Genomic DNA, 44,600 nt, shown 5'->3' with positions numbered 1-44,600 from the left:
AAAACGCCGCTTGAACCACCAGGCCAAAGCGGCTTAAATCAACCCCCAAACCGAGCCGGAAACTCCAATCTTCAAAAGCACAAATAGTCTCAAATCATTCGACGACGGACAGATCGAACGCATCGCCATGGACCCGACAATCCCTCTCGACCGTCTGGAAAAGATGCTCGACATGAAGGAGCGCATGGAAGACCGCGCCCGCGAAGACGAGGAACGGCAGGCCAAAAAGGCATATTTCGCGGCAATGTCTAAGTGCCAGGCTGAATTGCCAGTCGTCACAAAGACGCGCAAGAACAGCCACACTAATTCGACATATGCGGACCTAGCAGCAATTGAAGATCAGGCAATGCCGATCATTCACGCACACGGTTTTGCAGTTTCGTTCCAGCCAGATGGCTACAACGACAAGGGCGAGCTACGCATCCTTTGGGAAATCTCTCACGAAGAAGGTCATTCCAGAAATGGTGTAGGTGAAATTCCGGTCGATGGCGCTGGTGCACAGGGCAAGGTCAACAAGACTGGAACGCAGGCATTTGGCAGCACCGCCACATATGGCCGTCGATATCTGCTTTGCATGCTGTTCAACATCAGCACTGGTGATGACCGCGACGGCAATAAGGTGCCGGAACAGTCAGGCCCGATCACAGCCGAGCAGGTGGTTTTGTTGCGTGAGCTTATCGAAAAGTCCGGCGCACAGATCGATCTTGTTTGTGAAAAATACAAGATCGACGCAATTCCAGACCTCCCGTCAAACCTGTTCAATGAGTGCTTTCGAGATATTGAGAATTGGTGGAAGCGTCAACAGAAGTCGAATGGCGGTGCAAAATGACCGATATTGTCCAAGGCTCCGTTGAATGGTTTGCCGCACGGCTTGGACGCGTCACAGCGTCCAGAGTTGCTGACGTAATCGCAAAGACAAAAACTGGCTACGGAGCATCGCGCAAAAACTATCTCGCGGAACTCGTTCTTGAGCGCCTTACCGGAAAAGCAGAAGAAACCTTCACGTCCTCTGCCATGCAGTGGGGCACGGACAACGAGCCTGACGCACGGTCAGCCTATCAGTTCGAAAAGAACACGCGCGTTGTGCAGGTTGGTTTTGTGGCACATCCGCATATTGCAATGACAGGCGCGTCACCTGATGGGCTTGTCGGTGATGACGGGCTTTTGGAAATCAAATGTCCTAATTCAGCAACTCACCTGGACACGCTTCGCACCAATACGATTCCGTCACGATACATCACTCAGATGAATTGGCAGATGGCGTGCACTGGTCGCCAGTGGTGTGACTTTGTTTCGTTCGATCCTCGCTTTCCGGAACACATGCGCTTGTTCGTGAAACGTCATCACCGTGTAGATGCAGACATTCGTGCTCTGGAAATCGATGTGACGCTGTTCCTTAAAGAGGTTGATGAGGCGATTGCTGATCTTGCTACTGAATATCCAGCCTTCACGGAGGCAGCATAATGTCAAGCGCTCCTATCACTATGGAATGGAATGGTGAGGCCATGGTACCAGCCTCTCCTTTTTGGGCCGCGCACGCTGATCGTCAGTTTGTTGTCGGTGAAGTTTACAAGATTGTCGAACACCACGACCGCTCAGAAGCTTCTCACAATCATTACTTCGCATCGATCACAAACGCATGGAACACCCTGACAGATGAAATGCTGGCAGAATATCCAACGCCGGAACACCTTCGCAAAAAGATGCTGGTCAAATGTGGCTATGCCGACGAGCGAAGCATCGTATGCGCCAGCAAGGCCGACGCCGAGCGTATGGCCGCGTTCGTCAAGCCCATGGATGCCTATGCGGTTGTAATCCATCGCGAGGCAGTTGTGAAAGTATTCACCGCTCAAAGCCAGAGCATGAAGGCTATGGGAAAGCGCGAATTTCAGGAAAGCAAAACCGCCGTTCTCGAAGCAATTGACAAATTGCTTGGCGTAGAACCGGGAGAAACAGCGAGGGCGGCAGCATGAGTAAGCCCCTTCTCATCAAAGCCCACGTACGAAGCCGCCCATATGATGCTGTGAAAGTCGAAAAGACGAAGCAGCTTGAAGGTGAAGTACGCGGGCCATTCGACCGTGAGTGCGAACAGTATCTAGATATTGTCCTGTCGCTCACCGATTTCTCGGAGGTGAACCATGGCGCGGCGTGAATTCTCGAAGGAAGTTAAACGTACTGCTCTAAAGCGATCTGGCAAGAAATGCGAGGCTGTTGGCGAAATGTACGGCTTTGAAGCCGGACAGCGTTGTTGCGTCAGCCTGAGCGCAGGCGTTCAATATGATCACATCATAGCTGATAGCATTGGTGGAGAACCCACGCTGGAAAACTGCGCGGCTGTCTGCATACGTTGCCACGGATACAAAACCCGTACTGTCGATACGCCAAGAGCGGCAAAAACAAAGCGCATGAGTGACAAGGCGAACGGCATAGTTCGCGCAAAAGGTAATTTGAGAAGTCAAGGCTTCCAAAAGACTGAAAAGTCCGGCCGAATAGATAAATCCGCCCTTCCCCCATTGCCATTGTCCCGGCTCATGCAGTCAGGGATTGCGAGGTCGAGAGCATGAAACAGAAATATTTCGTTGCCGTTACCAAGTACATTGATGTCACGCTCGACACTGACAAGCTCGATGCTGATTTCTGGAACGAATTTAACAGCCTGATCACAGATCGCGGCGGACCGGATAATGAATATCTGGCTGAACATGTCGCTTGGAATGTCGTGCAGGGTTACGACGATTTTGTCGAAGGCGTTGGCGACCTCAAGGAAATGAATATCACCACGTCCGAAACCGGCAGTGATGTATCGGTCGAGGCACGCCCATGACCATCCAAGATGAAGCAGTGCAGGCAGACAAAGCGCTTTGGCGTGTGAACATCAAAGGCCCGGACGATATTATTTCCGCGCCTGACTACCTGTCAGCCGTTCGCATGGCGAACACGTTCAATGCGTGGTGGCTTGATCTTATAACCAAGACGCCGCTCAAAGATAACCATCCTCACATGTGGGCCGAGCCTATTGAATGGCCATATTCAGAAGGCCACGGCGAAGACGTCACCGATACGAACAACGAATATCAGTGGTTGCGCGAACTCACAGCCGCCATGCCTTTCCTTACGGGGGTGAAGGTGAAGGCATTGAATTGGACCAAGCCGCCTCTAAGTGAAACGCTGTCACGCTGCGAAACAGAGTTCGGCACTTATCGAACGTGGACCCACGACGAGGCGAACGGCAAATGGTTTTGGTCAGTTGAAGGCGGGTATAACGAGGTAGGCGGTAGCGCAAAGGATGAAGCCGCCGCCAAAGCCGCGGCGCAGGCCGACTATGAGGCTCGCACCCTGTCCGCAATAGAGTTTGCCCCATCCCAGCGTGCGCAGGCGTTGGAGAAATTGCCTTGCGATGTTCGTCTGCCAGGAGTGACGCTACAGCGTGGCGTAAAATTCTCGGTTCTATTGGATGCTTTAAAACGCCGAGAAAGTTGGTCTGATGCTGATCGCTCACTCTCTCAGCCTGTAGCGGAAGGTCCGGAGCGCGGAAAGTTCTATCACAAGCATTGGGAACTATCGAAGCTTCTGGAAGCCCGCAACGGTGGTCTTGTAGATCATAGCGGCGGCGAGGCTTGGCGCTACGAATACACAAGCAAGGACGAGAACGGAAAATACGACATGCTTTACCGGCATAACGTGAATGCGTCAGTTCCTGCACGCCTCCCAGCCTCACCGGGAGCGTCGGAATGAGGGAGCACAGCGAGTGGAAACTCATCGGTGAGAAAAACGGTTGGGTGACGCCTGATCTTGGAATTCTTTACCGCATCCCTATCATCCGCCACGTCCTTGTATTCCGAGACGCACAGCGCATTGAACGTTGGTATAGCGCGGTTCCGGGTGTCCGAACTGGATATGACGAGTGGGTTCAATATGGAATTTGGTGGGGTCTATCCACCCGCCCGACAGGAGGCAGCAACCATGGCGAATGAATTGAAGCCTTGCCCGTTTTGTCACAAGACCTCTTACCTCAAGATTGAGATGTACCTTGATCCTTCATTTGAAGAATATCATGGGTTTACTGTCGTCTGTAGCGCAGCTGGGTATGAAGGCACAGAACGAGGCTGCGGATCATCTGGCGGATGGGGCGAAACAGAGGCAGGCGCCGCCACCGCTTGGAACACCCGCCCCGCCGCGCCGGTCGAGGGGTTGATCCGATACGACATAAGCATGTTCGGAAATGGTGCCGTCGAAATGGGTGGTGGCGAATACGTCCGCTTCGAGCAGGCCGAGGCCATCATTGCGGCGAAGGATAAACGTCTACAAGAGTGGCAAAATAAATGGGCGCAGACAGATATGTTGCGGCTGAAGGCCGAAGCCGACAACGCGGCGCTGACTGCGCGGGTTAAGGAGTTGGGAGACGAGCGCTACAAGCTGGCTTATGCCATCACGGGCGGTGAAGATGCTCCTGGCTATCTCGACAGCCTGTCTGTAGAAACACTGGTCGAAGTAGCCAGAGAAAACACGCAGCATTGGTTCGCAGAAACCGACCGTGCGGATAAGGCTGAAACCAAGCTTGCAGCTTGCGAAAAACAATTGTCGAAGGATCGCAAGTTACGCAACGAAGCCCAATGCGATGCGGATCTATGGCGGTTTTCTGCCGATATGGGCGATCATCCTTCATTGCTTGTGAAGGTATGGAGGCAGCGCAAAGCCCTCGAAACCCAACTCGCGGCGGCAAGGAAGGCGCTGGAGGGCATCGCTGGACTGAGTGCAATAGACATGTCTTTAGGCGACCAAGTCTTTGCCGTTACATCCGCCCGCGCCGCCTTGGAGGCCAGCCATGACCCTCATTGACAGACTATCCAAGCTGGACGCAAGCCAATCTGCCGGAGAAAGGCATCTTCAAAAATGGTGGGATGCTTTCATGCAGTCTCAAACGGTTGGCCATCCTGATTATTTCACGCGGCAAGATGATGAGCCTGATCGTCACTATGACCGTAATGGCTATTGCGACAATCCATCGAGGGGGTACTGATATGGCGAGTAAGGAATTGATAGCGCTAGCCGCGAAAGCAATGGAAGATCGGCGCAAGGATCTTATCGCGCAACCTTTGTCACGCATCTATCCGCAATTAGCAGAAGCCGCCGCTGGGGCCATCCTCGCCGAACAAATCGAGCATATCGAGGCTGAAGTTGACGGCTATATCGAAAATTTCAGAACGATGCACCGTATCAACGGAGTGCATGTCACCCGTGCATTGGCCACGTTGAAGCGTCGTTTGATCGATGAAAGCCCACTAGGGGAGCAGAGCGAATGAGCCGCGAAGACTTTGAAGTAATCAAAGAATACAGTGCTTATAAATTCAATTCAGACCGAAAACGCTTTCTGTCCAATGCGATAGAGCGTGATGACGGCGGGTGGACGAAACACGGCGAATATCACTGGTCAAGAATGGTGAACGGGTCGCGTCTGGATTATTGGCCGTCACGTAAAAAGTTCCAATTCAAAGGCCGAATTATGCGAGGCGATGTTGCGTCATTCCTTAGTCGCCAAGCCCTGAAAGGCGGTGAGCGACCATGGCTAAGATGACATGGGGCGATATTCTCGTCGCAAGCTTTTCAGCATGTCTTGCATGCGGTCCCGACGAGCCTGCCGATAAAAGAACGCTATCAGCTGACCTCGAAAAAATACTGCTCGTTACAGGTCGAGCCCGAGAAGACCGCACCGCACTGCAAGAAAGGGGGAGAGAGTGAGTAACTTATCCTCACCTATTCTTAGCAAGGCCAGCTCGATTAGTACTGATGTTCGAATAGATCAGGTGAATGCGCTTGCTGCCACATGCCGAACACTTCAATCAATGGGCAATGTCTTTGAACAACGCACCGTGATCTGGTCCAAGCTTATCCGCAAGGCCATGCATATCCAGTTTCGCATTGTGATGGCAATCAAGACAACTTGCAGTGATGTATTCGCCATACTTCAAACAATCACCAAGGGTCGCGTTAACGCTAAAGCTTGCCATGCCAGCCTCCTATCAGGCGGCAGCTATTACACCGTGAACGAAACAGAAACAAATCACAATTTCGGAGGGCTTATCGAATGACGGCAAAGGCTTCAATCAGCCAGTCCGATCTTGACCGGATGGCGATCATCGCGACAAAACGCGGAGTGCCTATTGAAATGAAGGATGAAAGAGGACGAATATTCAGGGTCTATCCAACAGTGGACGATCTAAAGCAAGACAATAGCCTTGACCCCGATTTGGCATATGGCGGCAACAATTTAGAACAATGGAGAAAGCGCCGTGAAGGTCGATCTACCCGGAGTGCATCGCGTAAACAAGCGGCTGGCTGACGGCACGACAGCGACCTATTACTATGCATGGCGCGGCGGGCCAAGGATGAAGGCTAAGCCAAACACAGATGCTTTTCTTGCTGAGTATTTCAAACTAACTCGCGATAAGGATGACGCGCCGTTCCAAGGACGGTTAGCCGAGATCATCCGGGAGTACATCAAGTCGCCTGCTTATCAAACGCTTAAGCCTTCCACCAAGGAGGGCTATGATATTGCGATACGCGGGATTGAGGCTGAATTTTACGACATGCCCGTGCGAAAAATATCAGCGCACGGCACTCGCTCCCTTTTCCTGCAATGGCGTGACGAGATAGCTGAGACGCACCCGCGCAAAGCTGATCTATTCATGAGCGTCCTGCAACGTATTCTGGCGTTCGCCTATGACCGTGAAATGATCACCCGGCACCCTCTGGAAAAGGTTGAGAAGGTCAGCGACGGCACAAGGCGCGATCTGATCTGGTCAGATGATGAAATCAACGCAATGCGGTTTGGTGAGAAGAACGACGATGGAGAGCTAATCCGCAAGCCAGCGCCTGAACCAATCGTTCGTGCCCTGATGTTGGCATTATGGACAGGGCAAAGACAGGGCGACCTGTTGAAGCTTACATGGACCGCTTATGATGGCGAGACAATAGCATTGCGTCAGGGGAAAACAGGCGCTCACGTTCGCATGAAAGTTTCAGCAGAACTGAAAGCCACTTTGGACAACGTGAAGCGGGGCAACTCGGTAACGATCCTGACAACGGCGCAAGGCAAGCCGTGGGCTACAGGCTTCAAATCATCGTGGCGTAAGGCCGTTGCAGCCGCGGGGATAAAGGGGAAAACATTCCACGACCTGAGAGGGACCTTCATAACGCTTGCTTATCGGAATGGTGCGTCGATCAAGCATATCGCGGAGGTGTCTGGTCATTCGGAAAAGGATGCTGAAACGATCATCAGGAAGCACTATCTGGTGTCGAGTGCGGCTGTGGAAAAGATCGAAAGCAGAACAACTGCTGTAAACCGAGCATCAAACGGTAAACTGGAAGAGTGACTTATGGTGGCTAAGTCATTGATTTAATGGTCGGAGCGGCGGGATTCGAACCCACGACCCCTTGACCCCCAGTCAAGTGCGCTACCGGGCTGCGCTACGCTCCGAGCCATGAAAAATCACTAGATTATAAAGGTTTAAACCGCAAGCCCTTAAAATATGAAAAAAGAACAAAATGAACACAGATGCATGGCGTGTCTAGTGTCAGAACAAAAAACGCCCCCTCGCCCTCCCGCTTCAGACAGAGCGTGTTGCGGATCTATTAAATGAATGGGCATGAACCTCAGAATAGCGTAAAAGCCGCTCAATTCATGCTTGCAGTCGGAAAAAATAACTCTATCTAAGAACTGCGCGGGACGACCCGCGTCTGTGTTCACTATGGGACGGCCCATACCCAAGGAGCACCATAATGGCATGGGTTTATCTTGTACTTGCTGGCAGCCTCGAAATCGTCTGGGCCTATTTCATGAAAAAGTCGGAAGGCTTTTCGCTGCTAACGCCAAGCATCATCACAATCGTTACAATGATCGGTAGTTTCGCCCTGCTTTCCGTTGCAATGCGCAGTCTGCCGCTTGGCACTGCTTATGCTATCTGGACCGGCATCGGTGCCGTGGGTGCCTTCATTGTCGGAATCGTCATTCTGGGTGAGGCTGCAACTTTTTTCCGTGTCGCCAGCGTTACTTTGATATTGGCAGGCATTATCGGCCTGAAATTATCATCATCATAGATTTGAAAAAAACAAAAGGGAGGCAAGAGCCTCCCTTTTATCTTATCGAACCTGATCCAGCAGGCGCTTGCACTCTAGAAGATCAAAAAGCGCTTCCTGCAACAAGCCCCGGTTATCCTTGGATGGACGCTTACCATCGGCGCCGATCGGGCCATCCTCCTCACCTTTCAACAAGCCAAAAAGCTTGCGAGCCGGTTGCGGTGGTTTGATGCCATTTGGCAGCGCCATTTCATTATCAGCAGCGTTTTCCATCGCCTGCTTATCAGCCAACGCCTGTTTCTGGCGTGTGATCGCTTCAATGGCCTGCACATCGCCGTTGCCAAGCGCAATGATGAATTGCGCATTGTTTTCCCGAAGCAGACGCTGCACGCCCTTGATCGTGTAACCCTGATCATAAAGCAGATGACGGATGCCCTTGAGCAGTTCCACATCAAGCGGACGATAATAGCGGCGTCCCCCACCCCGCTTCATGGGCTTGATCTGGGTAAAGCGTGTTTCCCAAAAACGTAACACATGCTGCGGAAGATCAAGATCCTCTGCAACTTCACTGATAGTCCTGAATGCATCAGGGCTTTTGTCCATCTGCTTGCCCTTTCCAGTGGTTTGGCTTTGCCGTTCAGCAAGCCTGCCAGCCCAGATAGTTCAAATGGCAATCGGCACATAACTCAGTGCCAGCCAAAATATCATAATAATTGGACGCGTTTAACATAAAATTGCTAAACGAAAAGCCCCAATTAATCGCTTCATTATATTAGAGAAACGAGTCACTCCATTTATCCATTATATAATAGAATAACTTTATAAGCACCTGTTCAAATATGACAGGAAGAAAGAGCATTTCCGGCAAAAGTGCGAAGCGGTTTTGCGCGGGATAATGCATGAAGACAAATAGATAGGGCCTTTCCGATGGTTCAATCAAAAACAGGAAATGCTCTAAGGCCGGGATCTTCAAAAACGAAAAAATCGCCCCGAAGAGCGATTTCATAAAAATTCTATTTTATCTTTTAAAACAGCTATTTCGCCGATTTTGCGCCGCGTTTCTGGTGTTCTTGCAGGATGCGCTGCTTGAGAACATTTGATGCTTTGAATGTCATGACGCGACGTGGGAGAATTGGAACTTCCTCACCGGTCTTCGGATTGCGCCCGATGCGTTCATTCTTGTCACGAACCTGAAATGTCGCAAAGGACGACAGTTTTACAGTTTCGCCGTTCACAATGGCATCACAGACTTCGTCGAGAATCATTTCGACCAAAGCTGCCGATTCTGTTCTGGACAAGCCTACCTTTCGGTAAACAGCCTCTGCCAGATCAGCGCGTGTGACCGTCTTACCTCCCATGACCGAACCTACCTGGTTAGCGTTTGAACAGATAATATCCTTAAGTGACAGGAGGTTACACAGATAAACGGCCTTCGGTCAAGCCGCGAGTTTCCTCGCGGCCTATCAAATTTCCAATTACCAGCGCAACAAAACCGCGCCCCAGGTAAATCCACCACCCATTGCCTCCAGAAGAACGAGGTCGCCCTTCTTGATCCGGCCATCCGCAACCGCTGTTGCGAGCGCCAGCGGAACGGAAGCCGCAGAGGTATTTCCATGGATATCAACGGTGATCACCACCTTATCCTCGGCAATATTCAGCTTTTTCGCTGAAGCGTCGATGATACGCTTGTTGGCCTGATGCGGCACAAACCAGTCAATATCGTCAGCTGTCAGGCCTGTTTCTGCAAAAGAAGCCTCAATCACATCGGTGATCATGCCCACGGCATGTTTAAAGACTTCGCGGCCCTCCATTCGCAGATGACCGACTGTCTGAGTCGTGGATGGACCACCATCGACAAACAGTTTCTCCTTGTGATTGCCATCGGATCGCAGGTTTGCAGTCAGAATACCACGATCAGACGTCAGCCCCTTGCCTTCGGATGCTTCAAGCACAAGTGCGCCTGCACCATCACCAAACAACACACAGGTCGTGCGGTCATTCCAGTCGAGAATGCGCGAGAATGTTTCGGCACCAATCACCAGCACCCGCTTGGCCAGACCGCCACGGATATAAAGATCGGCCGTGGTTATGGCATAGATGAAGCCGCTGCAAACCGCCTGCAAGTCGAATGCGAATCCGGTCGCGATGCCAAGCTCACGCTGAATCTCCACTGCACTGGCCGGAAAAGTATGATTTGGGGTCGAAGTCGCAACAAGCACCAGATCGATATCGGATGGCTGAAGGCCTGCATTTTCCAATGCAGCACGTGCGGCATCTGCGCCCAATGATACGGTGGTTTCGCCCTCGCCTGCGATGTGGCGCTGGCGAATGCCTGTGCGCTGAACGATCCATTCGTCAGAGGTTTCTATAACGCCTTCAAAATCAGAATTTTTCATGATCCGCTTGGGGAGAGCAGAACCAATTCCTCTTACGACAGATCTTATCATCGTTTTTCCTGTCCTAGCCTGACTACAGCGAAACATACGTATGCTGGTCAAAATTAGTGCCCGTGTATTGGGGGGCCTTATTTACTTAGCTGCTTCCATTGCCGTCAGTAGATGCAGCGTGCGGATGACTATGATGGAAATGCGCCAGATCCGCTTCAATTTTTTGGAGAAGCTTGTTGCGCACCATGTCATAACCGACTTCAATTGCAGAACAAAATCCTTCTGCGGTCGCACCGCCATGGCTTTTAATGACAACGCCACTCATGCCAAGCAACACACCGCCATTGACTTTGTTCGGGTCCATTTTCTCGCGAACACGATCAAACGCACCTTTCGCAAAAATATATCCGATCTTGGCAAGGAGCGTTCTGGACATGGCCTGACGCAGCAAAGTTGCCGTCTGACGCGCAGTCCCTTCAGCGGTTTTGAGTGCAATATTGCCGGTAAAGCCTTCGGTCACGACCACATCGACTGTGCCCTTGCCAATGTCATTGCCTTCGACAAAGCCGGTATATTCCAGACCTGCCAAGGGGGTATCCCGCAAAATCTGCGCGGCTTCCTTGATCTCATCAAGGCCCTTGATCTCTTCAGTGCCAACGTTGAGCAGACCCACTGTTGGCTTACGAACCTCAAACAGCGCGCGCGCCATGCCAGCGCCCATGACGGCATAATCAACAAGCTGTCGCGCATCGGCACCAATCGTTGCGCCGACATCCAGCACAATGGTTTCGCCGCGCAGGCTTGGCCAGATGGCGGCGATTGCCGGGCGCTCGACATCGGAAAGCATACGCAGGCAGAATTTCGACATTGCCATCAGCGCACCGGTGTTCCCAGCGGAAACACAGACATCGGCATCGCCGGTTTTTACCGCTTCAATTGCCTGCCACATGGAAGACTTACCACGCCCCGAACGCAGCGCCTGACTTGGTTTGTCATCCATCTTGACCGCAACCTGACTGGCGCGAAATTCAGATGCGGCCTGAAGTTTCGGATACCGCGCAAGCACCGGCTCAACCTGTCCGGCAAGTCCAAAAAAGATAAACCGGGTATCAGGATGACGCTCAAGCGCCTTCGCCGCACCAGGGATGACCACTTCAGGGCCAAAATCACCGCCCATGGCGTCAATCGAAATTTTTATCACTCTTGATTATTCCTGTGCGATCCCTAGCCCAAACCTGCTTATACACGCAGAGGGCTTCTCCGCGAAAATAGTGTTTTTCCGGTCGCGCACAACCAGATTCTCTCAACCATCGGTTAAATCACGGCTTCTTAGACCATTCCGAGAGCTTTGCAAAAGGCGAATCAGGCTTATCTTCCTCACCCGTATCACCAAAAACGACTGGTTCAGCATCCACTGGCAGGCCCGGCTTGCGCGGATATGGATCCAGTGCCAGTTCAAAAAACTCTTCGGCAACCGCACCAATATCAATTTTATCGCCAACAAACGTCTCAGGAATATCTGCGCCATCCGCGTCGAGCAGCAATTCACCGCTCTCATCAAGCTGGACTTTGGCCAGACGCGAATCTTCGGGCACAAAAATCGTATCGACATCCTCCGAAACACTCGCATTGATTGGCTCGAGTGTCACACCGCAAGACTGAACGACTTCGGCTTTAATGGTACCGCGCAGGCGAACGCCCTTCTTTTTCCAAGGCGTCAGCAGAAACTCGGCATCAAAGGATTTAACCGCCTGAAGGCCGTGTTCAGATGCCAATGCGGCTCTTTCCTTATCATTGGTTCCAATGTTCACCGTCAAGCCCTTCGCGGGCAGATGAAGAACCGGAACGGGATAGCTCAGTGCCGGTTTATCAGTCATTCTCGTGTGCCTTTATTTCCATATCAGTTGACGTAAACGCCATTTTCTCCGCATCCATAAAGGATATGTCGCCCGCTGCCAAAGCCTGATCTTCGATTTTTTGAAGATCATCACGGCAGGCAAAGACATATTCACTCAAATAGTGAGATTGCGGCCATAATTCGAGATCGGGGCGAATATTTCGTGTCAAAGCAGCTGCGAGCGCATTCCTGTCATTGTCGTCGAGGGCCGTACCATAGGAGTTGACGCGCCCATAAAACATGCGTGCAAGCTTTTTCATGCGCTTTGGAACACCCTGATCACCGATTCCCAATTCGCGCAGGGAATGATCGACATCCTTGAAAAACTCGTCTGCAATGTCCTGCGCGAGCGGCATGAGCGGCGAATTTTCGCCCTTCATACGATGCAGGGCCAGAAAAATATGCACCGACAGCATCTCATAGCGCCCCAATGGCGTATCAGGCACCTGAAATTGTGCATAAAAACGTTTTTGCCGCGCCGCCGCCACGATCGTCTCGTAAACGCGAAGCACAACTGTCTCATTTGCCTTAGATTTGCGGCGAAATAGTCGAAGAATCATTATCGTACGACCGTACTTGTTGCATCCAGAAGCAAGGTGGTTTACCGAAGTTCACCCGACGGCGAAAGTGCCGCGCTGATATTGAATGTATGGAGAGGTCTTTGTTGCAGCGAATTTTCCCAAGCGCACGCACACAGCGTGCCCTTCTCGCAGGCACGGCAATTCTCTTTTCGGCGGCTCTTGCCGGTTGCAACACTGCATCCACGCTAAATCCGTCGGAAACGATCACAGAGGGTTACGTGCTTGATCCACAGGCGCTCGACTCGGTGCCGGTGGGCTCCAGTCGTGAACAGGTGCTTCTGGCACTTGGTACGCCATCGACGACGGCGACCTTCGACAATGAAGTGTTTTACTACATTTCGCAGAAGCGTTATCGTGCGGCGCAATTCATGAAGCCGAAGATTATTGACCGTCACATCCTTGCTATCTACTTCGACAAGGACGGCAAGGTCGATCATATCGCTAATTATGGTCTTCAGGATGGCAAGGTCTTTGATTTTGTCTCGCGCACCACGCCAACAGGCGGCAAGGATCAGACCTTTATCGGTCAGATTATTCAGGGCGTTGCAAAAGCCCCGACATCGCTTCCGGGCGGAATGAGTGCGGGCGGCAATAATTAATCCTGCAAATTCATCGCTGGGGCATGTCCAACGAATCCATCAATTGCAGGAAATGCTCTTAAAGAAAAACCCGCCTAACGGCGGGTTTTTTAGTGTTTAAGCATCAAGCCGAATGCGCGAGCACTGCGAGCAGTAAGAGCGCCACAATGTTGGTGATCTTGATGGCCGGATTAACGGCTGGTCCGGCCGTATCCTTGTAAGGATCACCGACAGTATCACCCGTTACCGAAGCCTTATGCGCTTCCGATCCCTTCATGTGTTTGACACCATCAGCATCGGTAAAGCCGTCCTCAAAGCTCTTCTTGGCATTATCCCAGGCACCGCCACCGGATGTCATGGAGATGGCCACAAACAAACCGTTGATGATGACGCCCAGAAGCGACGCGCCAAGTGCCGCGAAAGCAGCGGCTTTGGAGCCGGAAATCAGCAGCACGCCGAAATAGACGACAAGTGGGGCTAGAACCGGCAGGAGCGAAGGAATAATCATTTCGCGAATGGCAGCTTTGGTCAGAAGATCGACAGCCCGCGCATAATCAGGGCGATCCTGTCCCGTCATAATGCCCGGCTTTTCACGAAACTGGCGACGCACTTCCTGCACCACCGCACTGCCCGCGCGACCGACAGCCGTCATCGCCATGCCGCCAAAGAGATAGGGAATAAGACCGCCAAAGATCAGACCGGCAACCACATAAGGATTGGAAAGCTCAAACGACACCGGCCCCATATTCGCAAAATATGGATAGGTTTGTCCGTTAGCGGCAAAATAAGCAAGATCATTGGAGTAGGCCGCAAAAAGCACCAGAGCACCGAGACCCGCCGATCCAATTGCATAGCCTTTGGTGACAGCCTTGGTCGTATTGCCAACAGCATCAAGCGCATCGGTCGATTTGCGCACTTCGGGATCCAGCCCCGCCATTTCCGCAATGCCGCCTGCATTATCCGTGACCGGACCGAAAGCATCAAGCGCCACGATCATGCCCGCGATGCCAAGCATGGCAGTAACAGCAATTGCCGTACCGAACAGACCTGCGAGCTGATATGTGCTGATGATACCACCCACAATCACAATTGCAGGCAGGGCAGTTGATTCGAGCGAAACAGCCAGCCCCTGAATAACATTGGTGCCGTGGCCTGTAACCGAAGCCTGTGCGATCGAATTGACCGGGCGCTTGTTGGTGCCGGTATAATATTCGGTGATCACAACAATCAGTCCCGTCACAATCAGACCGATAATGCCACAGATAAACAGGTTGGTGCCGGTGATAGACATGCCTGCAACCACGCCGACCTCGCCCCAGCCAATTGTCAGCGTGTTGGCGACGGCAATACCCACGATGGAAAGCAGGCCTGTTGCAATCAACCCCTTGTAAAGCGCACCCATAATGGAGCCATTAACGCCGAGTTTGACGAAAAATGTGCCGGCAATCGACGTGATGACACAGGCACCGCAAATGGCCAGTGGATAGAGCATCACGCTTGAAAGCATATCCGAGCCAGCAAAGAAGATCGCGCCCAGAACCATCGTCGCAACAACTGTCACGGCATAGGTTTCGAACAAGTCCGCTGCCATGCCAGCGCAGTCACCGACATTATCACCAACATTGTCCGCTATGGTTGCCGGATTGCGTGGGTCATCTTCCGGGATACCTGCTTCGACCTTCCCAACCAGATCGCCGCCGACATCAGCACCCTTGGTGAAGATGCCGCCGCCAAGCCGCGCAAAGATTGAAATCAGCGAAGCGCCAAAGCCAAGTGCCACAAGGGCATCAATAACGGTGCGGTCAGAAGGCGCATAGCCCATCCATACCGTCAGAATAAAATAATAGACCGAGACGCCAAGCAGTGCGAGACCAGCGACAAGAAGACCTGTAATAGCGCCGGATTTGAATGCGAGTTCCAATCCTCCCGCAAGACTTAAGGAAGCTGCCTGCGCCGTGCGCACATTTGCACGCACAGAGACATGCATCCCGATGAAGCCAGTCAAGCCAGACAGGACAGCTCCGATGAGAAAGCCGATAGCGGCAGTGATCGACAGCAGATACCAGACTGCCAAAAAGACGACGATGCCAACAATGGCAATCGTGGTGTATTGTCGGGTAAGATAGGCTGATGCGCCTTCACGAATGGCACCAGCAATTTCCTGCATGCGCGCTGTGCCCTGATCCGCTGCCAGAACAGACCGCGTCGCCCATATGGCGAAAAGAACGGAAACTACACCACAGGCAATAACAAGAAGAAGAATTCCGATTCCCATTTAGGCCAACTCCCATTGAGTGCGCACCAGCTATAGACAGATCGCTCGCAATCAAGTTTGCAATTGCCTGCACACATTGGCGCATGAAAGGCCCGAAACCCCTCCCCGGACCTGGAATAGCGGCAAGGAAGAACCTGAAGCCGACCATTCACCGGGCTTCTTCGGCTTGTTCATCAGCTATTTATGCATTTGAGCATTCTCAATGCCGCGCACCCAACATGCGGAAGCCATCTTAAAAGGTCAAGCCGTAGTTTTTTGCATAACCACGCAAAAAGGCTACGAAAAATCGTAGCCTTTTTAATCAGCATTGCAGTGAGCGATACTTATCTGCCACGCACCTTGGAACCACGGCTTTCGCCGCGCAGTTCAAAGGCAAGACGATCCAACACGGCATTAACAAGCTTTGGCTCATCTTCGGTGTAGAAGGCTTTGGCAATATCCACATATTCCGAAACGATCACGGCAGTCGGCACATCCTTGCGGGTTTGCAATTCCCATGCACCGGCACGCAGAATGGCGCGCAGTGTCGAGTCGAGACGCGATAGCGGCCAATCTTCGGTCAGTGCCTGATGAATCATCGGGTCCAGCTTTAACTGGCTATCGACAACGCCTGCAACAATGGCACGGAACCATTGTGGATCAGCGTCGAGATACTGCGTACCATCGACTTCCTTGCCGAGTCGGTGCGCTTCATATTCCGCCACGACTTCCATGACGCCTGTGCCGGCGACATCCATCTGGTAAAGCGCCTGTACGGCTGCAAGACGTGCAACGCCACGCTTATTTGCAGTGCGCGGAAGATTTGGTGCCGAACGGCCTTCAGAAGAAGAAGTCATCGTATCAGGCTCCGAATTTCTTACGCAGTTCAATCATGGTGAGCGCAGCACGAGCCGCAAAGCCACCCTTGTCCTTGTCTTCACGACGCGCACGCACCCAGGCCTGCTCATCATTCTCAACGGTCAGAATGCCGTTGCCGATAGCAAGACCTTCTTCCACGGACAGATCGGTCAACGCACGGCAGGATTCATTGGCAACAATATCAAAATGATAGGTTTCACCGCGAATAACCGTGCCAAGAGCCACATAACCATCGTAATAAGTGCCGCCATTTTCCGCGCCATCAAGTGCGAAAGAAATGGTCGCGGGCACTTCCAGTGCACCAGGCACTGTCACAACGTCATAGGTCGCGCCAGCCGCATCAAGAGCAGCCTTCGCGCCGTCCAGAAGCGCGTCGGACAGTTCCTCATAAAAACGCGCTTCAACAATGAGCAAATGCGGCGCGTGCGCCTCGTGCTTCGACATGAGAGACTCCATGGCAGAAATCGCGGACCGCAACACCTGCGGTCAACGCTGAATTCGAAAAATGCTGTTATAGCTTTAGAATGTAGGCTCTAAGCTTATTTCTGATATTGCGCAAGCCTTGCTGCATATCGCGCGAGCTGATCAATCTCAATATTGATCCTGTCGCCCACCTTGCGGTCGCCCCAGGTGGTCACTCCCAGCGAATGACGAATGAGCAGAACATCAAACTCGTTTCCATTGACACCGTTGACCGTCAGCGAGGTGCCATCAAGCGCGACCGAGCCCTTCTGCGCAATAAATGGTGCAAGCTCTTCCGATGCGCGCAGGGTGAAGCGTACAGCATCGCCCTCTTCCTTGCGTTCAACAATTTCTGCCTGTCCATCAATATGGCCGGAAACCAGATGACCGCCCATTTCATCGCCAAGCTTGAGCGAGCGCTCAAGATTGATGCGGGTGCCACTTCCCCAAGTGGAAATCGTGGTCAGACGCAACGCTTCTTCCCATGCCTCGACTTCAAACCAGCGGGCATTTGTGCCTTTTTCCGGCAGCGCCACAACGGTCAGGCACACACCAGAGCAGGCAATTGACGCACCAAGCTCAATTGTCTCAGGGTCATAGGCTGTTTCAATGCGCAGCAAAACGCCTTCATTCAAAGGCTTGATACGATCCACTTTACCGATATCGGTGACAATCCCAGTAAACATCACGTTTTCCTTACATACTCGATACAGGCATCGTCGCCGTATTGCGTTTCGCGCAAAATTGTAAATTCATCATCGATATGGGATTGCAGACCTGTAACGGCAACCCCATGCGTCGCGCCGATTTCTACAGGTGAATGGAACAGGATAAGCCGGTCTACCAGCTTTTCTTTCAGAAAATTCCTGGCAACATTGGCCCCGCCTTCAACCAGCACGGAAGAAATTCCCTCTGCTGCAAGATCGTCCATCAGCTCCGGTAAAGCGATACGACCTTCATGACTTTCCGCTGCAACAATGCGGCATCCGGCTGCCTGCATCTCATAGCGCCTTTCCGGCGCAACTTTTTCGCAACACGAAAGCCACAATGGAACGGCTTCCGAACTGCGAACAAGCCTTGAATCGAGCGGTAATTTCAATCCGCTGTCCAATATGAGGCGAATGGGTGAGCGTTGTTCCAATCCCGGAAGACGGCAATTGAGGATGGGATCATCAGCGATTGCCGTATCAACCCCGATGAGAATCACATCGGTCTGCGAACGCAGAATATGTGACTGGGCACGTGCAATCGGACCGGTAATCGTGACCTGCCCCTCGCCTTTTTTTCCGATAAAGCCATCGGCAGAAAGTGCAAGTTTCAGAATCACTTCCGGGCGTTTTTTAGAAGATCGATTCAGATAACCCGCCAGATCATCCGCCGCCTTGACCGACAGAACGCCCGGCACCACTTCAATGCCTGCTTCGCGCAATATGGCAAAGCCTTTTCCGCTCACTCTTTCATCAGGATCAGTAGCCGCAACGACCACGCGCGCGACACCTGCGCGCACCAGCGCTTCCGCACATGGCGGCGTGCGGCCATGATGCGCGCAAGGTTCCAGTGTGACATAGGCTGTAGCGCCCTTTGCCGCTTCGCCTGCATCGGCCAGAGCCTGCGGCTCGGCATGAGGACGGCCACCAAGTGCCGTGACACCACGTCCGACGATGATACCGTCCTTGACAATGATCGTACCGACTGACGGGTTTGTGCCGGTCAGCCCCTTGTTGCGGCGTGCAAGGCGGATCGTCGCCTCCATGAAGCGAACATCATCCGGCGTGACATTTGCATGCGGAAATTCCACTCGGCTCATCTTATGCGTCCGGATCGCCATCAGTTTCAGCTACAGTCAGTTCGTCGATGACATTGTGGAAATCAACAGCCTTGCTGAAATTGCGATAGACGGAAGCAAAGCGGATATAGGCGATATCATCGACACCCTTGAGCGCGTCCATTGCGAGACGTCCAATTTCATCTGATGTCACTTCCGCTTCACCCGAGCTTTCAAGCTGACGCACGATGCCAGAAATTGCACGCTCAACACGCTCTTCATCCACGTGGCGCTTACGCAGCGCTACATCGATGGAACGGGCAAGCTTCTCACGATCAAATGGCACCCTGCGACCGCTTTTCTTGACGACCATCAGCTCGCGGAGCTGCACGCGCTCAAATGTCGTAAATCGCCCACCACAGACCGAACACACACGACGCCTGCGAATAACAGCGCCGTCTTCCGCCGGGCGGGAATCCTTCACCTGCGTATCTTCAGACTGGCAATAGGGACAACGCATGGCACTCTTTCAACTGACTAAATGAAATGATTCCTGCCGATGATACCCCATCACGGCCATGCTGCCTAATACAGTCAAATACAAAAAAAGCCCCACTCAACAGGGTTGAGTGGGGCTTCATCAAAATTTGAACTCTTATCCCTGATAGCCGTACATCGGGAAGCGCTCGGTCAGAGAAACCACCTTTTCCTTAACCGCTGCTTCAACCTTTGCATTGCCTTCATCGGAATTTGCAACCTTAAGACCATCGAGCACTTCCGCAATCAGCGAGCCGATTTCCTTGAATTCAGCCTTACCGAAACCACGGGTCGTACCGGCAGGTGTACCAAGACGAATACCCGATGTTACGAATGGCTTTTCCGGGTCGAATGGAATGCCGTTCTTGTTACAGGTGATGTTGGCACGGCCAAGAGCGGCTTCTGCACGCTTGCCGGTTGCATTCTTTGGACGCAGATCAACCAGCATCAGATGGTTGTCCGTACCACCGGAAACAATGTCGAGACCGTGAGACTTCAGTTCGTCCGACAATGCGCGTGCATTATCAACGACGTTCTGAGCGTAGACCTTGAATTCCGGCTTGAGTGCTTCTGCAAATGCAACAGCCTTACCAGCGATCACGTGCATCAGCGGGCCACCCTGAAGGCCAGGGAAAACAGCTGTGTTGAACTTTTTCGCCAGATCAGGATCATTGGTGAGGATCATACCGCCACGTGGACCGCGAAGCGACTTGTGAGTCGTCGTCGTGCAAACATGCGCGTGTGGTACGGGTGATGGATGAACACCGGCAGCAACAAGACCTGCGATATGTGCCATATCAACCATCAAATATGCGCCAACTTCGTCAGCGATTTCGCGGAAGCGTTTCCAATCCCAGACGCGGGAATAGGCTGTACCACCAGCGAGAATGAGCTTTGGTTTGTGTTCGCGTGCGAGGCGAGCGATTTCTTCCATATCCAGAAGATGATCTTCCTTACGGACACCATAAGAAACAACGTTGAACCACTTGCCGGACATGTTGACTGGTGAACCATGGGTCAGATGGCCACCGGAATTGAGGTCGAGGCCCATGAACGTGTCGCCCGGCTGCAGAAGCGCCAGAAACACGGCCTGATTCATCTGGCTACCGGAATTTGGCTGCACGTTGGCGAACTCTGCACCAAACAGCTTCTTCGCACGTTCGATTGCCAGTTCTTCTACGACGTCAACATACTGGCAGCCGCCATAATAGCGCTTGCCCGGATAGCCTTCGGCATATTTGTTGGTGAGGATGGAGCCCTGCGCTTCAAGAACCGCGCGCGAAACAATGTTTTCAGAAGCGATCAACTCGATTTCATGACGCTGACGACCAAGTTCGTTGCGGATCGCACCAAAAATATCGGCATCGATTTCTTCAAGAGTTGCGTTGAAAAAAGCGGTATTGGCTTGAGACATGTTTCACACCCTCCGGGATAGCCGGTCACACCTATAAGAGATGAGGCGCAGTATCACACTTCGACAGGCAAGGCCAATGGCCGTGATGCGAAAAGCATGTTCCAAAATGCGGCATGACGTAGCTTACGGCCAAAGCTGCAACAAAAAAGCCGCCCGAAACAGGTTCGGACGGCTTTCTTAAACGTGAATGCAACTTAAGTATCGGTGCCAAGTGCCAACGCAGTCGCACCGTCCATCTTATAAATGTCGTCGCGGAACTGCACCACGCCATCGCCTGTCGACCATGCGGTGATGTAGACGAAGTGCAACGGCACAGGATCGGTCAGCTGAATAGGTGTATTGACACCAGATGCAATCGTAGATTCGATGTTCTGGCGATCCCAGCCAGCCGTATTCTGCAACAACCATACGTCAAGATCACGGACATTCTGCACGCGGACACAGCCCGACGAATCGAAGCGCATGAGCTTGTTGAAATAGCTCTTCTGCGGCGTGTCATGCATATAAACGGCATATGGATTGGGGAAGTTAATCTTCGTCGAAGACATGGCATTGATCTTGCCTGGATCCTGACGAAACATCAGCTTCACGGCGTCATCAGTATTCCAATCCACAGTTTCCGGTGCAACTTCCTGACCCTGCGCATTGTAAAGACGAATCTTATTGTTCGCCAGATATTGCGGATTCTTCCGCATCAGCGGAATGATATCCTTCTGAATGATCGACTTTGGTGCCGTCCAATAAGGATTAAGAATAACTTCGTGGATTTTGGAATTCAGGATCGGTGTCTGACGGTCGATCTTGCCAACAATCGCTGTATGGCGCTGCGCAACACTGCCATTTTCAACGGCTTCAATACGCGCTGCCGGGATATTGACCATCACGAAGCGCTGTTCGGTCTGGCTTGCACCCGCCATGCTCGACAGGCGCTGAAGATTGGTCTGCAACTGGCCGAGGCGCGTGTTGGCGTCCACATTCATCGCAGCATAGGTGAATTGGCCCATCACACCATCGGCTGGCAGGCCATGACGCGACTGGAAGCGCTTGACCGCTGCATCGACATAGGTGTCATATGCGCTGGAAACGCCTGCTTCGCGCGGAAGGTCGCCGGAAATAATAAGGCGCTGACGCAGAGCCTGCACCGAGGGATCCGTGACGCCAAGCTGTAGCTTTGCACTGCCCGGCACCTGCGGCCAGCCTCCCCGACCTGCAATATCTGCATATTGAGCGATGGCAGACTGAAGATCACCAACAGTCTGCTGGCTGATAACCGGCTGATTGGTGGCAACTTTCTGACCGCCCGTCGCACGCGCATCGAACTGGTCATCCCAGTTACCGCGACGCGGTGCGGCAAGAATATCGTTTAAAGCCTGTTGTTGTGCGAAAGCAGCAGGAACCATGGCCGAAGCAGCCGCAGTCAGACCGGCAGTTGCTGCGCCACGCAAAAAGCTGCGGCGACTTGCATTCAAAGCATCGGTATTCTTGTCGGTTTTGGTCATGTTCTTTGTCCCAAGAAGCTAATCAGTTTAATCCGGACACGTGTATCCGAAAACAACCCCAGATAATGCGCTGTAAAGATCCGCTAGAGCAGTTCCTGTTTTGACTGAACCATTAAACATGCTCTATGTGTTTGTTTTCAGGCATTACCCCACGCAAAACCGCTTCGCACTTTTGCTGGAAATGCTCTAAAAGCGGTTTTTATGGCTTAATCATGTCGCAATGCCGGGAATTCAAGGCCGGTGCGACTTAAATAGCTCGCTATTATAAAGATCAACGAATGAACTCTACTCATTGTGACCGTTCTGCAACATGAACGCGCTTCGATCTCACAGGACTTATGCCCTGATCAGAGCCTGTAGGCGATGCTGTCGTTCCAAAAGCGATCAAGCCGCTGCAGAGAACGGTTCATAGCTGTAAACTCTTCAACCTGAATGCCGCCGACCTGCTCAATGGACGCAATGTGGCGCTGATAAAGCGACTGCACCTGATCGGCAATTTCATTGCCCTTATCCGTCAGGCTAACTCGAACCGAGCGACGGTCGGTGCTTGAGCGCTCATGATGAATAAAGCCCATATCGACCAGTTTCTTCAGATTGTAGGAAACATTGGAACCAAGATAATAGCCGCGCGAACGCAATTCACCGGCGGTGAGTTCAGAATTGCCGATGTTAAACAGGAGCAGCGCCTGCGTTGCATTGATGTCGTTGCGGCCATTGCGATCAAATTCGTCCTTGATCACATCAAGCAGACGACGGTGCAGACGCTCAACCAATTGCAATGCTTCGAGATAAAGTGTGCGGAGAGCTGCTTCGGGATTCAAAAGCGGAGCAGATGCATCCATTCTATGTTGTGCATTGTTCATTTCTTTTGCCTCTCTGTCGGAGCAGCCTTGCATGAGGCTGCTCTCTTCCTGTTGGTCCGGTGTATTTTCTCACCGTTCTTGAGAGGACTTTAGATGTGATGCATAAAATTCGAATTAAAAGTCAGCCTTAACAGTAGCTTACCAAGAGAAATGCAATTTCAGGCTTAACGTTGTGTTACTGATTGGCTCTTTCAGCTGATAAGCCCGATGCGGGATTGCTGTCTTTTTTCAAGGAAAAGCAGCACACGGAAAACAATATAAATAAGGATGCAGACAACGTTAAAGCCCACCGTCACAGGCCTGTATTCAAAGTCGCGTGCAAAAACTGAATAGATGGCGATTTCGCCAAATGCTGCGATAAACCACAAGACCGGCCCCCATGGCGCGCGCATCCACAGACCGGTCGCCGCGACTGGCAAGAGCAGCGCAAGTGCAACGGTCGCGGTCTGCCATTGCCATGGCATGAGATCGAAACGCCACAGCAAGCCCGGCTGAACCCCAATAAGTTTAATCCAATAATAAACGCCGCTCGCAAGAGCGACGAGTGCAATCATCCTTATAAACCACACAAAGGACCATTCGGTGCCGCTGATTTGTCTATGCTGGTGCAGTTCATCCTGGCGCATCAAAAGCTTAGTTCCCTCTCGCCAAGATTAGCAAAATACGCATTGACCATTTCCGGCTTTACTTCATCAATTGAAGCCGGCTTCCAGACTGGCGCGCCGTCCTTATCGATCAGCACAGCACGCACACCCTCATAAAAATCATGCTCAGCCAGCATACGCGATGCAATGCGGTATTCCATGCGCATGCAATCATCAAGTTTCAGCGCTCGACCATCAGCAATCTGGCGGAATGTGACAGCCACACTGGTTGGCGAACGTGTGGCAATGACGTTGAGAATATCCGTTGCAGGTTTACTGCCTGCGGCTGCGGCTTTTTCCAAAGCATTGAGGCATTCGGCAAGCGTTGCGTGTTCAAAACTCTCCGCAATGATTTTGCGGGTTTCGGGCGTGGTCTCAAAATCCGGGTACTGCACAGGCGCCAAAGCTGCATCGACATCGGCTTTGGCAATGAGATCGTCGCGAAGGTCTTCGAGCTCACTGGCAGCTACCGCATGGGTCGCGATACCGCTTTGCAGGCAGTCGCCCCAGCGAATGCGGTTGCCGGTGAGTGCAAGATAATAGCCAAAATTGTCATGAAGATGCGGCAGGAAGGCACTTCCACCCACATCCGGGAAGAAACCAATGCCGGTTTCAGGCATCGCAAAAAGCGTGTTTTCCGTCACGATCCGGTGCGAACCATGAACCGAAATACCAGCGCCACCACCCATCACAATGCCATTAAGCAGCGAGATATACGGCTTTGGAAAACGTCCGATGCGGGCATTGAGCCGATACTCATCACGGAAAAATTCAAAGGCGGGTGTGCCTTCGCGTCCTGCTTTATAGGCTGCAACAACGTCGCCGCCTGCACAGAAGGCGCGGCCTTCGCCTTCGATAATAACGCAGGCGACATCCGGGTCTGTTGCCCAGGCCTGCAAAGCGCGGTCGAGGGCGAGAATCATTTTATGCGTCAGAGCATTGAGCGCGGATGTGCGCGTCAGTTTCACCAGCCCCGCTTTTCCCTTGCGCTCAAAGCTGATTTCACTGCCACCACCGAAATCGATTTGCATCATGTCTCTCCCCTATGACCAAAGCGACTCCCGTCATGACTGAATCGCTGAAACCACTTTAACCATTTTTCTTACGCAAAGCCGCTACAACCTGCGCAAAGCCGCTACGCACTTTTGCTGGAAATGCTTTAATGGGTAGAAAGTGAAACGCCCCGCGTCAATCCTGCACAGGCCATTGTGCTTGGTTTAGCCACTTTTCCCGTGATAAACCGTGCCCATCTGATAACAAGCTTCCGAACCGTTAGATTCCCAAGCTTTCTTCTCTCGGGAACATTTATATGACTGATCGTTTGTCCAACATTTCTTCTGCCAACATTTCAGCTCACGTCGATGATGTGACGCAAAGTCGTCGTCTGCGCCGAATGCGCAAGGCTGACTGGTCGCGCAGACTGGTGCAGGAAACACATCTGACGGTCGATGATCTGGTCCTGCCATTTTTCCTGACTTGCGGAACCAATGTCCGCGAACCAGTGGACGCGATGCCGGGACTTGAACGCTATTCAGTGGATATGGCTGTACGCATGGCCGAGAAAGCCGCCAAGCTCGGTATTCCGGCGATTGCCCCTTTCCCGCGCGAAAAAGCGGAAGTCAAAACAGAAGATGGTGCTTTCGTCGCAAGCCCCGACAATCTGATCAATAGCGCCGTGCGTGCGATCAAAAAAGAAGTACCGGAAATCGGCATCATTACCGATGCAGCACTCGATCCGTTCACAACGCATGGCCATGACGGTGTGTTGCGGGATGGTGAGATCATCAATGATGAATCGGTTGCAATGATCGTTCGCGGCGCGCTCGCCCAGGCCGAAGCCGGTGCCGATATTATCGCACCGTCCGATATGATGGACGGACGGATCGGCGCTATTCGTCAGGCGCTGGATGCCCATGGCTTCCACCATGTGCCCATCATGTCCTATGCAACAAAATTCGCATCCGCCTTCTATGGACCATACCGCGATGCAATCGGGACCGCCGGTCTGCTGAAAGGCGACAAGAAGACCTATTATATTGATCCTGCAAACCCTGACGAAGCGGTGCGCGAGGCTGAACAGGATGTGGCTGAAGGCGCAGACATGCTGATGGTCAAGCCTGGAATGCCTTATCTCGACATCATCCATCGCCTCAAGAGCACATTCCGCCTGCCGACTTATGCCTATCAGGTATCAGGCGAATATTCGATGATCAAAGCGGCCGGCATGAATGGCTGGATTGACGAAGAAAAAGTTATCATGGAAAGCCTGCTGGCATTCAAACGCGCAGGCTGTGATGGCATTCTGACCTATTTTGCACTTGATGTTGCCGAAAAGCTGAACAGTCAGCGCTGACAGGTCGAAATATTATTTCCTTGAAATAGCCAGCTTCGTACACCACCTTGAAACTGTTCCGCATTGGGCGGAACAGCGGACGGCTGTTCCCGGACGTGTCTTTACAAGGACTGGAAGGAAAAATGTCCGACAATATTCTGCACGGCGAAATCATGGGCCCGCGTTTTGAAAGCCGCGCTTTTTTTGAAGGCGTGCGCACACGCCGCATTATGGCTTTTCTGATCGACTATCTCATTGTCTTTCTTTTATGCATTCCGGCTGCAATCGTGATTTTCGTTCTGGGCATCATAACGCTTTCACTGGGGTGGGCGCTTTATGCGTTCATGTTCCCGATCGTCGCGCTGCTATATGTATCGCGCACGCTAGGCGGACCTCAGCAGGCCACAAATGGCATGCAGATGATGAACATCAAACTGGTGCGCCTTGAGGGCGGGAGCGTCGATCCAATGCTTGCAGTGGTTCACACGGTTCTTTTCTGGGGTTTAAATGTTGTTCTTACACCGCTGATCCTGCTCGCGACACTGGTGATTGACCGTAAGCGCACCGTGCATGACCTGTTGCTTGGAACTGCAGTTATCCGTTCGGATCGTTAATCATCAAAAAAATTCAGGGTCGGCTGCACAAAATGTCTATTGACGTTTTGGACAGCCGGCTCAATCTTTAAAGCAGAAGAGATGGTTCGGCATTGCCGTTTCGTGGATATTGGATGACCCATCAACCGCAACAGTCTCCGCAGTTTTTCTTAACGGCTCCATCGCCCTGCCCCTATCTTGACGGCCAGATGGAGCGGAAGGTCTTCACACATCTTGTGGGTGATAAGGCCAACGAAATCAATGACCTGCTGACACAGGGTGGTTTTCGCCGCTCACAGAATATTGCCTATCGCCCAGCCTGCGAGCTTTGCCGCGCCTGTGTTTCGGTGCGCATTCTGACGGGCGAATTCGAAATGAACCGCAGTATGCGCCGGGTCTGGAATCAGAATCGTGATCTGATTGGTCGCCAGCACAACGCCCAACCAAGCACAGAGCAATATGCCCTTTTCCGTGACTACCTGGATGCCCGTCACCATTCAGGTGGCATGTCCGATATGACGGTACTCGATTATGCGATGATGGTCGAAGACACCCATGTCAACACGCAGATTATCGAATATCGCAGACGCGGGCCGGACAGTTTTATCAGTGCCAAGGGCGATGGAGAGTTGATCGCGGTAGCGCTCACTGACGTGATGGCGGATGGCCTGTCGATGGTCTATTCCTTTTTCACGCCGCATATGCATGAGCGTTCGCTCGGAACTTTCATGATCCTCGATCATATCCAGCGTGCACGCACGGCTGGCCTTCCCTACGTCTATCTTGGCTATTGGGTCGAGGGATCGCGCAAGATGCAATATAAGACGCGCTTCAGGCCGCAAGAGCATCTTAGCCCACGCGGCTGGCAGAAATTTGAGGGTTAGAAACAATAAGGGCGGCACAGGCCGCCTTTATTTTAAAACTTGCCCGAACGCGGGAAACCCTTCGGAACAAGACGCCCAGCAGAGGCACGGGCCGCAATCCACTCGACGAGTTCTTCCTTGCTGCGATTGAAAGTACGATCTGCCGAATCCTGCCATGACAGGCCATCAGCGATTGCGAAAGTGCGTACATCGGACACGCCGCCATCCTTATATTTCTGCAAACGAACGCCCTTGCCGCGTGTCATTTCAGGAATGTCCGAAAGCGGGAAGACAACCATCTTCCGGTTCTCGCCCACGACGGCAATGTGATCACCCGAAATGCGCTGGCAAAGCTTGGCTTCATCCGGCGCCTTCACATTCATCACCTGCTTACCCTTGCGGGTATTGGCGACCGCTTCATTCTCAGACACGATGAAGCCATTGCCTTCATGTGATACGAGCAAAAGCTTGGCTTGCGGATCATGGACAAAGGCGGTCAGGATATCCTGATCATTTTCCATATCAACGAGGATGCGGATCGGTTCGCCATGGCCGCGACCGCCCGGAAGCGTGTTCGCACCAATGGTGAAGAATTTGCCACCTGTCGTGAAGAACAGAAGCTTGTCCGTCGTTTCCGCATGGAATGCGAGCTTGAGTTTATCGCCTTCCTTAAACGAAAGCGTCGAGAAATCGGCCATATGGCCCTTCATCGCGCGCAACCAGCCCTTTTCAGACACGACTATTGTGACTGGCTCACGCTCAATCATCGCTTGATGAATGTCTTCAAGATCATGTGTCGGCGCTTCAGCAAAGGTGCTGCGACGCTTGCCCAGTTTGGTTGCCGGTCCAAATTTCTCGCGGACGGCTTTGATCTCAGCGCTGATCTTTTTCCACTGGCGTGTGCCCGAAGCCAGCAGGCCTTCAATATCCGTCTTCTCAGCGGTCAGACCGTCGAATTCTTTGCGGATTTCAAATTCTTCAAGCTTGCGCAAAGAGCGCAAGCGCATATTGAGGATCGCTTCGGCCTGATTATCCGTCAACTCAAAGGTTCGGATCAGCTCCTGCTTCGGTTCATCCTCCTCACGGATGATGCGGATAACTTCATCAAGATTGAGATAAGCAATCAACAAACCGCCAAGGATTTCCAGTCGCTTCTCAATTTCTGCCAGACGATATTCAGAGCGGCGAACCAGCACTTCCTTGCGGTGTTCAAGCCATTCCCTGAGCACGCCGCCCAGTGAGAGAACATTCGGCACCTTACCATGCGAAAGCACGTTCATGTTGAGCGAAACGCGGTTCTCAAGCTCGGTCAGCTTGAACAGCGATTCCATCAGCAACTCAGGATCAACCGTGCGGTTCTTCGGTTCAAGAACAATGCGGATATCTTCCGCAGACTCATCGCGAATATCGTCGAGCAGCGGCAACTTCTTGGCCAGAAGCAATTCCGCAATCTTCTCGATCAGGCGCGACTTCTGAACCTGATATGGAATCTCAGTGACAACAATCACCCAGGTTCCGCGATTGCCTTCTTCCTTCTCCCAGCGTGCGCGTGCGCGGAAAGAACCACGCCCGGTGCGATAGGCTTCGACAATATTGGCATGATCTTCGACCAGAATACCGCCGGTTGGGAAATCGGGACCCCGCACCTTGCACTTCAAAAGGGCCGCAGGATCGCTTTCCGCTTCCTTCTTCAACTCTTCCCATTGTTGAGGTGACGTGATCAGTTCCTCAACACTCGCGTCGGGATGATTGATGAGATACAGCGCCGATGAGCAAAGCTCCGCCACATTATGCGGCGGAATATTGGTGGCCATGCCGACCGCAATACCGGCCGAGCCATTGGCCAGCAGGTTCGGGAATGCGCCCGGAAGGACGATGGGCTCCTCGTCCTCTTCATTATAGGTCGGGCGGAAATCAATGGCATTTTCATTGATGCCTTCAAGCAGCAATGTTGCCACTTCGGTCATACGCGCTTCAGTATAGCGCATGGCCGCCGCATTATCGCCGTCGATATTGCCGAAATTGCCCTGCCCGTCCACGAGCGGATAACGCACGGCAAAATCCTGTGCCAGACGTACAAGCGCATCGTAAATCGAGGCGTCGCCATGGGGGTGGAATTTACCCATCACGTCGCCAACGATACGCGCGCATTTCGCATAGGCCTGATCGGGATTGAGGCGCAGCAGACGCATTGCATGCATGATGCGGCGATGCACCGGCTTCAGGCCATCGCGCACATCCGGCAGCGCACGATGCATGATCGTGGACAGCGCATAAGCGAGATAGCGCTCCTCGAGAGCTGACTTAAGATCAACCCGTTCGATGTGTTCTTCGCCGTCACCCGGCGGAATCAGACTTTTACCCATGCCTATCCGTACCAATTGCGCGATTCGTCAGCAAGTAGAGATGAGAACCAATCCAGTACATTCGTCGTAAATATGCCGTCATTGATCTCCTATAAAGAAAATGTAGTGATTTTCTCCACAGCTATCATTGGATGAACAAATCGGGCTGTTTTTCCATTTGTAAAAGCTTATGTAGGCATTTGAATTTTTACCCAATAATCAGGAGCCAATAAATGCAGGTTTTCGTTCTTAGCAAGCAGGCCGCGCGCGTCTTCGCGGCAAGTACGGCACTCTCGCTCGTTCTTGGCAGCGCAGCAATGGCTGCTGATGCGAATGCAGTCGCTGAACGCATCAAGGCACTCTACACAAAGCAGGGTGGCGCGTTAAGCTTTACCAATGTCAAAGCAGATGGCTCTGACATTGTGCTTGAAGGGACCAAGATCAAGCTTGCAACGGTTTCCGACAAGGAAATGGCTGTTGGCGACGTTACGCTTGAAAATGTACAGGACGCCGCAGACGGCGGATACAGCATTGAAAAAGTCACTGTTCCTGACATGGACATCCCTGCTGGCGAAGCAAACAAAAATGACAAGGTTTCCATCAAAGGCATCTCGATGGAAAACGTCTCGATTCCATCCGAAAAGGCTGAAGGTGCGCTCAACCAGATCCTTTTCTACGACAAGATGAAAATCGATGAAATGGCATTCGGAACACCAGGTGAAGATGGGGCAACCGTCGAAGGCCTCGAAGTTTCGCTGAATGCAGCCGACCGTTCCGAAAAAATCGATTATGCGCTGAACATTGCCAGTGTAAATGCGAACTTCAAAGATGATGAAAAGAACCCGCTGGCGCCCCTCGACATGACCGCCTTCAATGGCTCGGTCGCATCGAAAGGTACATGGTCGCCGAAGTCTGGTGATGCATCCCTTGATCAGTTTGAAATCAATGCAACGGATTTAGGCAAAATTGACATTACCGGTGCACTTGCTGGCTATGATATTGCCTTCCTCGAAGCTGTTCAGAAAACCCAGCAGAACATGACCAATGCAGATGCCGATAAGGATGCTGCCGGTCTGGCGATTCTCGGCCTTGCTGAACAACTCAGCCTCAAGAACCTGACAATCCGCTTTGACAATAAAACTCTCACCCAGAAGCTGCTCGACTATTATGGCAAGCAGCAGGGCGCTGACGGCAAAGCGCTTGGTGAACAGCTTAAAATGATGGTGCCGCTGATGGCAACACAGCTCAAGAATCCAGAGTTTGCCCAGCAGCTGAAGACTGCGGCTGAAAAGTATTTTGACGATCCCAAATCGCTGACAATCAGCGCATCTCCAGATCAGTCGGTCAGCTTTGCATCCATCGTTGCAACAGCGTCACTTGATCCGACGAAGATTATCCCGCTTCTCAAAATCGGCGTAGAAGCCAACAACTGATCATAGACAAATTGGTTCAACGAAAACCGGTGAGCGCTGCTCACCGGTTTTTTTAACGCCCTAAATAAAAAGCCCAGTCTCGCGACCGGGCTTTTTATTTCAAACTGAGAAGATCAGCTTTTCTGGATTGGTGCTAAGCGAATATGCAGATCGCGCAGCTGTGCTGGCGAGACATCCGAAGGCGCGTTCATCAGAAGATCAAGCGCCTGCTGGTTCATCGGGAACAGCGAGATTTCGCGGAGATTCTTTGCACCAACGAGCAGCATGATCACGCGATCGATACCGGCTGCCATACCGCCATGTGGCGGTGCGCCATACTGGAACGCGCGGTAAAGACCACCGAAACGTTCTTCCACGTCCTGCTGGCTGAGACCAACCTTCTCGAACGCCTTGACCATAACATCCGGCAACTGGTTACGGATCGAACCGGAAGCGATTTCAAAGCCGTTACAGACGAGATCGTACTGGTAAGCCTTGAGCGTCAGCGGGTCCTGCGTTTCCAGTGCTTCCATGCCACCCTGTGGCATCGAGAAAGGGTTGTGCGCGAAGTCGAGCTTCTTGTTGTCTTCGTCCCACTCGTAGAACGGGAAGTCGATGATCCATGCGAGTTCAAAGCGATCACGATCAACGAGGTTCAGTTCTTCACCAGCACGCGTGCGGGCGTCGCCTGCAAATTTGTAGAACTTCGATGGCTGACCGGCTACGAAGAAGCAGGCATCGCCGTCGCCGAGACCAAGCTGCTCACGAAGAGCTTCGGTGCGTTCTTCACCAATGTTCTTGGCAATCGGGCCTGCGCCTTCAAGCTTGTCACCTTCCTTGCGCCAGAAGATGTAGCCAAGACCCGGCTGACCTTCGCCCTGCGCCCATGAATTCATGCGGTCACAGAATGCGCGGCTACCGCCGGTCTTTGCCGGAATCGCCCAGACTTCAACCTTCGGATCGTTCGCGATCATGTTTGCGAAGACCTTAAAGCCGGAACCAGCGAAATGCTCGGTCACTGCCTGCATTTCAATCGGGTTGCGCAGATCAGGCTTGTCCGAACCATAAGTGCGGATCGCATCGTCATAAGGGATGCGGCGGAACTGCTGCGTGACAGGCTTGCCTTCTGCAAACTCTTCAAAGATGCCGCGCATGACAGGTTCCATCGTTTCCCAGATTTCTTCCTGGGTTACGAAGCTCATTTCGAGGTCGAGCTGATAGAATTCGCCCGGCAGACGGTCTGCACGCGGATCTTCATCACGGAAGCAAGGTGCAATCTGGAAGTAGCGGTCGAAACCGGCAACCATCAGAAGCTGCTTGTACTGCTGCGGAGCCTGCGGCAGCGCGTAGAACTTGCCTTCATGGATACGGCTTGGCACGAGGAAGTCGCGCGCGCCTTCCGGTGAGGAAGCCGTCAGGATTGGCGTTGAAAACTCATTGAAGCCGATTTCGGTCATGCGGCGACGCATCGCGCTAATGATCTTCGTGCGGCTCATAATGTTCTTGTGCAGCGTCTCGCGGCGCAGATCAAGGAAGCGGTACTTGAGGCGGATATCTTCCGGGTAATCCGGCTCGCCAAACACTGGCAGCGGCAGTTCTTTGGCTGCGGCCAGAACCTCAATCTCGGTGGCGAAGATTTCAACATCGCCTGTTGGCAGGTTGGCGTTCACCGCATCGCCTGCGCGGGCCTTCACTTCACCATCGACGCGAATAACCCATTCGCCGCGAACGGTCTCAGCAACCTTGAACGCGGGCGAATCAGGATCGGCCACGATCTGCGTGATGCCATAATGGTCACGAAGATCGATGAAGAGAATGCCGCCATGGTCACGGACGCGGTGAACCCAGCCGGACAGACGGACATTGGAACCCACATCCGATTTGCGAAGGGCTGCGCAGGTATGGCTGCGATAACGGTGCATGATTTCTGCCTTTTGGAACTTTATAAATCTTGTGCATGCAAAGCGCTGCAATTTGGGCGGAAAAGCGCATTTTGATCACGCTTTGTCAAGCCGACAGTGTCTGTGTTAAACTAGCTTGACAGAATATGTCGACAAAAATCACTATTTCCGAGTTGTTCCATCGATATATCATTCTTCCGGCGCGCCAGACGGCCTGCGCGTCATTTCTGTTTTAACGGGCATCTTATCCGAAAATCGCTTCACAGTTTTGGGGATGCGCTCTAAAAGAAAAACATGCAGCTCATCACGACCACAGAGGCCCTTGAAGAGGCCGTATCCGCCCTAGCCAAATCCGACTTTGTGACAGTCGATACCGAATTTATTCGGGAAACGACTTTCTGGCCGGAGCTCTGTCTTATTCAGATGGCTTCTCCCGATCACACCGCACTGGTCGATGCCTTGGCGCCGGGGCTGGACCTTGCGCCATTCTTTCGTCTGATGGCGGACCAAAAAGTGGTCAAGGTTTTCCACGCAGCGCGTCAGGACATTGAAATTGTCTTCCATTTGGGCGACCTGATCCCCTCGCCGATTTTCGACAGTCAGGTGGCCGCGATGGTTTGCGGCTTTGGCGACGCTATTTCCTATGATGCTCTGGTGCAGAAAGTCACCGGAAAACATATCGACAAATCATCACGCTTTACCGACTGGCGCCGCCGTCCACTGTCTGAAAAGCAACTCGATTATGCGCTGGCTGATGTTACCTATCTGCGCGACATCTATCTTTATCTCAAAGCAGAATTGGAAAAAGAAGGGCGCTGCGAGTGGGTCAATGAGGAAATGGCCGTGCTGAGCGCGCGCGAAACCTATGATCTGCACCCGGATGATGCATGGAAGCGCGTGAAAACCCGGATGCGCAAGCCAATTGAGCTTGCGATCGTACAATCGGTTGCGGCATGGCGCGAACGCGAAGCACGCGAACGCAACGTTCCACGTGGCCGCGTTATCAAGGACGACACGATTGCTGAAATCGCCCAGCAGCAGCCAAAAGATGCAGAAGCGCTTGGACGTCTGCGTTCGATCCCAAAAGGCTGGGAACGTTCGGCTCAGGCGGCAGGTTTGGTAAACGCCATTCAGGCTGCACTGGCTATTCCAAAAGAAGACCTGCCAAAGTTGCCAAAACAATCGCATTCACCTGAAGGCAGCGCGGCCGCAGCAGATATTCTTAAGGTCCTGCTCAAGCTTGTGACCGAAGAACACGGTGTGGCAGCCAAGATCGTCGCAAACTCCGACGATATCGACAAGATCGCCGCCGAAGGCGAAAAAGCCAATGTTCCAGCCCTTCAAGGCTGGCGCCGTGAAGTTTTTGGTCAGAAAGCGCTTGATCTGATTGATGGCAAGATTGGTATCAAGTTCGAAAACCGGCGTATTCAAGCGGTTGACCTGAACTAAATCAAAAGGCCGGCGGAGAAAACTCCTGCCGGCCTTTTCATGGATAACTTCTGATACGTTTAATGATGCTCGTTTGCGTCAATCGCGCTGTCACCGACGGCGAAGTAAAGGTTTTTTCCCGTCAGTTTTGCAAGCTGTTGCAACCGCCCCTCTGGACGATCCGAAATAAGATCAGCCAGATCGCCAGGCACGACCAGCGCAATGCCATTTTCTTCTTCACGCCAATAAAGACGTGGGATCACGCCCGGCATGGATGCGGAAAGCAGATAGATCACGCGCAGCAAAGCCCCCAGAAGCTTTGCCCGCTCGCGCAGGCGCGGTGTGGCAAGCTGGAGAATCTCCGGCGCAATCTCGTCTTCAACCAATCCTTCATGGCGATAGTAGTTGGCGATTGCCATATAAGAACGGCCCGGATGATCGATACCGCCGAATGAGCCATGCGCAATAATGTTGAGCGCCTGCGAGCCGCGATAATCAGGATGCGCGCGCCAGCTGATGTCAGCCACCAGACAGGCTGCCTGTCTGTAACGGCCTTCATCTTCGGTTTCATCAAACCCAAGCACCGGCAAGGAAAGCGTTGTCCATGTTGCAAGCTCCCGGGCGTGGCGCGGTGAACGCGAACGCAGGATCGCCAGCTCTTCCGCCGATGCCAGAAGCGGATCAAGCCGCTGCTCGTTTTTAGGCAACAGTGAATAAAGATAGCCTTCACGCACACCCAGCGCCGAGAACACAATCTTGGATGGCTTCATGCGACGGATGGTTTCAAGCAAAACCGTAGCGCCATAGCCAAGCAACTGACGGCGGTTTTTCGACACCGCTTCAATGCCGCGCATTGTGTCGATATTGCCTTTGGCAACACGTGTGAGAAAGCTTTTGGCTTCCACAGGGTCCATCTCATAGCCATGCATGACATGCAGCGGATAATGCTTGGCCGTCATGTGCAGCTTTGCGAGGTTTCGCCAAGTACCGCCCACAGCATAAAAGACTTGCCCCTGATGCTCTTCAAGAAGGGTTGCACGCGCCAATTCCGTACGGGCAATCTTCGCCGCTTCCGGCAGTTGCTCGTTGGACATATCCTGCAAGCGCAGACCGCCCAATGGAAGGGTAATGCCCTCCCCGACCTCATGGTCATTGACGGCAACCAGCTCCAGGCTACCACCGCCAAGGTCGCCGGTTACGCCTTGCGGTTTGTAAAAACCTGAAATGATACCCAAAGCGGAGTAGTAAGCTTCTTCTTTGCCGGACAACACTTCAATGTGCCGTCCAAGAATAGCCTCGGCCTGAGAAATGAAATCGGGGCCGTTTTTTGCTTCGCGTGCGGCGGCAGTTGCCAGCGCATGAATGGAGATCGCCCCCGCCTGTTCGGCCAGAACGCGAAAACGCTTCAATGCGCGCAGCGCGATATCGACAGATTTCTCATTGAGTTTTCCGGTCTTGGCCAGTCCTTTGCCAAGACCACAGAGAAGCTTTTCGTTGAAAAGCACTGTCGGAGACCGGACAATGCCTTCATAAACGACAACACGGATCGAGTTGGAACCGATATCGATAACCGCAACGGGTTTAAGACCCTTCAATCGGCCTTGTGCGACTGCTGGACTCATGAAGTCGTGTTTCTTTCCGCCTGCACACGCTTACGATGCGCAATGAGACGGGGGGCAGATGACTTCAGCGACTTTCCGCGACCCGACAAGCTCGGATTTGTCATGAAATATTCCTGCGCGTTGAAAGCTTCTTCTCCATCCTCTTTTTCTATCCGGCGAGAGGTACCATCCGCAAGTAGCTGATAGCTCTGTTGGTTATCAATTATGTTGGCAAACATGATTTGAGACAGGATTTGCTGGTGCACAGTGGCATTGGTGATCGGCACCAGTGTCTCGACGCGACGGTCTAGATTACGCGGCATCATGTCGGCGGAACCGATATAGACGATCGCCTTGTCGGAAGGCAGATCATGGCCGTTTCCGAAGCAGAAAATGCGGCTATGCTCGAGAAAACGCCCGACAATCGACTTGGCGCGAATGTTGTCCGAAAGGCCCGGAACGCCCGGCCGCAGACAGCAGATGCCACGCACGACAAGGTCCACATGCACACCAGCCTGGCTGGCCTTGTAAAGTGCATCAATAATCTGTGGATCAACGAGCGAGTTCATCTTCATCCAGATGGCCGCCGGCTTCCCGGCCTTCGCATTGGCGATCTCGTCATCAATATGCTTCAAGATTCGCGCGCGCAATGTCAGTGGTGAAATCGCAATTTTCATTTCTTCAGCAGGCTGCGCATAGCCGGTGATGAAGTTAAAGATATGTGCCACGTCACGCGCAATGTCGGCATCGGACGTGAAGAAAGACAGGTCGGTGTAAATGCGCGCCGTAATCGGATGATAATTGCCCGTGCCAAGGTGAACATAGGAGCGCAGTTTCTGATCTTCACGGCGGACGACCAATGACATCTTTGCGTGCGTTTTCAGTTCGATAAAGCCAAACACCACCTGAACGCCTGCGCGCTCCAGATCGCGCGCCCAGCGGATATTTGCTTCTTCGTCAAAACGCGCCTTGAGCTCAACAAGGGCCGTCACCGACTTGCCAGCTTCTGCCGCATCAACCAGCGCGCGCACGATTGGGCTATCGTTGGAGGTACGGTACAATGTCTGCTTGATTGCCAGCACATCCGGGTCAGCCGCAGCCTGACGCAGGAACTGCACCACGACGTCAAATGACTCATAGGGATGGTGAACCACGATATCCTTTTCACGAATCGCGGCAAAGCAATCGCCGCCATGTTCGCGGATACGTTCAGGGAAACGCGGATTATAGGAAACAAATTTGAGATCATCGCGCGGAATCGAAACAACTTCCGAAATCATGTTGAGTGCTAAAAGACCTTGGAGAACACTGATACGGTTTTCCGAGACGCCAAGTTCTGTCGCCACAAAAATCCGAAGTGCCTCGGGCATTTCTCCATCAAACTCAATGCGGATAACCTGACCGCGGCGGCGGCGTTTCAACGCTGTTTCAAAAAGACGAACCAGATCTTCGGCTTCTTCTTCCACTTCAATGTCGCTGTCGCGAATGATGCGGAAAGTGCCTGCGCCACGCACTTCATAACCGGGGAACAGGCGACCGATAAACAGGCTGACCGCATCTTCAATTGTGATGAAGCGGAAAGCATTCTGCTGTTCTGGAGGAAGCTGAATGAAGCGCTTCAAGGCAACCGGAATACGCAAGAGGGCTGTCATTGGATGGCCATCGAGACGGCGCGCGAGTTGCAACGCGATCGAAAAGCCAAGGTTTGGAATGAACGGGAACGGATGCGCCGGATCAATTGAAAGCGGTGTCAGAACCGGGAAAATCGTTTCCAGGAAGTGGCTTTCCAGCCATTCCTTTTCTGTGTTCGACAAAGCCGATGGACGCACGATCTCGATATTCTCTTTTTCAAGTTCTTCACGCAGCGTGCGCAAACACGCCTGCTGCCCCTCCTGCAAGCGACCGACCTCTTCCAGAACGAAATCAAGCTGCTCCTGTGGCGTGCGACCATCCGCACTGCGCAAGGCAACGCCTGCACGCACCTGCGCGGCAAGGCCCGCGATGCGCACCATGAAAAACTCATCAAGATTTGCCGCTGAAATCGACAGAAAACGCAAACGTTCCAGCAAGGGCTGGCGAATGTTGGCCGCTTCTTCCAGCACACGACGATTGAACTGCAACCACGAAAACTCACGATTAACGAAGCGTTCAGGGCTTTGCATCAGCTCGGCTGTCTTGTCACTGTTCAAAGCTTCGTGAGCATTCTGAGCAATGACGGACTTCTGGCCCATGGAATGGCCATTTTCCAAAGGAGCTGGCAAATTATCGGTCTGTGTTGCCACAACGCTGTTTTCGTTCATTTTTCCTATCCCGGTTACTACCGGCATATCCCGGCGCGACGATAAGCCTATGGCTGTCATATGACAGTTTGATAGCAAACCGCTTGAAATGTCCCCAGAATTGATGAAAACGCTTTCAGAAACAAGCCGTACACGGTAAATGCTAAAAAAATAGCTATCCTGAATTGGGTATCGCGATCCACAAGCTCCGGAGCCTATCATGTCCGATCACATCATCCCGCACTTCCAGAACGACGCTGGTCACAATTCTATTGAAATCGGCGTGAAGGAATTCATGTGCGTCGGCGCAAACCCACCTTTTGATCATCCGCACGTCTTTCTGGACATGGGCGACGAAAGTGAAGTCGTCTGCCCATATTGCTCGACGCTGTACTGCTACAATGCACAGCTTCATGCTGACGAGACCGTGCCTGCCGGCTGTGTTTACGAAGCACCCGCAGACAAAGCTGCCTGAATATAGCAAGCGGCATGCGTGCCGCTGATATGATGAGCAGCTTGAGTAAACGCCACATATTGATTGCAGGGGCCGGAGTTGCCGGTCTGAGTGCCGCGCTGGAATGTGCCGCGCGGGGCTGGAGTGTTGAACTGTTTGAGAAAGCGCAAGCCTTGTCGGAAGTCGGCGCAGGCTTGCAGCTCGCCCCCAATGCGATGCGTCACCTTGAACGCCTTGGCGTTGCAGATCGCCTCTGCTCGCAAGCTGTTACGCCCCAAGCACTCTACCTTATGGATGGACGCAAGGCTCGCCCCCTGCTCGCAATGCAGTTGGGTGATGAGGCATTACAACGGTGGCACCATCCTTATGTTGTCTGCCATCGCGCTGATTTGCAATCAGCTCTGTTAAATGCCTGTACCGACCATCCAAATATTGAAATCAATCTCGGCTCGGAAATTATCGAACATAAGGCTGATAACAACGGCATCTCTGCAACAGTCAGACGTGGTGCAGCAGAGGAAAAAATCGCAGCCAGCTATCTGATCGCCTGTGACGGCGTCTGGTCTGCGCAACGCGCGAAGGTCGGATATAATAAAGCGCGTTTCAGCGGTCACATTGCCTGGCGCACAACACTTGCAGCTGACGCGCTACCCGCAAGCCTTAAGGCAGCGGTCCCGGAACAAAAGGCTGTTTCTGCGTGGCTTGGCAACAAAGCGCACTTCATTGCCTATCCGGTAAAGGGCGGAGACTTCTTCAACTTTGTCGCCATTACGACTGGCGATAATCCCGGCGAAGTTTGGTCAAAGACGGGTGATGTTTCGCGGCTAAAATCAATTTACGCAGATTGGAGTGCACCGGTTCGTGACATTCTGGCAGCACAAACGCAATGGACTTATTGGCCACTTTTTGAAATGGCTGAAGCGCTGTTTGTCGGCCCAGACAGAACGATTTTCCTTGGCGATGCCTCACACGCTGTTACGCCCTTTGCTGCGCAGGGGGCTGCCATGGCAATTGAAGATGCGGCAGCACTTGCCGAGGCACTGGATGACCGGGAGCCACAATCAGCGCTAAAGCGGTTTGATTCTGTTCGAAAAGCGCGGATTGCTGCGGTTGGCAAACGCGGTCAGATGAATCGGTTTGCCTACCACGCAACAGGTATCTTTGCGCTCGGACGCAACATGCTTTTTGCCACGCGCAGCGCTGATGCCTTTCTCAAAGATCTGGACTGGCTTTATGGCTATGATGCCGTTCAGGCTGTGCGCGGTTGATTAAAAAGCAACGCAGAAGATCCTTTTACAAAGCCCAGTTTTTTATAAAAGGGCACCAGACGATCAGGACAATAGAGTTCAAAGCTGCTCACCCCACGTAGCTTCTCGTGGTTCAGTAGACGTTGAACAAGCATTTTCCCAAGCCCCTGCCCGCGTGTTTGCTCGGCCACGATGACATCAAAAATCATCGCCTTGAATGTGAAATCGGTCAAAACGCGTGCGAAACCAATGATTTCATCATTCTGATCACGACAAAACAATGTGAGATCGCAGTGTTTGAGCATCTTTATGACATCTTCAAACGAACGCGCTGCAGTCCACCACTCTTTCCTGTAAAAAGAATCAAACTCCCGATGCGCCTCGGGAGGCAGATATTCGCTCCAATGAAAGTCTGTCATCTTCACCTCATAAACCCCGGCATACCAAGACAACCATAATCCCGATAACAAAACACCCGCCGTTATCAGCGGCGGGTGTTTTGTTATGAAACAATTCGTTTGGTCAGTGTAGAATCTGACTGAGGAACAGCTTGGTGCGTTCATGCTGCGGATTGTCGAAGAACTCGGCAGGTGAATTCTGCTCAACGATCTGGCCCTGATCCATGAAAATCACGCGGTTTGCAACCTGCCGCGCAAAGCCCATTTCATGCGTGACGCAAATCATGGTCATGCCTTCATCGGCAAGGCTCACCATGGTATCGAGCACTTCCTTGACCATTTCCGGATCAAGTGCAGAAGTCGGCTCATCGAACAGCATGACTTTCGGGTTCATACACAGTGCGCGGGCAATGGCCACACGCTGCTGCTGACCGCCCGAAAGCTGGCCCGGATATTTGTTGGCTTGTTCCGGAATCTTCACGCGCTGCAAATAATGCATGGCCACTTCTTCCGCCTGCTTCTTTGGCATTTTGCGAACCCAGATTGGTGCCAATGTGCAGTTTTCCAGAATGGTCAGATGCGGGAAGAGGTTGAAATGCTGGAAGACCATACCGACTTCACGGCGCACTTCGTCAATCTTCTTGAGATCATTGGTGAGCTCAATGCCATCGACAATGATCTGACCCTTCTGGTGCTCTTCCAGACGGTTGATACAGCGGATCATGGTCGATTTGCCGGAACCCGAAGGACCGGCAACGACGATGCGTTCGCCACGCATCACTTTCAGATTGATGTCACGCAGCACGTGGAATTCACCATACCACTTGTGCATGTTCTTGATCTCGATCGCCACTTCAGTCTTTGAGACTTCCAGTTTTGAACGGTCGATTTCGACACCGAGCTCGGATTGCGGGAGGGCGCTTTGTGCACTCATTTTCATTATTCCCTTGATTCTTATCGTTTATGACCCGTGTCGAGCCTTCGTTCCATGAATATAGAGTATCGCGACATGGCGAAACAGAAAATCCAGAAAACGAAGCCCGCGAAGATCAAGCCGGTTGCAGGTGTCTGTGGAGAAACCCAGTTCGCATCGGAAAAGTTCTGACGCACAATACCAAGCAGATCAAACATGCCGATGATGTAGACAAGGCTGGTGTCTTTGAACAAGCCAATGAACGTGTTGACGATGCCCGGAATGACCAGCTTCAAAGCCTGCGGCAATATGATGAGGTTGGTCTTCTGCCAGTAGCTAAGACCAAGTGCATCCGCACCTTCATATTGTCCTCGCGGAATGGCCTGAAGCCCACCGCGCACCACTTCTGCCATATAGGCCGAAGCGAACAGCGCCACACCGATAAGCGCACGCAACAACTTGTCGAAAGTTACGCCCGGCGGCAGGAACAGAGGCAACATCACACTCGCCATGAAAAGCACGGTCACCAACGGCACGCCGCGCACCATTTCAATAAAGATGATGCAGAAGGTCTTGATGACCGGCAGCTTGGAGCGTCGTCCCAAAGCCAGCACCACACCCAATGGCAGCGACACGGCTATGCCCACGAAAGACAGTACCAGCGTCACCAACAGACCACCCCAGAGTGCCGTTTCCACATAAGGAAGGCCAAATGAGCCACCGACCATCAGGAAAAACGCAACCACCGGAAAAACCAGCAAGAATAAAATCGCGTTAATGACCTTATGCGGTATTTTCGGGATCAGCAAAGGAACCAGCAGAACCACGAAAAAAACCGCAGTCAGGTTGACACGCCAGCGTTCCGAAACCGGATAACGCCCGTAGATAAACTGCTCGTGTTTCGCCTTCACAAAGGCCCAGCACGCACCAGACCAACCCTCCGGCTGTATACCACCCTGCGTGACAGTCAGGCAGGCTGTTCGGTCTGCACCAGTCCAGGCTGCATTAACAAACAGCCACTGAATCATGGGCGGCAGAAACCACGCCACAACGGCCAGACCAAAAATTGTGAGTGCCGCATCAGCGGGCGTCGCGAAAAGATTGACCCGCAGCCAATGTGACAAGCCATGAACTGAGCGGGGCGGCTTTTCGCCTTCAACCAATTGCGAACGAACGTATTGGAGATTTGTGTTTTTCATGGTCATCTCTCCACCAGTGCCATTTTCGCATTGAACCAGTTCATCAGGCCGGAAACGATCAAGCTGATGCTGAGATAAATCACCATCCAGATCGCGACGACTTCAACAGCCTGCCCCGTCTGATTGAGGATCGTGCCACCCACAGCCACAAGATCCGGATAACCGATCGCAATAGCGAGAGAGGAGTTTTTGATCAGATTGAGATACTGACTGGAGAGCGGTGGAATGATGATGCGCAGCGCCTGCGGCACGATGACCAACCGCATTGTTTGCCCCGGACGCAAGCCAACTGCATAGGCGGCTTCTGTCTGGCCTTTGTTTACACCGAGCACACCTGCGCGCACAGTTTCTGCAATGAAGGAAGCGGTATAGAACGACAAAGCCAGAAACAGTGCGAGAAATTCCGGCTTAACCTGCGCGCCGCCTGTCAGATTGAAGGTGCCAAGTTTTGGAAAATCAAACGAAACAGGAAATCCGGTCGCAATCAGCGCCAGTATCGGTAAACCGATGATCAAAGCCGCACAAACGCGTATTGTATGAAACGGTTTTCCTGTCGCCATCTGCCGATGCTTCGCCCAGCGCGCAACGATGAAGGAAGCGACAATTCCAAGCAACAATGCGGCTGGCAGCAGCCATGCGCCTTCACCCCATACGGGCGACGGCATGAAAAACCCACGATTGTTCAGATAGGTGCCGAGCGGCAGAGACAGACTTTCCCTTGCCTGTGGCAACACGGAAAGCACCCCGAAATACCAGAAAAAAATCACAAGCAGAGGCGGGATGTTTCGGAAAACCTCAACATAGACCATACAGATCTTGCGGATAAGCCAGTTGCGGGATAAACGCCCGACGCCGACAAGAAAGCCGATGATTGACGCCAGAACAACGCCCAGGCCTGCCACATAAAGCGTATTCAGAAGGCCAACAAGAAAAGCTCTTCCATAGGTCGAATCGCTGGAATATGGAATCAGCGTCTGGCTGATATCGAACCCCGCACGGCCATTTAGAAAGCCGAAACCGGAAGCGATATTGGCGCGCTGGAGATTGGTGATTGTGTTGCCGACAATCCAATAGATTGCGCCAATCACCGCACCAAAAACAATGACCTGATAGAAGATGCCGCGAATTCGCGGATCGTACAGGAGCGAAGTTTTGCCGCTATCCTCGCGACGTTCAGTTACAGAATAGGAAGCCATATGTTTCCTGTGCTTCTCGGCTGGCAGCATCGATGTCGAGCGAGAAAGGCTGGCCGCGTTTGCGGAGCAATTCCTGAAATTGAGGCATCGAATGCCGAACCGTTCGGTCTTGTCATCCTCTGCTCAGGATCATCCCGAACTTGCGCACTGACAAGACGCGGTTGAATTCCAAAATGCAGATCGTCAGCATTTATATGCCCGCATGACGTGGGGACATTCACAAACGAACAAACTGCAAAGCCGACAAATCCGGCGGGTGCTCCTGCACCCGCCGACGATCAGTCTGGAGAGCAAGACCCGTTAGCGCACGGGAATGCCATATTGCAGGCCACCCTTGTTCCACTGGGCGTTAAGACCACGTGCAATCTTGAGTGGGCTGCCGGCACCGATATTGCGTTCGAATATCTCGCCATAATTGCCAACACCCTTTACGATCTTCACCACCCAATCATTGTCGAGGCCAAGATCGGTGCCGATCTTCGTGTCTGCTTCCACACCAAGGAGACGCTTGATGTCCGGGTTGTCGGACTTCTTCATCTCTTCGACATTGGCTTGCGTAATGCCGTATTCCTCGGCATTGAGCAGCGCATTATGCGTCCAACG

49 protein-coding genes and 1 tRNA gene (1 of these 50 running past the window's edge) are annotated in these 44,600 nt (G+C 52.6%); 22 read left to right on the top strand and 28 right to left on the bottom strand.

The genetic code is table 11. The features are described from left to right. Positions 1–127: 127 nt before the first annotated feature. Genes ABE530_RS04060 through ABE530_RS04010 form a run of 11 tightly spaced genes read left to right on the top strand, consistent with a single transcriptional unit; the run spans position 128 to position 5,575 of the window. Positions 128–829, top strand: a complete 702-nt coding sequence (locus ABE530_RS04060; RefSeq protein WP_499693644.1) for an ERF family protein — start codon at positions 128–130, stop codon at positions 827–829. Further along, entirely contained in the window at positions 826–1,464 is a 639-nt protein-coding gene (locus tag ABE530_RS04055; protein ID WP_499693643.1) for a lambda exonuclease family protein, read from the top strand. The genes ABE530_RS04060 and ABE530_RS04055 overlap by 4 nt, the downstream gene beginning before the upstream one ends. After that, on the top strand, positions 1,464–1,973 hold the full coding sequence (locus ABE530_RS04050) for a hypothetical protein (protein WP_499693642.1): 510 nt from the start codon (positions 1,464–1,466) through the stop codon (positions 1,971–1,973). The genes ABE530_RS04055 and ABE530_RS04050 overlap by 1 nt, the downstream gene beginning before the upstream one ends. Beyond that, positions 1,970–2,152 (top strand): hypothetical protein, encoded by a 183-nt coding sequence (locus ABE530_RS04045; protein ID WP_499693641.1) that lies wholly within the window; start codon positions 1,970–1,972, stop codon positions 2,150–2,152. Before ABE530_RS04050 ends, ABE530_RS04045 begins: the two co-directional genes overlap by 4 nt. Beyond that, on the top strand, positions 2,139–2,564 hold the full coding sequence (locus ABE530_RS04040) for an HNH endonuclease (protein ID WP_499693640.1): 426 nt from the start codon (positions 2,139–2,141) through the stop codon (positions 2,562–2,564). The genes ABE530_RS04045 and ABE530_RS04040 overlap by 14 nt, the downstream gene beginning before the upstream one ends. Then, positions 2,561–2,824, top strand: coding sequence for a hypothetical protein (locus ABE530_RS04035; protein WP_499693639.1), 264 nt, complete (start codon positions 2,561–2,563; stop codon positions 2,822–2,824). The genes ABE530_RS04040 and ABE530_RS04035 overlap by 4 nt, the downstream gene beginning before the upstream one ends. After that, positions 2,821–3,735 carry a hypothetical protein gene (locus tag ABE530_RS04030; RefSeq protein WP_499693638.1) on the top strand — a complete coding sequence of 305 codons (915 nt, stop codon included), beginning with the start codon at positions 2,821–2,823 and terminating at the stop codon, positions 3,733–3,735. The genes ABE530_RS04035 and ABE530_RS04030 overlap by 4 nt, the downstream gene beginning before the upstream one ends. Then, complete coding sequence (locus tag ABE530_RS04025; RefSeq protein ID WP_499693637.1) at positions 3,732–3,974, top strand: hypothetical protein; 243 nt, start codon at positions 3,732–3,734, stop codon at positions 3,972–3,974. Before ABE530_RS04030 ends, ABE530_RS04025 begins: the two co-directional genes overlap by 4 nt. Then, positions 3,964–4,839, top strand: a complete 876-nt coding sequence (locus ABE530_RS04020; protein WP_499693636.1) for a Lar family restriction alleviation protein — start codon at positions 3,964–3,966, stop codon at positions 4,837–4,839. Before ABE530_RS04025 ends, ABE530_RS04020 begins: the two co-directional genes overlap by 11 nt. Next, positions 4,836–5,303: a hypothetical protein gene (locus tag ABE530_RS04015; protein ID WP_499693635.1), complete on the top strand. Its 468-nt coding sequence runs from the start codon at positions 4,836–4,838 to the stop codon at positions 5,301–5,303. Before ABE530_RS04020 ends, ABE530_RS04015 begins: the two co-directional genes overlap by 4 nt. Further along, entirely contained in the window at positions 5,300–5,575 is a 276-nt protein-coding gene (locus ABE530_RS04010) for a hypothetical protein (RefSeq protein ID WP_499693634.1), read from the top strand. Before ABE530_RS04015 ends, ABE530_RS04010 begins: the two co-directional genes overlap by 4 nt. A gap of 265 nt (positions 5,576–5,840) precedes the next feature. Here ABE530_RS04010 and ABE530_RS04005 read toward each other — a convergent pair whose 3' ends face one another. Next, on the bottom strand, positions 5,841–6,008 hold the full coding sequence (locus tag ABE530_RS04005) for a hypothetical protein (protein WP_499693633.1): 168 nt from the start codon (positions 6,006–6,008) through the stop codon (positions 5,841–5,843). A gap of 77 nt (positions 6,009–6,085) precedes the next feature. On the opposite strand from ABE530_RS04005, the gene ABE530_RS04000 reads away from it, so the two are divergent. Beyond that, a complete protein-coding gene (locus ABE530_RS04000; protein ID WP_424576107.1) occupies positions 6,086–6,340 on the top strand; it encodes a hypothetical protein in 255 nt (84 codons plus the stop codon). Beyond that, entirely contained in the window at positions 6,291–7,373 is a 1,083-nt protein-coding gene (locus ABE530_RS03995; protein ID WP_499693632.1) for a tyrosine-type recombinase/integrase, read from the top strand. The genes ABE530_RS04000 and ABE530_RS03995 overlap by 50 nt, the downstream gene beginning before the upstream one ends. Positions 7,374–7,400: 27 nt before the next feature. Here the strand turns inward: ABE530_RS03995 and ABE530_RS03990 are convergent. After that, a tRNA-Pro gene (locus ABE530_RS03990) sits at positions 7,401–7,477 on the bottom strand. Positions 7,478–7,779: 302 nt separating this feature from the next. Between ABE530_RS03990 and sugE the strand changes: the two genes are divergently transcribed. Beyond that, positions 7,780–8,097, top strand: a complete 318-nt coding sequence (gene sugE / locus ABE530_RS03985) for a quaternary ammonium compound efflux SMR transporter SugE (protein WP_265983393.1) — start codon at positions 7,780–7,782, stop codon at positions 8,095–8,097. 42 nt (positions 8,098–8,139) lie between these two features. On the opposite strand, the gene ABE530_RS03980 is transcribed toward sugE, so the two are convergent. The 6 genes from ABE530_RS03980 to ABE530_RS03955 all read right to left on the bottom strand — a co-directional run bounded on the left by ABE530_RS03980 (position 8,140) and on the right by ABE530_RS03955 (position 12,920). Then, complete coding sequence (locus ABE530_RS03980) at positions 8,140–8,679, bottom strand: MerR family transcriptional regulator (protein WP_499693631.1); 540 nt, start codon at positions 8,677–8,679, stop codon at positions 8,140–8,142. Positions 8,680–9,110: 431 nt separating this feature from the next. Continuing rightward, a complete protein-coding gene (locus tag ABE530_RS03975; protein ID WP_265983391.1) occupies positions 9,111–9,434 on the bottom strand; it encodes an integration host factor subunit alpha in 324 nt (107 codons plus the stop codon). Positions 9,435–9,551: 117 nt separating this feature from the next. Further along, on the bottom strand, positions 9,552–10,523 hold the full coding sequence (locus ABE530_RS03970; protein ID WP_499693630.1) for a beta-ketoacyl-ACP synthase III: 972 nt from the start codon (positions 10,521–10,523) through the stop codon (positions 9,552–9,554). An 85-nt stretch (positions 10,524–10,608) separates the two neighbouring features. After that, on the bottom strand, positions 10,609–11,664 hold the full coding sequence (gene plsX / locus ABE530_RS03965) for a phosphate acyltransferase PlsX (protein ID WP_265983389.1): 1,056 nt from the start codon (positions 11,662–11,664) through the stop codon (positions 10,609–10,611). A 118-nt stretch (positions 11,665–11,782) separates the two neighbouring features. Then, a complete protein-coding gene (locus tag ABE530_RS03960; protein ID WP_265983388.1) occupies positions 11,783–12,340 on the bottom strand; it encodes a YceD family protein in 558 nt (185 codons plus the stop codon). Next, positions 12,333–12,920, bottom strand: a complete 588-nt coding sequence (locus tag ABE530_RS03955) for a ubiquinol-cytochrome C chaperone family protein (protein WP_265983387.1) — start codon at positions 12,918–12,920, stop codon at positions 12,333–12,335. Before ABE530_RS03955 ends, ABE530_RS03960 begins: the two co-directional genes overlap by 8 nt. A 101-nt stretch (positions 12,921–13,021) precedes the next feature. On the opposite strand from ABE530_RS03955, the gene ABE530_RS03950 reads away from it, so the two are divergent. Then, a complete protein-coding gene (locus tag ABE530_RS03950) occupies positions 13,022–13,540 on the top strand; it encodes an outer membrane protein assembly factor BamE (protein ID WP_265983386.1) in 519 nt (172 codons plus the stop codon). A 103-nt stretch (positions 13,541–13,643) separates the two neighbouring features. On the opposite strand, the gene ABE530_RS03945 is transcribed toward ABE530_RS03950, so the two are convergent. From ABE530_RS03945 to ABE530_RS03895, 11 genes are all read right to left on the bottom strand, one after another. After that, entirely contained in the window at positions 13,644–15,794 is a 2,151-nt protein-coding gene (locus ABE530_RS03945) for a sodium-translocating pyrophosphatase (RefSeq protein ID WP_265983385.1), read from the bottom strand. Positions 15,795–16,117: 323 nt separating this feature from the next. Beyond that, positions 16,118–16,630, bottom strand: coding sequence for a transcription antitermination factor NusB (gene nusB / locus ABE530_RS03940; RefSeq protein ID WP_499693629.1), 513 nt, complete (start codon positions 16,628–16,630; stop codon positions 16,118–16,120). A gap of 4 nt (positions 16,631–16,634) precedes the next feature. Beyond that, on the bottom strand, positions 16,635–17,096 hold the full coding sequence (locus ABE530_RS03935; protein WP_265983383.1) for a 6,7-dimethyl-8-ribityllumazine synthase: 462 nt from the start codon (positions 17,094–17,096) through the stop codon (positions 16,635–16,637). Positions 17,097–17,191: 95 nt separating this feature from the next. Then, the gene (locus tag ABE530_RS03930) at positions 17,192–17,800 is read right to left on the bottom strand and encodes a riboflavin synthase (protein WP_265983382.1); all 609 of its coding nucleotides are present in this window, start codon (positions 17,798–17,800) and stop codon (positions 17,192–17,194) included. Beyond that, positions 17,800–18,921, bottom strand: a complete 1,122-nt coding sequence (ribD, locus tag ABE530_RS03925) for a bifunctional diaminohydroxyphosphoribosylaminopyrimidine deaminase/5-amino-6-(5-phosphoribosylamino)uracil reductase RibD (RefSeq protein ID WP_499693628.1) — start codon at positions 18,919–18,921, stop codon at positions 17,800–17,802. Before ribD ends, ABE530_RS03930 begins: the two co-directional genes overlap by 1 nt. Position 18,922: 1 nt before the next feature. Further along, positions 18,923–19,399: a transcriptional regulator NrdR gene (nrdR, locus tag ABE530_RS03920; RefSeq protein WP_265983380.1), complete on the bottom strand. Its 477-nt coding sequence runs from the start codon at positions 19,397–19,399 to the stop codon at positions 18,923–18,925. Positions 19,400–19,534: 135 nt separating this feature from the next. Beyond that, positions 19,535–20,830, bottom strand: a complete 1,296-nt coding sequence (glyA, locus tag ABE530_RS03915) for a serine hydroxymethyltransferase (protein ID WP_499693627.1) — start codon at positions 20,828–20,830, stop codon at positions 19,535–19,537. A 194-nt stretch (positions 20,831–21,024) separates the two neighbouring features. After that, on the bottom strand, positions 21,025–22,329 hold the full coding sequence (locus tag ABE530_RS03910) for a L,D-transpeptidase family protein (protein ID WP_499693626.1): 1,305 nt from the start codon (positions 22,327–22,329) through the stop codon (positions 21,025–21,027). A gap of 347 nt (positions 22,330–22,676) precedes the next feature. After that, entirely contained in the window at positions 22,677–23,192 is a 516-nt protein-coding gene (ldtR, locus tag ABE530_RS03905) for a transcriptional regulator LdtR (RefSeq protein WP_499693625.1), read from the bottom strand. 191 nt (positions 23,193–23,383) lie between these two features. After that, positions 23,384–23,818 (bottom strand): DUF6163 family protein, encoded by a 435-nt coding sequence (locus ABE530_RS03900; protein ID WP_265983376.1) that lies wholly within the window; start codon positions 23,816–23,818, stop codon positions 23,384–23,386. After that, positions 23,818–24,867, bottom strand: a complete 1,050-nt coding sequence (locus ABE530_RS03895; RefSeq protein ID WP_499693669.1) for an enoyl-CoA hydratase/isomerase family protein — start codon at positions 24,865–24,867, stop codon at positions 23,818–23,820. The genes ABE530_RS03900 and ABE530_RS03895 overlap by 1 nt, the downstream gene beginning before the upstream one ends. Before the next feature lie 278 nt (positions 24,868–25,145). Here ABE530_RS03895 and hemB point away from each other — a divergent pair, with 278 nt between their 5' ends. The 3 genes from hemB (at position 25,146) to ABE530_RS03880 (ending at position 27,645) form a co-directional block, all read left to right on the top strand. Further along, on the top strand, positions 25,146–26,189 hold the full coding sequence (gene hemB / locus ABE530_RS03890; RefSeq protein WP_265983375.1) for a porphobilinogen synthase: 1,044 nt from the start codon (positions 25,146–25,148) through the stop codon (positions 26,187–26,189). 122 nt (positions 26,190–26,311) lie between these two features. Then, positions 26,312–26,782 carry an RDD family protein gene (locus tag ABE530_RS03885; protein ID WP_499693624.1) on the top strand — a complete coding sequence of 157 codons (471 nt, stop codon included), beginning with the start codon at positions 26,312–26,314 and terminating at the stop codon, positions 26,780–26,782. A 113-nt stretch (positions 26,783–26,895) separates the two neighbouring features. Beyond that, on the top strand, positions 26,896–27,645 hold the full coding sequence (locus ABE530_RS03880; protein ID WP_265983373.1) for an arginyltransferase: 750 nt from the start codon (positions 26,896–26,898) through the stop codon (positions 27,643–27,645). Between the two features lie 32 nt (positions 27,646–27,677). On the opposite strand, the gene ABE530_RS03875 is transcribed toward ABE530_RS03880, so the two are convergent. Next, complete coding sequence (locus ABE530_RS03875) at positions 27,678–29,990, bottom strand: DNA topoisomerase IV subunit A (protein WP_499693623.1); 2,313 nt, start codon at positions 29,988–29,990, stop codon at positions 27,678–27,680. 212 nt (positions 29,991–30,202) lie between these two features. On the opposite strand from ABE530_RS03875, the gene ABE530_RS03870 reads away from it, so the two are divergent. Continuing rightward, on the top strand, positions 30,203–31,402 hold the full coding sequence (locus ABE530_RS03870; protein WP_265983371.1) for an aq_1923 C-terminal domain: 1,200 nt from the start codon (positions 30,203–30,205) through the stop codon (positions 31,400–31,402). A gap of 113 nt (positions 31,403–31,515) precedes the next feature. On the opposite strand, the gene aspS is transcribed toward ABE530_RS03870, so the two are convergent. Then, positions 31,516–33,303 carry an aspartate--tRNA ligase gene (gene aspS / locus ABE530_RS03865; RefSeq protein WP_499693622.1) on the bottom strand — a complete coding sequence of 596 codons (1,788 nt, stop codon included), beginning with the start codon at positions 33,301–33,303 and terminating at the stop codon, positions 31,516–31,518. Positions 33,304–33,576: 273 nt separating this feature from the next. On the opposite strand from aspS, the gene rnd reads away from it, so the two are divergent. Beyond that, on the top strand, positions 33,577–34,731 hold the full coding sequence (gene rnd, locus ABE530_RS03860) for a ribonuclease D (protein ID WP_265983369.1): 1,155 nt from the start codon (positions 33,577–33,579) through the stop codon (positions 34,729–34,731). A gap of 59 nt (positions 34,732–34,790) precedes the next feature. Here rnd and ppx read toward each other — a convergent pair whose 3' ends face one another. Together ppx and ABE530_RS03850 are read right to left on the bottom strand one after the other, a co-directional pair. Continuing rightward, complete coding sequence (ppx, locus tag ABE530_RS03855) at positions 34,791–36,332, bottom strand: exopolyphosphatase (protein ID WP_499693621.1); 1,542 nt, start codon at positions 36,330–36,332, stop codon at positions 34,791–34,793. Next, the gene (locus ABE530_RS03850) at positions 36,329–38,542 is read right to left on the bottom strand and encodes an RNA degradosome polyphosphate kinase (protein ID WP_499693668.1); all 2,214 of its coding nucleotides are present in this window, start codon (positions 38,540–38,542) and stop codon (positions 36,329–36,331) included. Before ABE530_RS03850 ends, ppx begins: the two co-directional genes overlap by 4 nt. A gap of 268 nt (positions 38,543–38,810) precedes the next feature. Here ABE530_RS03850 and ABE530_RS03845 point away from each other — a divergent pair, with 268 nt between their 5' ends. Together ABE530_RS03845 and ABE530_RS03840 are read left to right on the top strand one after the other, a co-directional pair. Beyond that, entirely contained in the window at positions 38,811–39,065 is a 255-nt protein-coding gene (locus tag ABE530_RS03845) for a zinc-finger domain-containing protein (protein ID WP_499693620.1), read from the top strand. Between the two features lie 59 nt (positions 39,066–39,124). Continuing rightward, complete coding sequence (locus ABE530_RS03840) at positions 39,125–40,312, top strand: FAD-binding protein (protein WP_499693667.1); 1,188 nt, start codon at positions 39,125–39,127, stop codon at positions 40,310–40,312. Here ABE530_RS03840 and ABE530_RS03835 read toward each other — a convergent pair. From ABE530_RS03835 to ABE530_RS03815, 5 genes are all read right to left on the bottom strand, one after another. After that, on the bottom strand, positions 40,294–40,710 hold the full coding sequence (locus ABE530_RS03835; protein WP_499693619.1) for a GNAT family N-acetyltransferase: 417 nt from the start codon (positions 40,708–40,710) through the stop codon (positions 40,294–40,296). The genes ABE530_RS03840 and ABE530_RS03835 overlap by 19 nt on opposite strands. A gap of 103 nt (positions 40,711–40,813) precedes the next feature. Next, the gene (locus tag ABE530_RS03830) at positions 40,814–41,623 is read right to left on the bottom strand and encodes an amino acid ABC transporter ATP-binding protein (RefSeq protein ID WP_499693618.1); all 810 of its coding nucleotides are present in this window, start codon (positions 41,621–41,623) and stop codon (positions 40,814–40,816) included. 20 nt (positions 41,624–41,643) lie between these two features. Then, on the bottom strand, positions 41,644–42,801 hold the full coding sequence (locus ABE530_RS03825; protein WP_499693617.1) for an amino acid ABC transporter permease: 1,158 nt from the start codon (positions 42,799–42,801) through the stop codon (positions 41,644–41,646). 2 nt (positions 42,802–42,803) lie between these two features. Continuing rightward, a complete protein-coding gene (locus tag ABE530_RS03820; protein WP_265983362.1) occupies positions 42,804–43,997 on the bottom strand; it encodes an amino acid ABC transporter permease in 1,194 nt (397 codons plus the stop codon). Positions 43,998–44,297: 300 nt separating this feature from the next. Continuing rightward, positions 44,298–44,600, bottom strand: the 3' end of a protein-coding gene (locus tag ABE530_RS03815; protein ID WP_265983361.1) for an amino acid ABC transporter substrate-binding protein. It continues 729 nt past the right edge of the window; only the last 303 of its 1,032 coding nucleotides appear in the window; the start codon falls outside the window, past its right edge; the stop codon is at positions 44,298–44,300.

Origin of the sequence: Brucella sp. TWI559, from assembly GCF_039674265.1 — a bacterium.
Classification (GTDB): domain Bacteria; phylum Pseudomonadota; class Alphaproteobacteria; order Rhizobiales; family Rhizobiaceae; genus Brucella; species Brucella chromiisoli.
The sequence above is the reverse complement of the archived record's forward strand: the minus strand, read 5'-3'. Positions and strand labels throughout refer to the sequence as shown.

Coding starts and splice junctions, on each gene's coding strand:
- ABE530_RS04060 (WP_499693644.1), top strand. CDS start 128: ATGGACCCGACAATCCCTCTCGACCGTCTGGAAAAGATGCTCGACATG.
- ABE530_RS04055 (WP_499693643.1), top strand. CDS start 826: ATGACCGATATTGTCCAAGGCTCCGTTGAATGGTTTGCCGCACGGCTT.
- ABE530_RS04050 (WP_499693642.1), top strand. CDS start 1,464: ATGTCAAGCGCTCCTATCACTATGGAATGGAATGGTGAGGCCATGGTA.
- ABE530_RS04045 (WP_499693641.1), top strand. CDS start 1,970: ATGAGTAAGCCCCTTCTCATCAAAGCCCACGTACGAAGCCGCCCATAT.
- ABE530_RS04040 (WP_499693640.1), top strand. CDS start 2,139: ATGGCGCGGCGTGAATTCTCGAAGGAAGTTAAACGTACTGCTCTAAAG.
- ABE530_RS04035 (WP_499693639.1), top strand. CDS start 2,561: ATGAAACAGAAATATTTCGTTGCCGTTACCAAGTACATTGATGTCACG.
- ABE530_RS04030 (WP_499693638.1), top strand. CDS start 2,821: ATGACCATCCAAGATGAAGCAGTGCAGGCAGACAAAGCGCTTTGGCGT.
- ABE530_RS04025 (WP_499693637.1), top strand. CDS start 3,732: ATGAGGGAGCACAGCGAGTGGAAACTCATCGGTGAGAAAAACGGTTGG.
- ABE530_RS04020 (WP_499693636.1), top strand. CDS start 3,964: ATGGCGAATGAATTGAAGCCTTGCCCGTTTTGTCACAAGACCTCTTAC.
- ABE530_RS04010 (WP_499693634.1), top strand. CDS start 5,300: ATGAGCCGCGAAGACTTTGAAGTAATCAAAGAATACAGTGCTTATAAA.
- ABE530_RS04005 (WP_499693633.1), bottom strand. CDS start 6,008: ATGGCAAGCTTTAGCGTTAACGCGACCCTTGGTGATTGTTTGAAGTAT.
- ABE530_RS04000 (WP_424576107.1), top strand. CDS start 6,086: ATGACGGCAAAGGCTTCAATCAGCCAGTCCGATCTTGACCGGATGGCG.
- sugE (WP_265983393.1), top strand. CDS start 7,780: ATGGCATGGGTTTATCTTGTACTTGCTGGCAGCCTCGAAATCGTCTGG.
- ABE530_RS03980 (WP_499693631.1), bottom strand. CDS start 8,679: ATGGACAAAAGCCCTGATGCATTCAGGACTATCAGTGAAGTTGCAGAG.
- ABE530_RS03975 (WP_265983391.1), bottom strand. CDS start 9,434: ATGGGAGGTAAGACGGTCACACGCGCTGATCTGGCAGAGGCTGTTTAC.
- ABE530_RS03970 (WP_499693630.1), bottom strand. CDS start 10,523: ATGATAAGATCTGTCGTAAGAGGAATTGGTTCTGCTCTCCCCAAGCGG.
- ABE530_RS03960 (WP_265983388.1), bottom strand. CDS start 12,340: ATGACTGATAAACCGGCACTGAGCTATCCCGTTCCGGTTCTTCATCTG.
- ABE530_RS03955 (WP_265983387.1), bottom strand. CDS start 12,920: ATGATTCTTCGACTATTTCGCCGCAAATCTAAGGCAAATGAGACAGTT.
- ABE530_RS03945 (WP_265983385.1), bottom strand. CDS start 15,794: ATGGGAATCGGAATTCTTCTTCTTGTTATTGCCTGTGGTGTAGTTTCC.
- nusB (WP_499693629.1), bottom strand. CDS start 16,630: ATGACTTCTTCTTCTGAAGGCCGTTCGGCACCAAATCTTCCGCGCACT.
- ABE530_RS03935 (WP_265983383.1), bottom strand. CDS start 17,096: ATGTCGAAGCACGAGGCGCACGCGCCGCATTTGCTCATTGTTGAAGCG.
- ABE530_RS03930 (WP_265983382.1), bottom strand. CDS start 17,800: ATGTTTACTGGGATTGTCACCGATATCGGTAAAGTGGATCGTATCAAG.
- ribD (WP_499693628.1), bottom strand. CDS start 18,921: ATGAGCCGAGTGGAATTTCCGCATGCAAATGTCACGCCGGATGATGTT.
- nrdR (WP_265983380.1), bottom strand. CDS start 19,399: ATGCGTTGTCCCTATTGCCAGTCTGAAGATACGCAGGTGAAGGATTCC.
- glyA (WP_499693627.1), bottom strand. CDS start 20,830: ATGTCTCAAGCCAATACCGCTTTTTTCAACGCAACTCTTGAAGAAATC.
- ABE530_RS03910 (WP_499693626.1), bottom strand. CDS start 22,329: ATGACCAAAACCGACAAGAATACCGATGCTTTGAATGCAAGTCGCCGC.
- ldtR (WP_499693625.1), bottom strand. CDS start 23,192: ATGAACAATGCACAACATAGAATGGATGCATCTGCTCCGCTTTTGAAT.
- ABE530_RS03900 (WP_265983376.1), bottom strand. CDS start 23,818: ATGCGCCAGGATGAACTGCACCAGCATAGACAAATCAGCGGCACCGAA.
- ABE530_RS03895 (WP_499693669.1), bottom strand. CDS start 24,867: ATGCAAATCGATTTCGGTGGTGGCAGTGAAATCAGCTTTGAGCGCAAG.
- hemB (WP_265983375.1), top strand. CDS start 25,146: ATGACTGATCGTTTGTCCAACATTTCTTCTGCCAACATTTCAGCTCAC.
- ABE530_RS03885 (WP_499693624.1), top strand. CDS start 26,312: ATGTCCGACAATATTCTGCACGGCGAAATCATGGGCCCGCGTTTTGAA.
- ABE530_RS03880 (WP_265983373.1), top strand. CDS start 26,896: ATGACCCATCAACCGCAACAGTCTCCGCAGTTTTTCTTAACGGCTCCA.
- ABE530_RS03875 (WP_499693623.1), bottom strand. CDS start 29,990: ATGGGTAAAAGTCTGATTCCGCCGGGTGACGGCGAAGAACACATCGAA.
- ABE530_RS03870 (WP_265983371.1), top strand. CDS start 30,203: ATGCAGGTTTTCGTTCTTAGCAAGCAGGCCGCGCGCGTCTTCGCGGCA.
- aspS (WP_499693622.1), bottom strand. CDS start 33,303: ATGCACCGTTATCGCAGCCATACCTGCGCAGCCCTTCGCAAATCGGAT.
- rnd (WP_265983369.1), top strand. CDS start 33,577: ATGCAGCTCATCACGACCACAGAGGCCCTTGAAGAGGCCGTATCCGCC.
- ppx (WP_499693621.1), bottom strand. CDS start 36,332: ATGAGTCCAGCAGTCGCACAAGGCCGATTGAAGGGTCTTAAACCCGTT.
- ABE530_RS03850 (WP_499693668.1), bottom strand. CDS start 38,542: ATGGGCCAGAAGTCCGTCATTGCTCAGAATGCTCACGAAGCTTTGAAC.
- ABE530_RS03845 (WP_499693620.1), top strand. CDS start 38,811: ATGTCCGATCACATCATCCCGCACTTCCAGAACGACGCTGGTCACAAT.
- ABE530_RS03835 (WP_499693619.1), bottom strand. CDS start 40,710: ATGACAGACTTTCATTGGAGCGAATATCTGCCTCCCGAGGCGCATCGG.
- ABE530_RS03830 (WP_499693618.1), bottom strand. CDS start 41,623: ATGAGTGCACAAAGCGCCCTCCCGCAATCCGAGCTCGGTGTCGAAATC.
- ABE530_RS03825 (WP_499693617.1), bottom strand. CDS start 42,801: ATGAAAAACACAAATCTCCAATACGTTCGTTCGCAATTGGTTGAAGGC.
- ABE530_RS03820 (WP_265983362.1), bottom strand. CDS start 43,997: ATGGCTTCCTATTCTGTAACTGAACGTCGCGAGGATAGCGGCAAAACT.